The sequence below is a fragment of the Streptomyces sp. NBC_01571 genome, from assembly GCF_026339875.1.
In the GTDB taxonomy this organism is placed as follows: domain Bacteria; phylum Actinomycetota; class Actinomycetes; order Streptomycetales; family Streptomycetaceae; genus Streptomyces.
On record NZ_JAPEPZ010000001.1, the window covers coordinates 8,571,347 to 8,629,017 of the forward strand.

Annotated in this window: 35 protein-coding genes, 1 tRNA gene and 1 pseudogene (2 of these 37 running past the window's edge); 20 read left to right on the forward strand and 17 right to left on the reverse strand. The window is 69.9% G+C overall.

Features of this window, described 5'->3' with window-relative positions; genetic code table 11:
* The 4 genes from OHB41_RS38530 to OHB41_RS38545 form a co-directional block, all read right to left on the reverse strand.
* Window positions 1-160: the beginning of a hypothetical protein gene (locus OHB41_RS38530; RefSeq protein WP_266704020.1), read on the reverse strand. It extends 386 nt beyond the left edge of the window; the window shows 160 of its 546 coding nt (coding positions 1-160); the start codon lies at window positions 158-160; its stop codon lies off the left edge, out of view.
* A gap of 21 nt (window positions 161-181) precedes the next feature.
* Window positions 182-538, reverse strand: coding sequence for a hypothetical protein (locus tag OHB41_RS38535; RefSeq protein WP_266704022.1), 357 nt, complete (start codon window positions 536-538; stop codon window positions 182-184).
* Between the two features lie 106 nt (window positions 539-644).
* The gene (locus tag OHB41_RS38540; protein ID WP_266704024.1) at window positions 645-1,484 is read right to left on the reverse strand and encodes an IclR family transcriptional regulator domain-containing protein; all 840 of its coding nucleotides are present in this window, start codon (window positions 1,482-1,484) and stop codon (window positions 645-647) included.
* Window positions 1,485-1,630: 146 nt separating this feature from the next.
* Window positions 1,631-2,560, reverse strand: a complete 930-nt coding sequence (locus OHB41_RS38545; RefSeq protein ID WP_266704026.1) for a quinone oxidoreductase family protein — start codon at window positions 2,558-2,560, stop codon at window positions 1,631-1,633.
* 481 nt (window positions 2,561-3,041) lie between these two features.
* On the opposite strand from OHB41_RS38545, the gene OHB41_RS38550 reads away from it, so the two are divergent.
* Complete coding sequence (locus OHB41_RS38550) at window positions 3,042-3,437, forward strand: hypothetical protein (RefSeq protein WP_266704028.1); 396 nt, start codon at window positions 3,042-3,044, stop codon at window positions 3,435-3,437.
* A 46-nt stretch (window positions 3,438-3,483) separates the two neighbouring features.
* Here OHB41_RS38550 and OHB41_RS38555 read toward each other — a convergent pair whose 3' ends face one another.
* On the reverse strand, window positions 3,484-4,242 hold the full coding sequence (locus OHB41_RS38555; protein WP_266704030.1) for a hypothetical protein: 759 nt from the start codon (window positions 4,240-4,242) through the stop codon (window positions 3,484-3,486).
* Window positions 4,243-4,794: 552 nt separating this feature from the next.
* Here OHB41_RS38555 and OHB41_RS38560 point away from each other — a divergent pair.
* From OHB41_RS38560 to OHB41_RS38600, 9 genes are all read left to right on the forward strand, one after another.
* Window positions 4,795-5,154 (forward strand): hypothetical protein, encoded by a 360-nt coding sequence (locus OHB41_RS38560; protein WP_266704032.1) that lies wholly within the window; start codon window positions 4,795-4,797, stop codon window positions 5,152-5,154.
* Window positions 5,155-5,999: 845 nt separating this feature from the next.
* Window positions 6,000-7,130, forward strand: a complete 1,131-nt coding sequence (locus tag OHB41_RS38565; RefSeq protein WP_266704034.1) for an MFS transporter — start codon at window positions 6,000-6,002, stop codon at window positions 7,128-7,130.
* 197 nt (window positions 7,131-7,327) lie between these two features.
* Window positions 7,328-8,347 carry a DUF8094 domain-containing protein gene (locus tag OHB41_RS38570; RefSeq protein WP_266704036.1) on the forward strand — a complete coding sequence of 340 codons (1,020 nt, stop codon included), beginning with the start codon at window positions 7,328-7,330 and terminating at the stop codon, window positions 8,345-8,347.
* Entirely contained in the window at window positions 8,344-8,748 is a 405-nt protein-coding gene (locus tag OHB41_RS38575) for a hypothetical protein (RefSeq protein WP_266704038.1), read from the forward strand. The genes OHB41_RS38570 and OHB41_RS38575 overlap by 4 nt, the downstream gene beginning before the upstream one ends.
* Window positions 8,745-10,013 carry an MFS transporter gene (locus OHB41_RS38580; RefSeq protein ID WP_266704040.1) on the forward strand — a complete coding sequence of 423 codons (1,269 nt, stop codon included), beginning with the start codon at window positions 8,745-8,747 and terminating at the stop codon, window positions 10,011-10,013. Before OHB41_RS38575 ends, OHB41_RS38580 begins: the two co-directional genes overlap by 4 nt.
* Window positions 10,010-11,017: an L-histidine N(alpha)-methyltransferase gene (gene egtD, locus OHB41_RS38585; protein WP_266704042.1), complete on the forward strand. Its 1,008-nt coding sequence runs from the start codon at window positions 10,010-10,012 to the stop codon at window positions 11,015-11,017. The genes OHB41_RS38580 and egtD overlap by 4 nt, the downstream gene beginning before the upstream one ends.
* 129 nt (window positions 11,018-11,146) lie before the next feature.
* Entirely contained in the window at window positions 11,147-12,424 is a 1,278-nt protein-coding gene (locus tag OHB41_RS38590; RefSeq protein ID WP_266704044.1) for an ATP-grasp domain-containing protein, read from the forward strand.
* 44 nt (window positions 12,425-12,468) lie between these two features.
* On the forward strand, window positions 12,469-13,746 hold the full coding sequence (locus OHB41_RS38595; protein WP_266704046.1) for a hypothetical protein: 1,278 nt from the start codon (window positions 12,469-12,471) through the stop codon (window positions 13,744-13,746).
* Window positions 13,747-13,835: 89 nt separating this feature from the next.
* Window positions 13,836-14,495, forward strand: coding sequence for an HAD family hydrolase (locus OHB41_RS38600; protein ID WP_266706460.1), 660 nt, complete (start codon window positions 13,836-13,838; stop codon window positions 14,493-14,495).
* A gap of 641 nt (window positions 14,496-15,136) precedes the next feature.
* Here the strand turns inward: OHB41_RS38600 and OHB41_RS38605 are convergent.
* A complete protein-coding gene (locus OHB41_RS38605; protein ID WP_266704048.1) occupies window positions 15,137-15,448 on the reverse strand; it encodes a hypothetical protein in 312 nt (103 codons plus the stop codon).
* 174 nt (window positions 15,449-15,622) lie between these two features.
* On the opposite strand from OHB41_RS38605, the gene OHB41_RS38610 reads away from it, so the two are divergent.
* Together OHB41_RS38610 and OHB41_RS38615 are read left to right on the forward strand one after the other, a co-directional pair.
* Entirely contained in the window at window positions 15,623-17,041 is a 1,419-nt protein-coding gene (locus tag OHB41_RS38610) for an IS1182 family transposase (RefSeq protein ID WP_526025027.1), read from the forward strand.
* A gap of 159 nt (window positions 17,042-17,200) precedes the next feature.
* Window positions 17,201-18,190 carry a replication-relaxation family protein gene (locus tag OHB41_RS38615; RefSeq protein ID WP_266704050.1) on the forward strand — a complete coding sequence of 330 codons (990 nt, stop codon included), beginning with the start codon at window positions 17,201-17,203 and terminating at the stop codon, window positions 18,188-18,190.
* Here OHB41_RS38615 and OHB41_RS38620 read toward each other — a convergent pair.
* Window positions 18,171-18,461, reverse strand: coding sequence for a hypothetical protein (locus OHB41_RS38620; protein ID WP_266704052.1), 291 nt, complete (start codon window positions 18,459-18,461; stop codon window positions 18,171-18,173). The genes OHB41_RS38615 and OHB41_RS38620 overlap by 20 nt on opposite strands.
* A gap of 56 nt (window positions 18,462-18,517) precedes the next feature.
* Complete coding sequence (locus tag OHB41_RS38625; protein ID WP_266704054.1) at window positions 18,518-18,970, reverse strand: hypothetical protein; 453 nt, start codon at window positions 18,968-18,970, stop codon at window positions 18,518-18,520.
* Window positions 18,971-19,821: 851 nt separating this feature from the next.
* Here OHB41_RS38625 and OHB41_RS38630 point away from each other — a divergent pair.
* The 4 genes and pseudogenes from OHB41_RS38630 (at window position 19,822) to OHB41_RS38645 (ending at window position 23,173) form a co-directional block, all read left to right on the forward strand.
* Window positions 19,822-21,258, forward strand: a complete 1,437-nt coding sequence (locus OHB41_RS38630; protein ID WP_266705748.1) for an IS1380 family transposase — start codon at window positions 19,822-19,824, stop codon at window positions 21,256-21,258.
* Window positions 21,259-21,469: 211 nt separating this feature from the next.
* Window positions 21,470-21,973 carry a transposase family protein gene (locus OHB41_RS38635; RefSeq protein WP_266704056.1) on the forward strand — a complete coding sequence of 168 codons (504 nt, stop codon included), beginning with the start codon at window positions 21,470-21,472 and terminating at the stop codon, window positions 21,971-21,973.
* 18 nt (window positions 21,974-21,991) lie between these two features.
* Window positions 21,992-22,666 (forward strand): annotated as a pseudogene (locus OHB41_RS38640) (ISAs1 family transposase); the annotation flags it as partial.
* Window positions 22,667-22,948: 282 nt separating this feature from the next.
* On the forward strand, window positions 22,949-23,173 hold the full coding sequence (locus OHB41_RS38645) for a hypothetical protein (protein WP_266704058.1): 225 nt from the start codon (window positions 22,949-22,951) through the stop codon (window positions 23,171-23,173).
* Between the two features lie 2,687 nt (window positions 23,174-25,860).
* Here OHB41_RS38645 and OHB41_RS38650 read toward each other — a convergent pair.
* From OHB41_RS38650 to OHB41_RS52730, 3 genes are all read right to left on the reverse strand, one after another.
* The gene (locus OHB41_RS38650) at window positions 25,861-34,860 is read right to left on the reverse strand and encodes a hypothetical protein (protein ID WP_266704060.1); all 9,000 of its coding nucleotides are present in this window, start codon (window positions 34,858-34,860) and stop codon (window positions 25,861-25,863) included.
* Window positions 34,776-38,567: a WXG100-like domain-containing protein gene (locus tag OHB41_RS38655; protein WP_266704062.1), complete on the reverse strand. Its 3,792-nt coding sequence runs from the start codon at window positions 38,565-38,567 to the stop codon at window positions 34,776-34,778. The genes OHB41_RS38650 and OHB41_RS38655 overlap by 85 nt, the downstream gene beginning before the upstream one ends.
* A gap of 274 nt (window positions 38,568-38,841) precedes the next feature.
* The gene (locus OHB41_RS52730) at window positions 38,842-39,645 is read right to left on the reverse strand and encodes a hypothetical protein (protein WP_526025010.1); all 804 of its coding nucleotides are present in this window, start codon (window positions 39,643-39,645) and stop codon (window positions 38,842-38,844) included.
* Window positions 39,646-39,889: 244 nt separating this feature from the next.
* Here OHB41_RS52730 and OHB41_RS38665 point away from each other — a divergent pair, with 244 nt between their 5' ends.
* Complete coding sequence (locus OHB41_RS38665) at window positions 39,890-40,210, forward strand: hypothetical protein (RefSeq protein WP_266704064.1); 321 nt, start codon at window positions 39,890-39,892, stop codon at window positions 40,208-40,210.
* 138 nt (window positions 40,211-40,348) lie between these two features.
* The gene (locus OHB41_RS38670; protein WP_266704066.1) at window positions 40,349-41,134 is read left to right on the forward strand and encodes a hypothetical protein; all 786 of its coding nucleotides are present in this window, start codon (window positions 40,349-40,351) and stop codon (window positions 41,132-41,134) included.
* Window positions 41,135-41,432: 298 nt separating this feature from the next.
* On the opposite strand, the gene OHB41_RS38675 is transcribed toward OHB41_RS38670, so the two are convergent.
* The 6 genes from OHB41_RS38675 to OHB41_RS38700 all read right to left on the reverse strand — a co-directional run bounded on the left by OHB41_RS38675 (window position 41,433) and on the right by OHB41_RS38700 (window position 45,365).
* Complete coding sequence (locus OHB41_RS38675; protein WP_266704068.1) at window positions 41,433-41,852, reverse strand: helix-turn-helix domain-containing protein; 420 nt, start codon at window positions 41,850-41,852, stop codon at window positions 41,433-41,435.
* 53 nt (window positions 41,853-41,905) lie between these two features.
* Window positions 41,906-42,526: a hypothetical protein gene (locus OHB41_RS38680; protein ID WP_266704070.1), complete on the reverse strand. Its 621-nt coding sequence runs from the start codon at window positions 42,524-42,526 to the stop codon at window positions 41,906-41,908.
* A 134-nt stretch (window positions 42,527-42,660) separates the two neighbouring features.
* Window positions 42,661-43,056 carry a hypothetical protein gene (locus OHB41_RS38685; protein WP_266704072.1) on the reverse strand — a complete coding sequence of 132 codons (396 nt, stop codon included), beginning with the start codon at window positions 43,054-43,056 and terminating at the stop codon, window positions 42,661-42,663.
* Window positions 43,053-43,802 carry a hypothetical protein gene (locus OHB41_RS38690; RefSeq protein WP_266704074.1) on the reverse strand — a complete coding sequence of 250 codons (750 nt, stop codon included), beginning with the start codon at window positions 43,800-43,802 and terminating at the stop codon, window positions 43,053-43,055. The genes OHB41_RS38685 and OHB41_RS38690 overlap by 4 nt, the downstream gene beginning before the upstream one ends.
* A gap of 127 nt (window positions 43,803-43,929) precedes the next feature.
* A protein-coding gene (locus OHB41_RS38695; protein WP_266704076.1) for an IS3 family transposase occupies window positions 43,930-45,182 on the reverse strand; the annotation gives its coding sequence in 2 pieces (ribosomal slippage) (window positions 43,930-44,900 and window positions 44,900-45,182; 1,254 coding nt in all).
* Between the two features lie 100 nt (window positions 45,183-45,282).
* Window positions 45,283-45,365, reverse strand: a tRNA-Leu gene (locus OHB41_RS38700).
* 297 nt (window positions 45,366-45,662) lie between these two features.
* On the opposite strand from OHB41_RS38700, the gene OHB41_RS52735 reads away from it, so the two are divergent.
* Together OHB41_RS52735 and OHB41_RS38710 are read left to right on the forward strand one after the other, a co-directional pair.
* Window positions 45,663-46,184 carry a hypothetical protein gene (locus OHB41_RS52735; protein ID WP_526025011.1) on the forward strand — a complete coding sequence of 174 codons (522 nt, stop codon included), beginning with the start codon at window positions 45,663-45,665 and terminating at the stop codon, window positions 46,182-46,184.
* A gap of 5,893 nt (window positions 46,185-52,077) precedes the next feature.
* Window positions 52,078-57,671, forward strand: the 5' portion of a protein-coding gene (locus tag OHB41_RS38710) for a hypothetical protein (RefSeq protein ID WP_266704078.1). It continues 2,422 nt past the right edge of the window; the window shows 5,594 of its 8,016 coding nt (coding positions 1-5,594); it begins with the start codon at window positions 52,078-52,080; its stop codon lies beyond the right edge, outside the window.

Consider the following 57,671-nt stretch of genomic DNA (forward strand, 5'->3'; position numbering starts at 1 on the left):
AATCCGGCATCCGTTCCAGACGGGTGCCCTGGACTTCTCCGCTGGTCAGCTGCGCGATGCGGATGAGCGCCAGCTTCTGCAACTGGAGGTTCTTCAGCTGCAGGATGTCGGCGCCGACCTGCGGTAGGTGGTCTCCGCGGAAAGGGTCGGACGCCGCCACGACTTCTCCGTCCTGCTGTCGTCAGTCCTCGCGAGCCGACGCCCCGCCGGCCTGGAGGAGATCGTCGGCGTCCTCGGGCTGCGCCTCGGCGACCAGGCGGGCCAGGGCCGCCGTATCCAGCCCCTGCCCGGGGGCGGGAGCGTCGGCCAGCCGATTGGCTGCGAGATTGCCGAGGTCGAGGTCCTCGCTACGCTCCAGTGCCCGGCAGAGCTCCAAGAACAGGTCGTAGGGAAGGACTACGGCTTCGGGCTCGCCCCCCTCCTGCTCGCCGACCAGCAAGGGGAGGGCCCGTTCGCCGCCTTGCCGGAACCCCGCGAGGACCGTCCGGAGGGTGGCGGCCACCCTGGCAACGGAGTGAACTTCTTGCTGTCCGCTCATGTGATTCACCCTAGCCACGACTCTCGCCGGTCGGCGCATGGATTTCTGCTGCCGGTCCACCCTGCTCTCCCTGCACGTGCGGCGAGTCCTCCGACCTGGGCTTTCCTCACGTTCCGAGCATCATGGCCATGGGCTCCGACAGATGGCTCAGTCTGGCGCTTAGCTGAGAGGCAGCCGTCTTTGTCGCCTCGATCACTGACTCCGGAGCCTCAGGCATGACGGTGGCAGGTTTGAGTAGGAGTGCGGCTCCCATGATCGCTTCCCCCCAGACGATGGGCGCCGCGCAGGAATTCCACAGGGGCATGCACTCTTCGTAGCCGAGGGCGTAGCCGCGGTCACGGACCTCTTCGAGTGAAGCGAGGAGTTCCTTGTCGTCGCGGTAGACACCTGGGCCCGCTTCAGCCGGAATCGGTTCGGCCAGCACCAGCTCCTGAAGGGTCGTAGGGAGGTAGGCAAGGATGGTTCGGCCGCTGGCTCCGGTACGGAGCGAACGGGTGACGGAGAGGATGTCGAGGGCGGTCATACCGAGTTCCACCAGGTCCGAATCACCCACGGCCATGTCTATGCACTGACGCTGGGCGCCCCCGAAGGGGGCCAGCATGTATTGGAAGACCAGGCCTCCGTCAGTGGCCTCGCGCAGCTCCTCCAGGATCGTGTGCGTGCTGTCGTCCTTGGCTGGCGCGCTGGCGAGCGCGTGCATTCCGAGGTGCGCAGCGGTCGCCCCCAGTCGGTACTTGCCGCGTCCGATGCGCTCGAACAGTCCGCCGTAGACGCCGGATTGCAGGATGCGTGAGGCGGTGGAGTCGTCCAGGCCGGCCGCCTTGGCTATCTCGCCAGTGCCGTGTACATCCCCGCCCAGCTGAGCAAAGGCTTTCTGGACTCGGATGAATCGGTCGACGAGACGAGATCCGGTCTCCGAGGCGTTCGAGATTTCGTTGCCAGTCATGTAGCCCGCTACCTCCCCAACGGGTGGGCCGCTCCCGTCAGAGACCGGCCCACCAACTCCCGCACATGGACGACTAGTTGAAGGACGCCTCGCGTCGCACTCTTGTTCCAGGTGGCGGAAAGTTTGAGGGTAATCTGAGCTTTCAACTACCCGGCGGTATCAAGGCAGAGCTTCCCGGTGTGCGCCCGAGCGGCCAGAGCGGCGTGGGCAGCGGCTGCCTTGCTCATCGGATAGACCTGTCCGAGGACCGGGCGAAGCGAGCCGGCGCGCACGGCGTCGAAGAGTGCGTTCATACTGGCGGGCAGGGCCTTCAGGTCGCGGAACAGGGTCGGCAGCCAGAAACCGGAGACGGTGATCGACTGCTCCATCAGTACCTTGGTCGACACCTCGGTGGTCTGGCCCGACGCGTATCCGTACACAGCCAGCCGCCCGTTGGGGGCGAGGGCGGCGATGATCGAGTGGAAGGTCGGTCCGCCGGTCATCTCAAGCGCGACCTGGACCGGGCCGCCGGCTGCTTCCTTGATTTCCTCAGTGAGGTTCTCACTGGTGGAATCGACGACTGCGTCGGCACCGAGGTCTTCTGCGAGCTGACGCTTCTCCTTCGTGCTCGCCAGGGCGATCACCTTCGCGCCGATGCTCTTGGCCAGTTGGACGGCTATGGACCCCAAGCCGCCCGCGGCGGCCGGGATCACCACGGTCTGGCCCTCCCGGACAGCAGCGACGGTGTGGAGCAGGTGGTAGGCCGAATTGCCCTGGAGGCACAGTGCGACTGCCTGCTCGTCGGTCACGTCATCAGGCACCTCCCACGAGGTGCGGCGGTGGACGTGGGCCTGCTCGGCGTATCCGCCGCCCTGGGTGAGGCCAACAAAGCGCTTGCCGTCCGCTGTCGTGCCGACGACTTCGTTGCCGGGAATGTAGGGCAATGTCACGGGAGCGAGATAGCTGTTTCCCCGTACGTGCATGTCCGCGTAGTTCACGCCTGCGCGACTCACCTGCAAGAGGTGATGGGCGCCGCGCGGCTCAAGATCGGGGACCTCAACCACCTGCAGCACTTCGGGACCGCCGAACTGTTCCATCCTAATGGCGCGCACACTTCTCCCTGCGGTTGTGGATCTGGGTATGCCTCCTACGCCCAGGCTATGTCATGGAGTTGACGGTTCTGCGGAGTGCTGGCAAACGCCCTCCGTTTCTCACGGGGTGAGAAATGAAACCGCATTCTCACCACATGAGATGTGTTCAACGGGCTCGTTTCTCACCACGTGAGAAGCGAGCCGCCCCACGCGACTCTCTGTGTTTCATCGTTGACGTAGTCATATTCGCAAGGGTAGGAATCAAGACGCGGGGAGGGCGAGCGTCCGCATCGACCGGGGCGCCGCGCGCCGGATCGCTCGGCGCTGCCGTGCCTGGGATCGTGTGCTGGGACGGGCAGTTGGTCCTCCGGAACGAGCAGGGTGTCGCCCCGCACAGGCAGGGAGAAGAAACGCGTGTCCTTAACGGGGGATGAGCCGAAGGCACGCAATACACAGAAGGTGAAAATAAACCGCGGGGGCGATAGCGATGACGGTGCCGGGCGGGAGCCGGCGGGAAAATCGAAACGGCGTGCTGGACAGGGATCCGCAAGACACGGAATCCCTGGACGGCACCCACGAATTCGCGGACCTTTCCGGGAATAATGAGGTCCGTCATGACGGGAAACAGGGAGATGGTCTCGTTCGCCGCGACGCTCCGAGCGGGGTGTGGCTCGCAGCCGAGGACGGGACCATCCTGTTCCACCCGATCTCCGTAGCTGCGGAGGGGGTTCGCCGCTGGCCGGAGCCGGATGCCGACTCCGCGGAAGAAGCTGATGAGAAGACACTCGACGCAGCAAGCCGGCTGATGCCCCTGCTTCCGCGTGAACTGATCGCGGAATACCTCCAGTTGGGCCCATACCGCGGTGATGGCGGCGCCACCTAGTTCGAAGACGGAGTGCGGGGCCGTTCCTTCGGGAACGGCCCAACTCCTATGCCTTACCGGCTTCCAGCCGTCCAAGCTGCCCGATCATGGACAGGACGGCTTCCCTGCTCGATGGAAGCAATTCGAGGCACTGGCTCGCGATCTGTGACACTCCCTCGTCCTGGAGTGCTTCGAGTACGTCCACCTGGCCGAGGGCACGTGTGACCGAGGCGATTTGCTCGTCCGTGAGTCCGGCAGCCGCTTCGAGTAGGCCAGCCGTGCGGGGGAGCGCGTCGAGCACTGAAGGGTTACGGGCGATGTTGCCCAGGGCCACACGCTGCTCGGCCGTCAGGCGGGTCACCTGCAGAGCGATCTCCCGGACGTCTGCATCACGCAGAATGTCGAGGGTCTGCAGCCGACCGAGAAGGTCCGTGACCGTCTCAGGGCTGGCGTCCCCTTCCACATTTTCCAGCCGGATGTGCCGGACGCCCAGCCGGCGCAACTGCTCCAGGAGGGCCAGCTGTGCCTGCGCGTCGTCCTCGAAGGCCACCTCGTCCTCGGCGAAGTAGGAGACGCGTCGACCGAAGAACTTGGAGAAGGCCTTCAGGTGATTCAGGGTCACGTTCGTTCCTGGCTTGCCTGTCCCCAGCTCCCAGAGGTACGCGTTTGAGATCGCAACCCCGGTCTTCTCGGTGATCTCCTTCGCCAGCGCCTCCCAGGACGGCACCTTGCCGCCTTCGGGTGCACGTTCCTCGCGGAGTCGTGACAGCTTCTCCGCGAGCGTACGTGGCGGCTTGTTGGTGCCGTCACCGACGGTTCCGGGCATCGTCAGTCCCTCCTCCTCTCCTGTGGGGCTTGATCATTATGCGGGAGATGCGCGAACCCTGTCGCGATCCACGCACGTGAATATCACTTCGCGGGCAGGTCGCGTCAAGCGCTCTCGCAGTGCAGCTCCGCGTCCGTAAATTGGTCTAGTCCACTGGTGGCAACGCTGCTGCCTGTGAGCCTCTCACGCGGTGAGAAGCCGCAGGTCGACCTTGCCGTTTTCTCTACAGGTGTTTATGTGAATCTAGCACAAATCGGGCCATTGGGCTGCCTTCCTGGGGTGTGGCAGAAGGGTGCGGGTCGCCGAGCGGTCCGGCTACTCGGTATCGGATTCGCCCTACTCTCGCCTTCCATCATCTTCATGTGTTTATGAAAGAGGGTCGACCTGTCGCGGGTTGGCGGTTATGGTCAAGGCCTGTCATCTACAGGTGTTTATGGATGTGGGTGTCGGGGAGCCCGTATGCCCGCCACCGGGGCGCGCGAGTGACGTTGAGGCGCGCTCCGAAAAGTCCTCGTCCACGAATGCCGCCCGAGCAGCAGTGAGGGGACCACCTTGATCGTCCTGAACCGCCGCAGGATCGCGGCAGGGGTACTCGGCCTCGCGCTCGCCGGTGGGGGCTTGGCCGCTGCGCCGGCAGCGCAGGCGTACGACACGGCGACCATGAAGGTGTCGTGCAGCGCCGTGAAGTTCCACAAGAGCCCGAGCAAGACCAGCGTGGTCGTCGGCATCGGATACAAGGGTGACAAGGTCCGAGTCGACCAGTTCGCCTACAGGGTCAAGGAGAAGACCTGGTACTCCCGCGGGACCGTGACGCGCCGGTCGGACGGCAAGCGCGTGCGCGGTTACGCCATCTACTACTGCGTCAACCCCTACGAGGTCTCGCCGCCCCCGGCCTATCCGAAGCGTCCGTAGCCGATCGGCGGTGCCACCTGGTCAGACCGGGGCGGCCCAATGAACACCGTCGGCGGGGGCGCGCACACCTGCGGCCCTAGTACCGCTGACCGGTCGGCCGCACAGACCAGTCGAGGATCCCACCCCCCGTACGGTCCTCGACTCCCTAGAGGGGCGCCACCGCAGGCCGCGGTGGCGCCCCTCCGCTGTCCGGGCCCCGACCGCGGTGCATGGCGCCCGCGCACTCGTCGGGCGGAATCACGGTGACGACGCAAGACCTGCATGAGCCACCACGCGGCATCGCTTCCTCTTTATACGGAGACATCCGTGGACATCCTTCGACACCGGCGCACCACTCGCTTGAAGGCTTTCGCGCTGCTCCGGCAGTTGCGGCCCCAGCTCTTTCACCAACTGCTCGACATCCCTTTGCCGACGCCACCTGGCCGTCGAGAGCGAGAGTCGTCGGAGCGGGGCGCCGCGGGATCGGTGACGTTCGGCTCGGCAGTGTCCGGCGGTCGTGGGGCTTCCGGACCGTCAGGCCTGGCTCCCGGCGGTCAGTCGCCGGTGGGGCTCGCGGCCGAAGCCGAGCATCGGAGCGAGTCGGGGTCCCTCGTGCCAACCTGCCGCGCTTCGCCGGTAGTTCGCTCTCAGACGGCTTGTGGGTGCGCCGAAGGGGGCTGATCAGCCGACCCGTTCCGGTTTCCCGACCCCCCCCGGTGCCGAGAGGCGCCGCAGCTCTTCGGCTACCTGGAGTTTTGGTGCCCGCAACAGCCTCATCCCCACAATCGCTGGCTACGCCACCCCCGGCCCCAGCCTCGAATCGGTGGCCTCCGATCATCTGGGCGCTGCTCGTCGCGACGTTCGTCGTGCGCGCCGCCGGTTTCGTCTACCCGTACCTGCCCTATCGCCTGGATGAACTGCACCTGGACACGGCAGCTGTGAGCACGGTCCTGGCGTTGTGGGGCGCCGGCTGGTTCACCGGGCAACTGCTGTGCGGATGGCTGGCCGACCGGGTCGGCCGCCGGGCCACCCTCGTCAGCGCCATGGCGGTGGCGGCTGTGAGTTTCCCTCTCCTCGCCGAGGCCCGCACCCCGCTGGCCCTTGGTGCCGCGGCTGCTGTGTCAGGTCTTGTTTACGACGCTCCCCGCCCGATCGTCTCCGCCCTCGTCGCCGACACCGTCCCGGACGAACCGGGGCGCGCACGCATCACCGGGTGGCGGCACTTCGCCGTCAACCTCGGAGCCGCCACCACGGGGCTTGTCGGCGGAGCCCTCGCGGAGCCGGTCGGCATCTCGGTGCTGTTCTGGTGCAACGCGGTGGTGTGCGCCGCATTCGCCGTCGCCGCTCTTCGGATTATCCCGCCGCCCAGCTCAGGGCACTCCCTCGGCAACGGAGCGCACCGGCAAGCCTTCACCGACCCGCTGCTGTGGCTGCTGTGGCTGGCGAGCCTACTGATCCTTATCCCGGTGGCCGCTCTCTTTTCCGTTCTCCCGATGATGATGGCCCAGGACGGTCTGCCGCCCACGGCATACGGCTGGACCCAAGCTGCCAGCGCCGCCGCCGTGATCGGGCTGTCCCCCCTTCTCAACCCCTGGCTTGTGCGCCGGGCCAGGCGCACCACCCCGATGGTGGGCCTGCTCAGCATGAGCGGGATCATCCTCGGCGCGGGAATGGGTTCCGCCGGCCTGGCCTCCTCGACCGTCGGGTACGGCATCGCCGCCGTGCTGGCGGTACCGGGCGAGATCGTTGCCTTCGTCGCTGCCACCGACGTCCTCAACAGGATCGCGCCGCCGTCGAGCCGGGGCGTGTACGCGGGCATCTGGGGCACGACGCTGGCGGCCGCGGTTTTGTGCGCCCCCGCCCTCGGCGGGTGGGCTCTCGCCCTGGGCGGCCACCGCCTCGTCGCCCTGACCACCCTCATGACCGGCCTGCTCGGCGCCGCCCTCTGCCTGCCGTTGGCCGCGCTCCTACACCGTCCGTCGCGAGCGTCCGTATGACGGGGCTCGTCACAGTCGGCCGTCCCGCCGCCCCACGTCACCGCCCCGCGGCCGGTCAAGGGCCGCTGGCCGATCACCCGCGTTCTCACCACGGCCCAGGTCCCCGGCGAAATCGCTGGCTCCCTGTGCAGCCGCGCAGCAGCCCGAGCCAGGCCGCCATGCCGTCACATCCCACCGCTGCAGAAGGAGGACACCGCATGATGCGACACACACCCGCATCCCGGCGCCTGAACCAACTGACCGTGTTCGCCGTCGGCGCGACCATGGCGGCCACCCTCGCCGCGTGCGGCTCGGACCCCGTCAAGGCCGATGTCCCCACGACGACCCCGAGCCCCACGCCCACCGGAGCGGTCACGCGCACCGAGGCCGCCAGCATTCTCGACCGGTACGAAGAGATCAACGCACAGGCAAACAAGATCCAAAACGCTGAACTTCTCGGCACGGTGGAAGGCGGCCAGCTCTACGAGCAGTCCATGGCCGACTACCGGCTCTTCCCGACCTGGCCGAAGAAGGACCAGGCGTACTACGAGAAGCCCTTCACCTACCGCGACCGCTCCTACTACATCTCTCAGGGGCAGAGCTGGTTCGCCGTCAAGGCCACTGCCAGCGGCTCGAAGGACCAGGCGCTCCTCGTCTTCGACAAGACCGCGGACCGCCACTTCAAGATGGTCGCCGCTGTCTACACCGACCCTAAGAGCCCGATCCCCGCGGTCGACACCAGCAACCACGGCCTGGCGTCCGCCGCCAGCCCCTCGGCCCGCGTTGGCACCCTGGCCCCCGACCAGATAGCTGGCGCCTATGAGGATCTGTACGAGACCGGTGGGAAGAACACCGGCGCTCAACTCGCCAGCACCGCAGCCACCCGCACCGCTCTGAACACCTACCGCGAACGCACCACTTACAAGAACGCCAAATACGCCACGCTGCACTGGGAAGCCACCCAGCCCACCCACCCGAAGATCTACGTCCTTCGCCTGCGAGCTGGCGGAACACTCGCGGTCTTCCCTACCGCGCACAACCGGATGGAGCAGCTCAAGGACGGATACATCTACACCGGCTACGTCAAGATCACCCCAGGGTCGCAGCAGGCCGTCTACAACAAGACCCCGCGCGTGGCCATCCTGGACGAGCTCCAGGGACAGGCCCTCGCACAGTTCACACCCGCCGGTGAACCGAAGGTGCTCGGCGTCGAGTACCAGATGGTGGACTCGCGGTGAGCGCGCCGCACCGGACGAGCCGGGCCGACGGACACCCCCAGACGGATCTTCGGTTCACCGCCACACTCCACGACGAGGGGTGGGCCCGCGAGCGCGACACGCGCTTCGCCCGATTCCTTGCCCAGCGGCTCGCCGACGTGGAGGCGACCGGCTGCCTCGCCGAGCGAAAGCTCGCGGCGGGCCTGCTCGATCTGTACACCGAATGGCACCACAAGCGCGAACTCGCCGCAGCCAGCCCGCAGGACCCCGCCACTGCAGAGGCCGACGCCATGGGCTGGGCGCTGCGGTGCCTGGCCCACAGCGCTTGGCAGAACACCCCCGGATGGGAACCTGCCTTCCACTCCGCGGCCACCGCGCCCGTCGCCCATAGCGGCGGATACGTTCCGGCGCTCCGGCCATGACCCTGCTCGACAGCGCGCGGGCGTCCCGCGGCAGACTGCTCCCCGCGGTCCGCTACCGCGACGTGCTGCGTGTCCCCTACGCGGCGCAGCTGCTGGGCGGGGCGCTCATCGGAAGACTGCCGACCGGAATGGCCCCGCTGGCGATCCTCCTCAGCGCCGATCACGGTGCCGAGGACGGATCGTCGGCCAGCCTGCTCGCCGCGGTGTACCTGGTGGCCAACGCCATTGGCGGCCCACTCAGCGCCCGCCTGGTCGACCACTACGGGCCAAGGCGCGTGCTCCCCGTAGGTGCCGCCCTGAGCAGCAGCGCCTTCCTCGCTCTGGCCGCCAGTCCAGCGGAGATCTGGTGGGCGGTCGCCGCCGTGACGGCCGCAGGGGCAACCCGACCCCCGCTGGACGCAGCGCTCAGAACGCTGTGGGGCGTGCGCGGGATGATGCCGTCGCCCGCCCACCAGCGAGTAGCGCTGGCCCTGGACTCCGGGACTCAGGAGCTCATCTACATCGCCGGCCCCCTGCTGGTGGCCACGATCGTCGCGACCACGTCCGCTTCGTGGGCACTCGCAGCCACCGCGGCCGTCGGCGCCCTCGGCACCGTCCTGTTCGTGAGCACCCCGGTCTCCCGCGCACACCACGGCGTCAAGCCGCAGTCCGCACAGCCTGACTGGCTTGGCCCGATCCGCTCGGCACGCCTTCGCGTGCTGTACGCGGCGATGGCGTGCGTCGGAGTCACCATCGGGGCTCTCACCCCCCTGGCCGTGGATGCAGCCGACCAGTTCGATGCCCCCGAACTCTCCGGAGGCCTGCCTGCGGCCCTGTCGTGCGGCGCCGTCCTCGGCGGCCTCGCTTACGGAGCCCGATCCTGGCGGGGCAGCACCGCCAGCCATCTGATCGTCCTGTCCGTCGCATTCGCAGTCGGCTGGATCCCCCTGACCGTCGCAGGAAGCCCCACAACTGCGCTGTCCACGGCAGTGATCCCCGGACTGGCCATGGCCCCCCTGCTCGGCGCGGGCTTCGTCACGACCAGCACCTTCGCTCCACCCAGGCACACCACGGAGGCCCACGCCCTGCTGGTCGCCTTCCTGGATATCGGGTGCGCGATCGGCACGGCCGCCGCAGGCGTCACCCACACCCAGGCCCTCCTCCCGGCCGGCGCAGCCGCCGCAGCACTGATCCTCGCCACCGCTCGACGTCGACTCACCCCGGCATGTCCGCACGCCCTCCCTCCCTTGCCTGACCCCGAAGCGAACAAGGAGCCCCTTCTGTGAGCCCGTTCCTGATCACCCGCACCCTGCCCGAGGACGCCACCGACGCCGCCCTGCGCGCCGATGTCCAGCGCGGTCTCACGCGCACCCCGAAAACGCTGCCGCCCAAGTGGTTCTACGACGCACACGGCAGCGAACTGTTCGAGAAGATCACCGAACTGCCCGACTACTACCCAGCGCGCGCCGAGCGTGAATTGCTGATCGCCCGCAACGCCGACATCGCCGCGGTGACCGGCGCACGCACCCTGATCGAACTCGGCTCCGGCTCGTCCGCGAAGACGCGCTACCTGCTGGACGCCATGCCGGACTTGGACACCTACGTGCCGGTGGACGTCAGCGAGAGCGCCCTCACGCAGGCCGGACACGCCCTCATGGAGGAACGCCCGGGCCTGAACGTCCATGCCCTCATTGCCGACTTCACCACCGGCCTGGCGCTGCCGGGCACGCCCGGGCCGCGGCTCCTGGCGTTCCTGGGAAGCACGATCGGCAACTTCCTGCCCCGCGAACGCGCCACCCTGCTGTCCTCCATACGCTCCTTGCTCTCGCCCGGCGATGCCCTCCTGCTCGGCACCGACCTGGTCAAGGACGAGCGCTCCCTCATCGCCGCCTATGACGACACCACCACCGGCGTGACAGCGGCCTTCAACAAGAACGTGCTCAGTGTCCTCAACCGTGAACTGGGCGCCGACTTCGATCTCGACGCTTTCGAGCACGTGGTCCGGTGGGACGCGGCGAACGAGTGGATCGAGATGCGGTTGCGGTCGCGCACGGACCAGACCGTGAAGATTCCCGCACTCAGCCTGACGGTCGACTTCGCGGCCGACGAGGAGCTGCGGACGGAAGTGTCGGCCAAGTTCCGTGAGCCGGTCCTGCGTCGCGAACTCGCGCTCTGGGGACTGGAGGTGACGCGATGGTGGACCGCCGGGCCGCTCTACGGCCTCGCGCTCGCACAGCCTTCGACTCCACCGGCCGCCGCTCGGACGGATGCTGCCTCGCGTCGGTCCTGAGCCAATGGCGGTTCGTCATGAACTCCTCGACGCCTTCACCCCACGCTTCGCCTGGAGCGGCAGCGTGTGCGCCCGCGGCGCCCTGCGGCTTACCGCCACTTTTCCCCCATACAACACGGGAGACACAGCATGAGCCACCACCATTCCGCAGATTCCCGTCCGATCCTCCTGCTGGGTGCCGGAGCACCCGAATTTCGGGAGTATGTCCTGCGGCAGATCGCCCGCGTCCGGCCTGTGGTGCTCGTCGACCAGGACCCGCCCAAGTGGGCCCGCCCCTATCTCGCCGCCCAGACGGCCGTCGACCTCCGGGACCCCGAAGCAGCGGAAGCATCCCTGATCAAGGTCGCGGACCAGCTCGGCGCAGCCGGCGTAACCACCTACATGGAGCACTTCGTCGAGCTCACGGCACGGATCACGCACCAGCTCGGCCTGCCGGGCAACTCCCCTACGGCTGCTGCCGCCTGCCGTGACAAGGCCATCACCCGGCGACTCCTGGCTGAGCACGGAGTTCCTTCGGCGAGTTCGTACCTTGCACAGGATGCCGACCACGGGGTGAAGATGGCCCGTCGACTGGGCTATCCCGTCGTCGTTAAGCCGCGCGGCCGGGCGGGAAGCGCGGGGGTCCTGCGGGCCGACAGCGACGACGACGTACGCGCGGCCTTCCACCGCGCCCTGGTGGACAGCGTGCTGGGACTGGAGGCCTGGTCTGTGACCGGAGCCTTGGTAGAGGAGTACCTCCAGGGACCCGAGATCAGCGTGGAGACCGTTGTCCTCGCCCCCGACCAGATCCGGATCGTGGCCGTCACCCGCAAAACCCTCGGCCCCGAACCGCAGTTCCAGGAGATCGGACACAGCGTCGACGCCGCGGACCCGCTGCTGCACGACAGCGCCCTCGCCGGCGTCGTGACCGCGGCTGTGCGGGCCCTCAGGCTCAGCCGAGGCGTCCTGCACATCGAGCTGCGGCTGACCTCCGACGGTCCCCGGGTGATCGAGGTCAACGGCCGTCCTGCCGGGGACCTCATCCCGCTCCTCGTCGAGCGGGCCACCGGCGTCAACCTGCCCCAGGCACTGGCAGTTCTCGCCGCCGGCGGGACACCCGACCTGGCCCCTACACGCTCGGAGGCCGCCGCGATCGGCTTCCTGTACCCCGAGCACACCGGATACATCGAACAGCTCGACGTGCACGGTGCCCTGCGCCATCAGCTGTGGCTGGAACGGCTCGTGTGGACACGGGATCTCGGCACCCAAGTGACCGCGGCGCCGCGCTCCAGCATTGACGACCGTATCGCGCACTGGGTCGTCACCGGCCCCACGGCTGCCGACTGCGCCAAACGACGGGACATGGTCGCCGACCACCTCTCCGTACGCGTCTCCCGCCCCGCCCACACCACGAGCTGCACAAAGTGACCGCTCTTGCCGCCCAGATATCGATCTCCCGAGGAGGTTGCTCGATGGCAGCCGCCCGCCTCGCAGTTGGGGCGCGCGCTCCCTACGCGACAGGAACCGCGAGCGTTGCCGTCATCGCCCCGCAAGCCGGCTCCGGCTACCCCGGCGCGCTCGCGCGTCGGGGACGCGATGCCGTCGCGGTCACCCTCGGCCGCGGCGCGAGGCCCGCTGTCTACGGGGACGTTGGAGCCGACGAGGAGTACGTCGACGTTATTGAGTACGACGGCGATCTGCGGCGCACCGTGAAGAAGCTGAAGACGGCGGGAGTAGAGGCAGTGATGGCCGCAAGCCCAGCGGGCGTTGAGCTGGCCGAACGGATCGCCTGGCAACTCCGTCTCCCCGGCAGCGGTATCCCAGGCTCTACCCTTCTCCGGACTGATAGGGGTGTCCAGTCAGGAGCCCTGGCCCAGGCGGGCATCACGGTGCCGCCTGGCGTGCGCACCGCCCGCCTCGCAGAAGCCCTTGCATGGGTCGCCAGCCGAACGCTGTCGGTCTATCGGCTGGCTCCCGCCGCGCTCGGTGTGCCTGTACGGTCGGTCAACTGCCGTACGCCGCAAGGGATTGCCGCCGTGTGGCCGCAGATCCAGGAGGCTGCCTACCGCCACAGCGGGAATTCCTCCCTCGTCCTGGAAGAGCGGGCGCAGGGGCGCCAGTACGTCGTCGACAGCGTCACCCAACTCGGCCCGGACGGCCCTCAGCACGCTGTTACCGGCATCTGGACACTCCTGCACAGCTCAACGGGGCTGCTCGATCGAACCGACCTCCTGCACCGACACGGCCTCCTGGCCCGCCGGCTGTCGCTGCACGTCTGCCGCGTGCTGGACACTCTCGGCGTGGCATCGGGGCCGACGTCATGCCATCTCGCTTTCGACCCCGAGCTCGGACCGGTCCTGTTGTCGGCCAGCACCGTCACCCACCGATCACATGCCGACGAAGCCGTGTGGGCGATCACAGACTGCGACCCGATCGACGCAACGCTCGACGGGCCCTTCTTCGCCCACCGCAGCAGTCACATCGGCCCCCGCATCCACGTGACCCGAACCTACGTGGACACCCAACGGTGGTACGGCTCACGGCCGGCGATGCTGCAGGACCTTGTCGAGCTGTCTACAACAGCGTGCATCGACACGGATCCGAACTCGTTCATCTCCCAGAATGCGGCGCTCCCTCCAGGAGGGACCTGGGAAGTCGTCCTCGCGCATGCCGACTCCGACGCCATTGAGAAGGACTACAGCCTTATCAGGGACCTCACAGCAGATCTTCACAGGGAATGGCACCACTAATTGTTCCTACTCCGGCAGGCACCGCCGTACTCTTCATCTGATCAAGAGAGGAAGCGCTTCCCGTGCCACGGAACTTCAACCGGCCACACATGGTGTGGGGATGGAGAGGCACCCTCGCCGACGACGTCCAGCACCAAGTCGGAGCGGTGAACGCAGCCCTGACCTCTCTGGGCGCCGAACCGGTCGAACTCGACACGGTCCGACGCCACTTCGCCACATCGGCCCCCGCCCTGTGCGCCGCCATACTCCGCCGGGCCCTCACAGATCGGGAGCGAGTGAATGCGAGCGTGGCCTTCGAGACCTACCAATCCCGACGACCGCCGGCCCAGCTCATGACTGGAGCCGAGGAGCTGCTCGCAAGACTGATCCGCAGCGGGTGCAGCCATTCCGTACTGTCGCTGAGCGCCCACAACGGGCTGACCCAGCACATCTCTGACCTGGGCGTCGCCTCCCTGTTCCTGCGGGTCGACGGACGGATGGGTCCGTCCGCCAGGAGCAAGAAGCATCCCCTTGCGAAGCACGTGGCGATGCTGCGAGAAACCATCGGAGACCGTCCGATCGTTGTCATCGGCGACGCCCTCGATGACGTCCGCGCTGCGTTCGCCAACCGTGTGCACGCTGTGCCGTACGCCGGGGGCCTGACGCATGCCGACATCCTTCGACAGAGTGGCCTACCTGTCGCCGAGACCCTGGCCGAGGCTGCGGCGTTGGCGATAGAGCACGCCCATAGCATGAACCAGACCATGTAGGCCAGCATCGGGCGCATCACCAGAGGGTGAGCGGGAGGCCTGCTTCCTCTGCCGCCTGGATGCGCCTCTCGATCTTTGCGGATGGCTCTCCCGCGCGAAGCCCGGCACGAATGGCCTCAGCGATGGCACGTGTGCGCCCAGCGGCCCCGCGTGTATCCGCCAGGGGGCCGTGCGGATTGCCCCGGCGTAATGACCACTCGGCACGGTTTTCGGCTGCCGTACCGAGCCGAAGATGGGCTGGATTTGTACAGCCGTGAAAGTCACACGTGTGACACACGACAGGATCCTCGGCAGCCGTCCAGCCAGGTCGGTCTATCACTCCGTGCGCGAGCTGGTAGGCAAACAGATGCGCTGGCACCGTTCCGCGCCGGGACGGCCCAGGAAGGCTTGCTGCCCGGAAGGAACCATGGCCGGTTGAAGGACCGCCCCCAACCACGGAGTGCATTGGCCCGCCGACCTGGCATAACGCTTGGCTTCGAACCTAGCGACAACATCCTCGTCAGCCAACCAGTTACGCCAAAGTTCCGCGGGGAGCCGAATCTGCATTGGCTCCCCAAGAAGCGAGAGCTGGTCGGCCCGACTTTCCACGAGATGGCGCCAGAGACCGGCATCTTCCAACAGGAGTTGATCGGCTGTTCTGCTCACGAGGGATCTTCCTTGGCCGAGGAGAGGTCGGGTGGATATCCCTTGGCGCGAAGGAATACGTCGAGCGCTATCGCAACGATGTCACCGTGCTGCATGCCGTGATCCGCGTGGTAACGGCGGATGCGCCGTTGGAGTTGGAGAGCGTCTGGGACGGCGTAGTTGATTTGCCCGCGACTGGTATGGCGGGCATCAACGACCTCCAAAGTGTCAGGGTGAGGGGCCAACGGGTCCTCAGTGAGTTCGGATTGCGCATCAAGAGCGTCAGCCAATTCGCGCAACTGGCGGGCGTGGTGGGAGAGATCGGGCATACGGTGCTCCGGTCCGGACCACTAGTCGACTAGCTAGGAGCGTGTCTCAGTAACCGGCAACCCGCCTGCGGTTCGTGATTATTCATACGGGATGATCACGGTATGCGTGGTGGCGAGGGGCTGTTCGAGGTCGAGCCGGTCGGGAAGAAGCGGCCGCAGGGTCAGCTGGCGGCGGTGGACAAGACGTTTCGGCCCTTCGATCCGCATCAGGTCCTGCTGCTGCCGCCGTCGCTGGACGACTGGCTGCCCGAGGGCCACCTGGCCCGGTTCGTCGCCGACCTGGTCGATGAGGTGCTCGACCTCGGACCGGTCCTGGCGGACTACACCGAAAAGCGCGGCTACCCGCCCTACGATCCGCGGCTGATGGTACGACTGCTGATCTACGGCTACACCACCGGCGTCCGCTCCTCCCGGGCGATCGAGCGCCGCCTGGCCGACGATGTCGCGTTCCGGTTCCTGGCCGCCGGCCAGGAACCGGACTTCCGCTCGATCGCCCGCTTCCGCCGCCGCCACCTCGACGCGCTGGCCGGTCTGTTCACCCAGTCCCTGCACCTCGCACAGACACTCGGCATGGTCAAGATGGGACGCGTCGCGCTGGACGGCACGAAACTGGAGGCCAGCGCCTCCAAACACAAGGCGATGAGCTACGGCCGCCTGGTCGACAAGGAAGAGCGGATAGAGGCCGAGATCGCCGCTCTGGAAGCGAAGGCCCACGCCCTGCTGACCGACGCCGAGGCCGCCGACGAAGCCGAGGACGACACCTTCGGCGTGGACGGCAAGGAGGCGGACCTGCCCGCCGAGCTGGACCGGCGTGAGAAACGCCTGGCGAAGCTGCAGGCCGCCCGCGCGCAGATCGAGGCCGAGGCCGCCGCCAAGGCCCGCGCCCACGCCGAGGACAAGGAACGCCGCCGTCAGGAACGTGCCGCCAGCAGCGACGAGCAGGCCGTCACCGACGCCGGGGAAGCGGCCGCCGCCAAGGCCCGTCCCAAGCCCAAAGCCCAGGCCAACTTCACCGACCCCGACTCGCGGATCATGAAGAACAGCGACGGCGCCTACATCCAGGCCTACAACGCCCAGGCCGTCGTCGACGAAGAACACCAGGTCATCACCGCCGCCGACGTGACGACCAACCCCTCCGACGCACTGAACTACACCACGATGCTCGACCAGTCCGCCCACAACACCGGCATCCACCCCAAGCAGGCCCTGGTCGACGCCGGGTACTGCTCCGAGACCAACCTCGAAGCCGCGAACGAGCGCCAACTGGCCTGCGGCACCGACACCTTCATGGCCACCGGCCGACTCGCCCACGACGAGCAGGTCCCGCCCGCTCCACGCGGACGCATCCCCAAGGACGCCACGCTGAAGGAGCGCATGGCCCGCAAACTGCGGACCAAACCCGGCCGGAAGGCATACAGCCGCCGCAAAGCCATCGTCGAACCTGTCTTCGGACAGGTCATGACCTGCCAGAACGGCCGCCAGCTCCTCCTGCGTGGCGAGGACGGCGCCCGCGGTGAGTGGCGACTGCTCGCCGCCTGCCACAACCTCCGCAAGATCTTCCGACACTCCGGGCTCGCCGCCCAGGCCGGCTGACCAGCCAGGCCCCCGGCCCACGCCACAGGCCCTACCAGCCGAACAACAGCCGGGAAGGACCCAACCACGGCCTCACAGGTGCACACGAAACGGCCGCGACCGATCCCATCGATCACGGCCAGCGAGCCCCTTGCTCGTTACCGAGACACGCTCCTAGGGGTGGTCAAGGGCGCGACGCCGGACCAGATACGGCGGCTGATGTGCCCGGGCACGAAGGACGCGGCGACCGTGCGCGGCGGGCTGAAGGACCTGGAAGCCGAGAAGCTGGTGATCTCGCCGGGCAGCGCGGTGCGCGTCAACGACGATGGCGTGCGGGTGACCGAGAAGCTGTGGACGCTGACCCTGGCCGGGCTGGATGCGGCGGCGGTGGTGCTGGATCGTCCGGCCCGGGAGATGGGCGGCACCGCGAAGGCGGCGGCGGCTTCCGGTGCGAAGCACGCCCGGGCGGTGACCGACGTCCTGGACGCGTTCCTGCAGACCCCGCCCGAGCCGACGCAGCCCGTCGTCCGCACCCGCGCGTTCGCCCCCGCCGCGCCGCCGGCCGAACCGGCCCCGGCCGTGCGGCCGGAGGGGCTCGGGCCGCTCACGGCCTGGTCCACGGAGGCGGTGCTGCCGGTCGGCGGCACGTTCCTGTCCCCGGCCCGCGGCAGCTTGCGTGCCGACATGGTGTTCGCCTCGCCCGGGCACGAGGTGGTGCCGCTGCTGTTCGTGGAGGTCGACAACGGCACCGAGGGCCCGCCGGTCGTCGCGGACAAGATCGAGCGCTACCGCCGGTTCTTCGCCCGCCGCGTGCCCAGCGGCACGGGCAACGGGCGGGAGGTCGCGCTGTGGCGGACCGGGCGCGCTCCTCTTCCCGCTCGCGCTGGCGGCGCTCGTACTCGGCCTCCCGCCCGCATGAGCGAGGTCGGGCAGCTCGCCCGGGAGCACTGGCGCCGTGTGGCCGGCCACCGGACGGGACGGCTACCCGCCGGTGGCGCTGGTGTTCACGAAGAACGTCGGGCAGCTCGCCATGCAGACCGTCGAGTGTCCCGGGGGTCGGCCGAAAACGCTTGGCCATATGTCTTTCCCAGCGGGATGGGCAGTTGTCCTACGAGTCGCCGAATTTCTGGCGACGCGGCGGCACTTCGGCCTACGACTCGTAGAACATGAACCAGCTGTTCTGCGCGGCGTTGTAGACGCAGGTGGTGGCATCGACCCACCAGTATTCATTCTTGTACGCCGCGGCTTTGGCCCAGCAGGCACCTGCGGTCGCGAAGGCGGCGTAGAACGTCCATTCTGTGCCGGGGGCCCTCACCTTGGCGATGGACCCGGAACGGCCGGCCTCGGGCGTGCTGGCCTCTGCGGTTTGCACGCCGACCACGGAAGTCAGCAGAGCCACCATCAGGGTGGCGGCCGAGAGTCGCTTGGCGACTGATTTCATAGGGCAACCTCACTTACTCGATGCGCTCGGCAGGAACGGCACGGAACAGGTACCGGCTAGTCCTTCGTCCAGATGAAGATGTAGGAGTTCCCGCCGGACATCTTCTGGGTGGCGTCTACGATGTTGTACATCTGCGTGTGCACGCCGAAGGTCTTGGCCTTCCACAGCTGCAGTCCGTGGGCGTTGAAGTCGGAGACGGAGACCTGGGCGCTGGAGGACTGCTGGTTGTCCTGGGCCTGGCAGAGCACGATGGGCCCCGTCTGGATGCCCTTCCACCAGGTGACCCCGGACAGCTTTAGCTGGATCGAGATCTGACCAGGCGCCGCGCCTCCGGGAAGGACGGTCGCCTGGACGATGTCGCCGTCCGGAAGACGTTCTCCGTTGAGGAGCTGCTGGAATTGGATTCCCTCGGCCGCCTGTGCGGACGACGCGTAGCCGACGACTTGTACGGCGCAGAGCATGGTCGTCATCAGAGCGACAGCCGGCAGCCGTTTTACAGCTGAACGCATGGTGCCACCTTCCTGGTGAGATTCGGTCATCGAGTTGTCGATCACCGTAACCGAGAGTTCCGGTTCTGGAACTTTCCCATCAGAGGGCACTCAGGGGCGCTCGAAGCATCATTCACCGCGACAACGCCCCAACACTCCTTTACTAGGCAGGGCTTTACAGCGAGCGACCATTAGAATTCAGAAAATATGAAAATCTGTAGTTGCTCGTGAAGTTATCCACGCCCCTTACGGGGACTATCTGATTCAGCTCCGCCTTTCTCGGCCGGGGTTTTTGGAATGCGGTTGGATGATGTTCGGCGTTGGTTCTTCAGCGGTTCGGTGTTTCGTTTTCAGTGAATGCTGTGTTCTGCGACCTGGTGGTGTGGTGCGAAGGCGGTGGTTCTACTGAAGGCTTGATGCCGTTTGTTGCTGAAGAGCATCGCTGAAGTGGGGGTGCAGTTGGCGCCGATCCTGTAGGCGATTGAGGGGCGATTCACCGTGGGGCAGCAGATCGCTGAGTAATTCAGGGGGCGGTGGTCCGGGTCATCTGTAGATCTGGGTTCGGCTTCAGATCTGTGACTGAGGGAGGTTTTTGCTTCGGCGTTCTGGCCGTGCTTGCGGCGTGAAATTTCCAGCATTAGCCTCGATCGTTCATGAGTCCTCGTCGGTTCGCTGACGGGGACTCTGTGCTTGCGCAGGGCTCGTGCAAGTTCCCTGGTTGTGCGGGTGGTTGGGGCGGACAGCAGAGCAGGCACGGACTGAGTGATCATTTGGGTGTCTAACCTCGCCGTTTCACTTGGGTACGGCTGGCTTTGGGGCGGAAATGCGAAAGTGCCTTCCTGACCTGGGACGATGAACCTTGCTGAGGAGTTCTGTCGGTCCAGGCGGAGGGCACTTTCTACGTGCAGGCTATCGGGTTGCGTCCCAAGATCCAGGTCAGTGCAGATGGTTCGGGGGTGGTCGGGCATGCCGGGGCACGGTTACTGGCCGATCTCGCTGATGCCACCGGGCTGACCGCCGCGTACTCCACCGCGCTCAGGCCACTTCGGCCGCGCGGGACCGGGCATGATCCGGGCCGGATCGCCACCGACCTGGCGGTGATGCTCGCCGACGGCGGTGAGGCCATCGCGGACCTGGCCGTACTGCGGGACCAGGCAGGGGTGTTCGGTTCGGTCGCCTCGGCACCGACGGCCTGGCGACTGCTCGCCGACACCGACGAGAGGACACTGGCTTCTCTGCGCGCGGCGCGTGCCCAAGCTCGGGAAGTCGCCTGGATGCAGGCCGCCGAGCAAGGCGAGGGCATACCCGCAGTCCGGGCCGCGGGACGCATTCTGCCCGGGCTGGTCCTGGACCTCGACGCCACGCTGATCACCTGCCACTCCGAGAAGGAGCAGGCCGCACCCACCTATAAAGGCGGCTTCGGCTTCCACCCGCTGCTGTGCTTCCTGGCCAACACCGGCGAGGCACTGTCGGGCCGACTGCGTCCCGGAAACGCCGGTGCCAACACCGCGAGCGACCACATCACGGTGTTCGACCAGGCACTCGCGCAGATCCCCGACGCTCAACTTCACGGCACCGACATCCTCGTCCGCACCGACAGTGCCGGATCCGCGAAAGCATTCCTCGCCCACGTCCGCGACGTGCGGAAACGAGGAATCCGTACCTTCTTCTCGGTCGGATACGCCATCACCGAGCCGGTCCGTCGCGCTGTCCGGGCCATGCCCGACCGCCTCTGGCATCCCGCCCTGGACCAGGACGGGACTCTGCGTGATGGCGCCGAGGTCGCCGAGCTGACCGGCATGGTCGATCTGGACGGCTACCCGGCCGGCACCCGCATCATCGTGCGCCGAGAGCGGCCGCACCCCGGAGCCCAGCTGTCCCTGTTCGACCAGGACGAGGGCCTACGGCATCAGGTGTTCCTCACCGACACCCCGTACTCCGGTGGCGGTTCCGCCCAGTTCCTGGAGGTCCGCCACCGCGGACATGCCACTGTCGAGGACCACATCCGGTGCGGCAAGACCACCGGCTTCGGCCGCTTCCCCTCCCGCGACTTCGCCGTCAACGCCGTCTGGCTCGAACTCAGCCTCGCCGCGATCGACCTGCTCGCCTGGACCCGTGTCCTCCTCCTGGACGGGGAGCTGGCCACCGCCGAGCCGAAGAAACTCCGCTACCGGCTACTGCACGTCACGGCCCGCCTCACCCGCGGCGGCCGACGCCTCCACCTGCGAATATCGGCGACCTGGCCCTGGAGACACGAACTGGCCACGGCCTTCCACCGCCTCGCCGCACTGCCCCGACCCGCCAGCTGACCAGCAAACCCCCGTCCGCCCACGACCCGAAAGAACCCGGAGAACCCGACCACCGCGCCGGGACTCCGACCTGCCCAAGCACCGAAATCACATCGGCCACCCAACAGTTGGCGATCAGCGACGCCGCCTCAGCCCAACCGAAACGGCGAGGCTAAGCCTGATGATCACGAGGTTGCCCGTGCCTGCCGCTGTATCTTCTCCCATCCCCGCCGTGCTGGCGAAGTTGGGTCTCCTTGACGCTGACCAGGTCGCTGACCTGCGACCCTTCCTCGAGTCGGTGCCCGATCCGCGCTCAAGGCGGGGCCGCTGGTACTCGCTGACGGCGATCCTGCTGGTGTGTGCCTGCGCGGCGGTCTCCGGGGCGAGGAGCATCGACGAACTCGCCGAGTGGGGTGAGCGCGCCCCGAACTCACTGCTGGTGGTCATCGGCATCCGCCGTCATCCGCTCGGCTGGCGGCGCACACCGTCACGGACCACGATCGGCCGGGTGCTGGAGGCCGTCGACGGGGATGCCCTGGACCAAGCGGTGGGCGCCTACCTCGCCGACCGGCACCACACAGCCACCAGGCCGCCCGGCCCGCCCGGTCCCGGGCAGCGGCGCGTGATCGCCGTCGACGGCAAGGCGCTCAAGGGCTCGGCCCGCCTCGCCGCTAGGCGCAGACACCTGCTCTCCGCGGTCACCCACCACCGAGCCGTGACCCTCGCTCAGGCCTAGGTCGGCGCGAAGACGAACGAGACCACCCACTTCCGGCCCCTGCTCGAGCCCCTCGACCTGACCGGCACCCTCGTCACCTTCGACGCTCTGCACTCGGTCCAGGCGAACGTCGCCTGGCTGGTCGAGATCAAGAAGGCCCACTACCTGGCAGTGATCAAGACCAATCAGCCGACCGCCCACCGCCAACTCGCCGCACTGCCCTGGCAGGACATCGCCGTCCAGCACACCGCCACCACGAAGGGACACGGCCGCCGTGAATCCCGCTCGATCAAGACCTGCGGCATCGCGGACGAACTCGGCGGCATCGCCTTCCCCCACGCCCGACTGGCCATCCGCGTTCACCGCCGTCGCACACAGACCGGCCACCGGCAGACACGGGAGACGGTCTACGCCGTCACCAGCCTCGACGCCCATCAGACAGCCCCGGCCGAACTGGCCGGCGCAGTCCGAGGCCACTGGTCCGTGGAGGCCCTGCACCATGTCAGAGACGTCACCTTCGCCGAGGACGCCTCCACCGTCCACACGGGAACCGCACCCCGCGCCATGGCGACCTTCCGCAACCTCGCCATCGGCCTGCTGAAAACCCTCGGTGCCGGCAACATCGCCAAGACCACACGGGCGATCCGCGACCAACCAGAGCGAGCACTCCCACTCCTGGGCATCACCAACAACCCGGAACCCCAGGGAACTTGATCAAGCCCTGAGGCTGGGGACTGACCGTTGGTCACTGGTCAGGTCCGCATGACACGTCTCCTCTCCTGCGGACTCTGCGTGCGATGTGACTTCACGTCGCACCGGGCGTGCCTTCCCGACCCGCGTTCGCAGCGCGGGCCTACTCGGTGACTTGACGATCACTCACTCGGGAAGGTACGCCCTTCGCGCGTCCTCCAGAGGAGCTGATCCACAAGTCCTGAGCATTGCTCCAGACGGGCCCGCGATTCGCCCTCAGTATCTGCCTGGGGCACGCTGGGAGGTGTGATCAGCGCGCCGATCGTCGTGCACCGGCCTTCGATCTCGGGCGGCCGGCGAGTCACCGTGCACCGCCACGGCCAGGACCTGGTCCTCGGCACTGCCCACAGCGACCACGACCTGGTCGTGTTCCTCGAAGGCGCGGGCGTATCCGACCCCGATGCCATCCTGGATGATCCGCGGTGGGTGGAGTGGCGCGGCGGCCCCGCCCACGAGTTTCGTGCCGCGTAAGCCTGAGTGTCGTGGACGGCTTCGTCAACGGGTGCGGGACCGTGTGTCGGGCTCTGGCGGGGCTCCGGGGTGGGGGCCGGTCCTGGTTGTCTCGGGGTGTGGTGGTCCGGTCGGCTCGTCGTGGTCACTGGGTGCGGGTTGTTGTGGGTGGGGCTGTCTGTGGGCGGTTCGGGGCCGGCCTCTCATCTGGTCCAGGATGTAGTCCTCCACCGACATGGCTTGATGCCCTGCGGTGCCGGTGTCTGCGGGCGTGCCTGCGGCAGGGGCTGCGCGGGTGGCCGTGTGCGGGGGCGGGCCGTCGGCGGGCGGTGGGCCGGCCGTCCTTGTTGTGCTCTCCTCGCTCTCGTGTGTCGGGCCTGTGGCAGGGCGCGCGGCGGGCTTGTCGCCGAGGCCTTCGGGGTCCTGTCCGGCTGGCTCGTCGGCGTGGTCGCCGGGCCAGGTCGCCGCGCCGCGTGCCGGGTCCTGTTGCTGTTCTTGTTCCGGTGTGGTGGTGCCGGGGCGGCTGGTCTCGGCGGCTGGCTGCTGCGCGGGCTGTGGGGTGGGGGCGCCTTGCGGGACGGAGTGGCGAGGGGTGCCTGCGGGGGTGGGGCGGGGCCGCTTTCGGACCGGTGGGGGCGAGGTGGGGGTGGGCGCGCGGCGGCGTCGGGCGGATTTGTCGGGCTGCGGAGGCGGGCCTGCGTCTTGTTGGGTTTCCTCGGCCTGCTGGTCCCGGCGCCGGCGCTGGCGCCGGGGCTGGTCGGTGCCGTCCTGGTGTGTGTGGCGTGGCTGGGCTTCCGGGTCAGGCCCGGTCCCGCTGCCGGAGGCGGTCGGTGCAGGGTTTTGCAGGACTCTGCGACGGCCGTCATTGTCGGGTTCCGACAGGTGAATGCCGTGCTGTCGCAGCAGGGCGATATCGGCCTCCGTCAGCTTTCTTTGGCCGCGCAGTATATGGTACAGAATTTTGCCGATGGGGACGGTGGAAGGGGTGTCGCTGCCAGGAACGGCAAGAACCGCCGTGTTTCGCGGTTTGGGGAGTGTATTGCTGCGGTCTTCGCTTCGCCAGTGCAGGAGACCGGCCACAAACTGTTCGACTGACCACGCATGTCGAAGTGTTTGGCCTGCCTGGCGGACAATCCTGTGGACGCCGTCCACTTCCTCCATGTGGATGTTGCGCTCTTCCAGTCCCTCGATCAGGTAGGGAGATGCGTATTCAACACCCACACTTATCAGTTGTTTTATTTTCGTACCAATGGGGACACGTTCGCACCTGCCGGTGTTCGGGATACGGACGCGCACCATGCCCCCCTTTGGGGGGATTTTGGTGCAGTTTTCTTCGTCGGGGCGTTCGCTGTCGCGCCACGCGTCGATGGCGGCCAGGATCAGTTCATCCGTCCACGGGGTTGGGGGTTTGCGCTGGTTCGTGGGGTCTTGTTGGGTTTCCTCGGCCTGCCGGCCCCGGCCCTCGGCTGCCGCCGTCGGCGGCTGCTGGTGTGTGTCGGGCTGGTGGCTGGTGCCCGTATGGCGGGGGCTGGTTGTGTGGGTGGGGGTTGTTGTTCCGGGGTGGTCCCAGTACAGACGTGTGCGCCGGGTTGTGTCGTCGGGGTGGGGTTCCGCGGCGTGCAGGCCGGCGGCCTGCAGTTGGGTGATCTCGTGGTCCGTCAGTCCTGTCAGTCCCTGATGGCGGGCCTGGAACAGCCATGTGCCGATGGGGATGTCTGCACCGTTGGTGGTGGCGGCGTTGTCCGTGGCGTTGTGTTCCCGCCGGCGGGTGTTGCTCGCGTCGGTGAGGGGGGTGGGGGTGGGGTCGGTGAGGGTGATGTAGGTGCCGTCGGGGGGGATGGCGGTGCTGCGGTCCTCGCCCGCGGGGGCGGCGGCACGCCAGGTGGCCAGGCCACGCAGGTAGACCTCCACACCCCACACCGGCACCACCGACCCTGCCTCGTCCGTGCGCCAGAGACTGCCGTTCTCTTCCTTGGTGGGGATACCGCGCGCTCTCAGAGCATCCGGCAGCAAAGAATCCCACTTCGTCAGCCCCTTCCGCCGCAGGTTGGCGAGCCAGATGCCGATGGGGACGGGCCGTTCTCGGCCATCGGCACCCCGGACGTGCGCGGAATCACCTCGGCCGGGGATGGCGGTGCTGTGGCTCCCGGAGGCGGCACGCCACGTGTCCAAAGCCTGCATGTACTGCTCGAACGGCCGATGAATGTGATGGCGCTGATCTGGGGTGGGCTTCAGTTTGTAGCGCGTCGTGCCCGGGTTTTTCCCCGGTTCCTGCTCGACGAGGGTCCAGCCGAGGTTCCGCAGCCTAGCGGCCTCTCCCTCGGTCAGCCCCTTCCCTTGGTCTTGCAGGTTCTTCAGCCATTTGCCGATGTGGACGTGCACGACTTCGGCGCCGGGACCGTGGAGGGGCACGGAAGTGTCTTGTGGGGGCAGGAGGCGGCTGCGGTCCTTTTTGGGGTCCGGTTCTTTACGCCACTGCTCCAAAGCCTGCATGTACTGGTCGAACGTCAGACGATGCCGTCCGGGCTGGCCTTGGTGGGGTGTGCGGGTGGGGCGGGCGTGTTTGCGTGTTTTGTGGTGGGTGGTGGTGTGGGCGGTGTTAGTGGTGGTGTGGGGGGGTGTTGGGTGGGTGGCGGGTTGGTTGTCGTGAGGGGCTGTGGCGTCGGCCAGTGCTGGGGTTGTGGCGTCGGCCAGTGCTGGGGCTGGGGTCAGTGCTGGGGTGGTGGTGGTGGGGTGGGCGGGCATCCAGTGTTCGGGTCCGTTGCCGGTTGTGCGGACGAGGTGGTGTTCGGGTGCGTTTTCGGGGCCGAAGGTGAGGATCCAGGGGGCGTGGCCGGGGTGGATGTGGAGGGTGTGGAGCCGGATGTTGTAGTGGTGGGCGGCGAGGGCGGGGCCAGGTCGCCGGCGACGGTGTCCCACTGGCCGGGGGTGAGCAGGCTGGTGATGACGTGCTGCCAGTCCTGCTGGTCGGGCCGGGTTTCGGCGTGGGCCTGGGAGAATTCGTTGGCGTACTGGGTGAATGCGTCTGTGCCCTGGGTGTGGCCGGCTTGGTGGGCGGCGTGGTCGGCCAGTGCGGTCAGGACCTGGGTTCGTGCGGCGGGCATCCAGGGGGCGAGGTGGGGGTGCTGAGGGTGTAGTCGCAGTTGTTGTTGGAGTGTTTCGGCGAGGGCGGCGCGTACGTCGGTGGTGTTCGCGGGCGGGCCGTCCGGTGCCTGCATGTCGCGTGCCGCGATCAGGGCGTGGAAGAAGCAGTCACCGTCCGGTGGTACCTGCCACACCGTCCATCCGCGCTGGTGCGCCGCTTGCTGTACCGACGAGTCGACTCTCGCCATCGCCGGTAGCGACTGATGCTGCCGTTCCTGCTCGGCCGGGTTCCACCATTGTCCGTCGGGCAGATCTTGGACCGGCTCATCCGTCATCGGCACGACGCCGGTTGCGGTGGATGCAGCCGGTCCGGTGTCCTCCGGCCGGTCCGGCCCGACACGGTCGGCATGTGGGGCCGCCCCGCCGGTTCCCGCCGTCCCTGGCAGGAACGACTCACCGCTGTGTCCCCGCCCGTCCGGCCAGGCCGGCCAGGCCGGCCAGTCCGGCCCGTCCGGCCAGGCCAGCGGGTCGGCTGCCGCTGTGAGGGGCTCGCCGGGCAGGAAGGGGTCATCCAGCGCGAGGGGATCGAACATTCCGGCGGGCACGGCACTCCCCGGCCTTTCCATACCCGGTCCCGTCGGTGCATTGCCCATGCCGCTCGCCGGCCAGCTGCTGTCTGTGATCGGCGGGCCCGGGTGGTGTGAGGTGCTGGGGTCCGTGGGCGGGGCCGGCGTGTCCGTGTTCATGGGTGGTGCGGGCCGGGTGGAGGTGCCGGTGTCTGGCTGTGTGGCCGGCAGGCCGGGTGCGGGCTGGGCGTGTGGGGCGGGCGGGGCCGGCCTGTCCTGCCCGGCAACAGCAGCGGCGGCAGCGGCAGCAGCGGTGGTGGTGGTGGTGTCGCCCTGTGGGGTGGTCTGGGGGGGCCTGCCGCCGCGGGGCGCGGCGGCGGGCCTCCCTTTCCCGCGTTTCGGGCGGCGTCCGTGATTTGAGCCGGGTGGCTGTTCACCTGTCTGTGCGTCGTCTGCTGGCCGTGGCCTTTTCCGGCTGGGGGGTGCGGGTGTTGTGGTTGTGGTGTGTGGGGTGGGGTGCTGGTCTGTGTCGGGTTGGTGGCTGGTGCCTGTATGGCGGGGGCTGGTTGTGTGGGTGGGGGTTGTTGTTCCGGGGTGGTTCCAGTACAGACGTGTGCGCCGGGTTGTGTCGTCGGGGTGGGGTTCCGCGGCGTGCAGGCCGGCGGCCTGCAGTTGGGTGATCTCGTGGTCCGTCAGTCCTGTCAGTCCCTGATGGCGGGCCTGGAACAGCCATGTGCCGATGGGGATGTCTGCACCGTTGGTGGTGGCGGCGTTGTCCGTGGCGTTGTGTTCCCAGTCGGTGTCGCTCGCGTCGGTGAGGGGGGTGGGGGTGGGGTCGGTGAGGGTGATGTAGGTGCCGTCGGGGGGGATGGCGGTGCTGCGGTCCTCGCCCGCGGGGGCGGCGGCCCGCCAGGTGGCCAGGCCACGCAGGTAGACCTCCACACTCCACACCGGCACCACCGACCCTGACGTGCCCATGCGCCGGAGGTGGCCGTTTTCTTCCTTGGTGGGGATACCGCGCGCTCTCAGAGCATCCGGCAGCAAAGAATCCCAATTCGTCAGCCCCCTCCGCCGCAGGTTGGCGAGCCAGATGCCGATGGGGACGGACTGTTCTCGGCCATCGGCACCCCGGACGTGCGCGGAATCACGGAAGGGGGGGATGCCGGTTTTGTGCTTCACGTGGGCGGCACGCCACGTGTCCAAAGCCTGCAGGTACTGCTCTACCGGCCGATAAATGTGGTGGTGCTGATCTGGGGTGTGCTTCAGTTTGTAGCGCGTCAGCGTAACGCCGCTCCTGTTTACCTCCCCTACCTTCTCGAGGGTCCAGCCGAGTGTCCGCAGCTTATTGGCCTCTCCCTCGGTCAGCCCCTTCCCGTTGCGCTGCAGGTTGTTCAGCCAGCCGCCGATGTTGACGGGCAGGACTTCGGCGCCGGGACCGTGGAGGGGCACGGAAGTACTTTGTGGGGGCAGGAGGCGGCTGCGGTCCTGGCCGGCGGGGGCTTCCTTACGCCACTGCTCCCATGCCTGCATGTACTGGTCGAACGTCGGGTCAGTTTTCGTGTGCGGGCCTTGGTGGGGTGTGCGGGTGGGGCGGGCGTGTTTGCGTGTTTTGTGGTGGGTGGTGGTGTGGGCGGTGTTAGTGGTGGTGTGGGGGGGTGTTGGGTGGGTGGCGGGTTGGTTGTTGTGAGGGGCTGTGGCGTCGGCCAGTGCTGGGGTTGTGGCGTCGGCCAGTGCTGGGGTTGTGGCGTCGGCCAGTGCTGGGGCTGGGGTTGGGGTGGGGGTCAGTGCGGGGTCAGGGGCTGGGGCTGGGGCGTCGGCCAGTGCTGGGGTGGTGGTGGTGGGGTGGGCGGGCATCCAGTGTTCGGGTCCGTTGCCGGTTGTGCGGACGAGGTGGTGTTCGGGTGCGTTTTCGGGGCCGAAGGTGAGGGTCCAGGGGGCGTGGCCGGGGTGGATGTGGAGGGTGTGGAGTCGGATGTTGTAGTGGTGGGCGGCGAGGGTGGGGGCCAGGTCGCCGGCGACGGTGTCCCACTGGCCGGGGGTGAGCAGGCTGGTGATGACGTGTTGCCAGTCCTGCTGGTCGGGCCGGGTTTCGGCGTGGGCCTGGGAGAATTCGTTGGTGTACTGGGTGAATGCGTCTGTGCCCTGGGTGTGGCCGGCTTGGTGGGCGGCGTGGTCGGCCAGTGCGGTCAGGACCTGGGTTCGTGCGGCGGGCATCCAGGGGGCGAGGTGGGGGTGCTGAGGGTGTAGTCGCAGTTGTTGTTGGAGTGTTTCGGCGAGGGCGGCGCGTACGTCGGTGGTGTTCGCGGGCGGGCCGTCCGGTGCCTGCATGTCGCGTGCCGCGATCAGGGCGTGGAAGAAGCAGTCACCGTCTGCCGGGACCGGGTACACGGTCAGGTGGTGGGTTGCGGCCTGGTCTGACACGTACTGGGGGACCTTGGGCGGCGTCTGCTCCGTGCCCGGGTCCTGTGGTGGGCCCCACTGGTCCGCCATGCCGGCCGGCATTCGGTCACCGGTCTCGTCCGGGCCGTACGCGACGTCCCCGCCGGTCCAGCCGTACGCGACGGTCCGGCCGTACGCGACGTCCGCGACGTCCCCGCCGGTCCGGCTGTCCCCGCCGGTCCGGCCGTACGCGCCGTCCTGGCCGGTCCGGCTGTCTGCGACGTCCGCGCTGGTCCGGCTGTCCGCGACGTCCCCGCCGGTCCGGCTGTCCCCGCCGGTCCGGCCGTACGCGCCGTCCTGGCCGGTCCGGCTGTCCCCGCCGGTCCGGCCGTACGCGCCGTCCTGGCCGGTCCGGCTGTCTGCGACGTCCGCGCTGGTCCGGCTGTCCGCGCCGTCCCCGCTGGTCCGGCCGTACGCGCCGTCTTGGCCGGTCCGGCTGTCTGCGACGTCCGCGACGTCCCCGCTGGTCCGGCCGTCCGCGACGTACGCGACGTCCGCGCCGGTCCGGCCGTACGCGAGGAAGCCCTCGTTGTCTCCGGGGTCCCGGGTTGTGGTGGTGGGCTGGGGGTGTGCCGGGGGTGTCCTGGTGGAGGGTTCGGTTTCGCCGGTGGGCCAGTCGAGCAATGCCAGGAAGTCGGCGGGCAGGCCGGAGAGGGGTCGGGTGAACTCGTCGAGCGCGGGGGGCGGGGGCGGTTGGGTGGGCCGGTCGGGCAGGGGTGTGTCGCTGGTCGTGGTCGGGTCGGGTTCGGGGCTGGTTGTGGTGTGGGGGGCGGGTGGTGTGTGTGGTGGGTGGGGGTGGTGGGGGTTTTGCGGCTCGGCCGGTGGGTGGGCGGGGGGGTGTGCCGGGGGTGTCGTGGTGGAGGGTTCGGTTTCGCCGGTGGGCCAGTCGAGCAATGCCAGGAACTCGGGGGGCAGGCCGGAGAGGGGTCGGGTGAACTCGTCGAGCGGGGGGGGCGGTTGGGTGGGCCGGTCGGGCAGGGGTGTGTCGCTGGTCGTGGTCGGGTCGGGTTCGGGGCTGGTTGTGGTGTGGGGGGCGGGTGGTGTGTGTGGTGGGTGGGGGTGGTGGGGGTTTTGCGGCTCGGCCGGTGGGTGGGCGGGGGGGTGGGGGGTGTCGAGCATTGCCGTGAGTGTGTGGGTTTGGGGCCGGTGGCGGGCGGTGAGGACGGCGATGGTGCGGTCGATGGCTGTCCGGCGGGCTGTGTCCGGGGCTGAGGGGTCGTCTGGGCGGGTCTGGGCGTCGGCCTGCGCCTGGTAGGTCAGGTAGGTGGCCCAGACCTCGCCTGGGCGGACGGCTTCTCGTATGTCCGGGGGGAGGGAGCGGAACACGGCCTGGAGGGCGAGTGTCTCGGGGGCCGCTCGTTGGTCGGGTGCGGGTGCGGGTGCGGGTGCGGGTGCGGGTGGGGTGGTGGTCTCTTCTGTGGTGGCCGGCGGGTGGGCGGGGGGGTGGGGGGTGTCGAGCATTGCCGCGAGTGCGTGGGTTTGGGGCCGGTGGCGGCCGGTGAGGACGGCGATGGTGCGGTCGATGGCTGTCCGGCGGGCTGTGTCCGGGGCCGAGGGGTCGTCTGGGCGGGTCTGGGCGTCGGCCTGCGCCTGGTAGGTCCGGTAGGTGGCCCAGACCTCGCCTGGGCGGACGGCTTCTCGTATGTCCGGGGGGAGGGAGCGGAACACGGCCTGGAGGGCGAGTGCCTCGGGGGCCGCTCGTTGGTCGGGGATGGGTGCGGGTGCGGGTGCGGTGGTGGGTGCGCCGGTTCCCGTGCGGGTGGTGATGTGGAGGATTGCCTGTGTGATCGCGGATGCCTGGTGGTCGTGGTGGGCCCATTTCAGGTCCCCGGTCAGCTGGTTGTAGTGGGTCCGGACGGTTTCCTGCCCGACCGAGGGCTGTCGGGTCAGTTGTGTGTTGACTTCGTCGGTCAGTCTGCCGAGGTCCGGGGGCGTGGCCAGGTGGCTGATGTCGTTCATGTGTGTCGTCGGGCCGCCCAGGGCCTCGTACATGTTTGCCTGTTCGTCCGTGAACGCCCGGCCGAAGACCAGGCCGGTGAAGACCTCCGCGACGAACTCGCCCTGATTTTTACCCGCGTACTTGCTGACGGTGCCGGCCAGCTCGGCCGCGGCATCCTGGAAATCTGCCCAGGTCGCGTCCAGATCCTTGGCAGGGGCATGAAGGTGGTGCAGGACATGACCCAGCTCGTGCACCAGAATGGCGACGGCCTGCTCCCCTATCCGGTGGTGGTAGTTCTCGAACACGCCCTTCTCATCGGGCGCACTCCTGCGCAGGGGGGCCGGCAGGTGCGAGGCCACGATGAGGGTGTTGGGGGCGAAGACCGCCGCCCCAGCCCGCCATGAGGCGCCCTGACGGATTGCCTTGTCCGCTGCGACCGTGAGGTGTCCGGTGTATTTGGGGAGGTGGACTTCGAGGTCGGGCACGGTGAACCCGCGTTGCTGGACGAGGTGGACGGCTCGCTGGAGCAGGCGCACGCGTTCGGCGTGGGCGTCGGGTGCCTCGGTCGGGTCGTGGTGCAGGGTGAGGGTCGTCCCTGCGATCGGCAGCCGAGTGACCGTGTACTGGCTGCGGGGCGTGTTGGCATCCGTGGTGCGCGAGGTGTCCGCCCGGGTGAGGTAAGAGGCCAGCTCGGGATATGTCCCGCCCATCTCACCGTGCAGGATGCGCAACTCTCTATCGCTGATGGCCTGGTCGACGCGCACCCCATAGTCCTGGAAGCCGTCGAGGCTCTCGTCTCGCACCTGCTCGAACAGGGGCAGGAGGATCCGCTGTGCGTGCTGGGTGAGTGAGCCGTCCGGGTGCCGGTCCTGCAGCAGTGCGTGGACGACCACGGCGCTCGAACCCAGCTCATCGGGGGCCGGCCGTACCAGGTACGGGGCCAGGGCGGGGTGGAGCTTGTCGTAGATCTCCCTCTGCTCGCTGGTCAGGGCAGGGGCTGTGGCGTCGGCCAGCGCGGGGCCAGGGGCTGGGGCTGGGGTTGGGGGTCGGGTTGTGGTGTTGTCGGCGCCACCGCGGAGTCTGGTTTTTTCGCCGGTGAGGAGGATCTGTGCGAGGTGTTGTCCTCGTTCGCGTTGGGTGACGGGCCAGGGCTGTTTGGGCAGGTTGCGGTCGGCCTCGCGGATGGCGTCGGCGGTGGGCAGGTCCTTGGTGGGGTGGGGGGCGAGGTAGCGGAATTCGCGCTGGACTTCCTCGATCAGGAACCGGTCGTCCTGGTGTGCCGGAGCAGTGCCGGGGGAGCCGGCCGTCCCCGTCCGGGTGGGTGTTTGGGTGGCGGGGGGTGTGGGGGTGGGCGCCGTTGCGGGCTGGGTGGGGGCTGTCGGGGTCTGGGTGGGTGGGCCGGGGGGTAGGCCGGTGTGGATCCATTGGGCGACGGCTTCGGCCTGGTGGCCGGGTGACATGGTGTGCCAGGCGGGGTCGAGGGGGTAGTGGAGGACGAGTTTCGGTGCGGGGGGCAGGTCGTGTGCCGGGTGGCCGAGGGCGGCGAGTTCGGCCCTGACGGTGCGCTCCAGCCGGTCCGCGGCGTCACGGTCGTCTGCCGCCCTGGTCCGTCCGGGTGCGCCGGGGGTGGTGCCGGGCAGGGGGAGGTCGGTGCCGGTGAGGATCTTGTGGGCGAGGGCGGTGGCCTGGTCTGCGAGGGGCTGGGTGTGCCAGTGGTCGGCGAGGTGGTCGTAGGCGTGCGCGAAGGTTTCGGTCTTCCGTGACATCCCCGGGTGCTGTGCCCGGTGGAGCTCGACTGCGGCCAGTACCCGCAGCCGGCTCGCCCGGTCGGGGTCGTGGGCGGTGAGTTCCTGCCACCGGCTGGCCGGGAAGGGGTTGGTGCCGGTGGCGATCAGGTGTGCGAGGGCGGTCGCACGGCGCTGCACGGGCTGGGAGTCCCAGGCCGGGCCGAGGTCGTCGTAGTGCTGGGCCACGGCGGCCGAGAGCGGGCCGGTCACCGTGTGTCCCAGGCGGTGGAGTTCACCGTGGACGTGGACCTGCAGCAGGCTCGCGTCGAGGGGGGAGGCTGCTGCCAGTTCCCTCCACCGGCTCCGCCCGGCGGTGGCCTGGGCTGCGCCGGGTGCGGCGGCTGCGGCGGGTGCGGCGGGTGCGGCGGTGACCGTGCCCGACTCGGCCGTGCCGGTCCGGGCCGTGCCTGACTCGGCCGTGCCCGACTCGGCCGTGCCCGACTCGGCCGTGCCCGACTCGGCCGTGCCGGTCCGGGTAGTGCCTGACTCGGCCGTGCCGGTCCGGGTCGTGCCTGACTCGGCCGTGCCCGACTCGGCCGTGCCCGACTCGGCCGTGCCGGTCCGGGCCGTGCCTGACTCGGCCGTGCCCGACTCGGCCGTGCCTGACTCGGCCGTGTTGTTTCGGGTCGTGCCTGACTCGGTCGTGCCTGATTCGGCCGTGCCGGTCCGGGTCGTGCCTGACTCGGCCGTGCCGGTCCGGGTCGTGCCTGACTCGGTCGTGTTGTTTCGGGTGGAGGGGGTGGGGTGGGGGGCTTGTGACTGGGTTCTGGTGGGTGTGCCGGCCATGACGGCGTAGGCGTCCTCGGCGGCATGGTCGGCCGGGTGGTCCTGGGACGGTGTGGCCGTCGCCTGCCGGGTGCCGTCCCCGGCCGCGCCGGTTGTGTGGTCGGCGGTCCCGGTCCTGCGGGTGTCCCTGGCGTCCGCCCGCGGGGGCCGCTGCCCCGTCCCTTCCGCGGTCCGCTCCGTCGTTGGCTCCGCGGTCCCGTCCGCGGCCCCGTCCGCGGTCCCGTCCGCGGTCCCGTCCGCGGCCTGGTCCGCGGTCCCGTCCGCGGTCCCGTCCGTGGTCCGTTGCGTGGTCCGTTGCGTGGTCCGGTCCGTCGTTGGTTGCGCGATCTGGTCCGCGGTCCCGTCCGCGGCCCCGTCCGCGGTCCCGTCCGTGGTCCGTTGCGTGGTCCGGTCCGTGGTCCGGTCCGCGGTCCCGTCCGCGGTCCCGTCCGCGGTCCGTTGCGTGGTCCGGTCCGTGGTGGGTTGGGTGGTCTGGTCCGTGGTGGGTTGGGTGGTGGGTCGGGTGGAGTGGGCCGGGCCGGGCAGGGCGGGGTGGGAGGTGGTGGGCAGGGGGGGTGCGGGGGTGCGGGCCGGGTCGGTGGCGGGACGGGTGCCTGTGTTTGTGGTGGGGTCGTTGTCCGTGGTGGGGCGGGGGTTGTCCGGTGTGCTGGTGGGGTTGTTGTCCGTGGTGGGGCGGGGGTTGTCCGGTGTGCTGGTGGGGTTGTTGTTCGTGGTGGGGCGGGGTGTGGGTGGGGGGGTGGTGCGTGCGGTGGTGAGGGTGTGGTGGAAGGTGTTTTCGTGGCGGGTTTCGTGGCGGAGCCAGGCGGTGAGTTCGTTGTCGTCGGTGCGGGGGAGGGTGGGGTCGGTGTCGGTCTGGATGCGGTCGTGGACGCGCAGGGTGTCCTCGCGGAATTCTTCTGCGAGGCGTTCCAGGGCGGGTTCGTCGATGTGGTAGTGGTGGGCGGGGCTGTCGGGGTGGCCGGTCAGGGTGTGGAAGTCCTGGCCGGCTTGTTCCATGAGTGTCTGGCGCTCGGCTTCGTGGATCATGCGCCGGGACAGGCCGGCGTGCAGGGCGTCCAGGCTGTCCTGGAAGGGCCGGGCCGGGGTGGTGTCGCCGGCCGCGGGCACGCGGGGGCCGGCGGGTCGTGGGGGCGGCGGTAGTCGGTGTGGGCCGGGTGGCTGAACCAGTCGGTGTCGACGGCGTGTTCGACGTCTTTGTCGAAGACGCGGGCGAGCCGTTCGCGTCCGGCTTCGCCCAGGGGTGCTCCGTGGGCGGGACTGTCCTCGAAGGTGTCTGCCGCACGGTGGAAGAGGTCGCGTGCCTGTTCCAGGCGTTCGTGGCGGACCCGGGCGTGTTCCAGACGTTCCAGCAGCAGCCGCCGGCCGGTCGCTTCCTGCAGATGCTGCTGCCAGTGGCCGGTGAAGTGGCGTGTGTCGCCGTGGTGTTCACGCAGGACGGTGTGCGCGGTGCGCAGATCGTCGGCCAGGTCCGCGCGGGCCCGTTGCAGCACCGGACCCGGGATCTCGACTCCGGTCTCCTTGACCTGCCCGGCCAGGGTGTCGAACACGTCGAGGCCCTGCGCGATGTGCCGTTCCCGCATGCCGAGGTGATGGATCTGTGCCGGCAGCTGTTCATACAGGCGGGCGATGAGCGCCTGTGCCTCCTGACGCGCCCGGAGGTGCTCAGGCGTGTCCGGGCCACCGGAGATCCGGCCGAGTGCGGTGACCGCCTGCCGGTGTACGGCCTCGAGCCTCTCACGCAACTGATCCACCGCCACCCGCTCCTGCGGCAGGGCTTGCCGCGTCTGCGGTTCTTGCGGCAGCCGTTCCTGCCCGGCCAGGTCCCCGCGGCGGCCGGAGCCTTCACGCCCGGCGGGGACGGGATCACCGTGAACCCGGTCACCGCCGCTCAGGTAGCGGCCGCCGAACAGGTCCTGGCGGCGGTAGTCGGCCACCGCCCGCTCGAACCGCTCCCCGAACACCTGCCCATGGCGCTGGTGCTGGGAGAGCTGCTCCCACATCCGCGGCAGCACGGTCTCCGCTTCGGCCAGCACCTGCCGCTGCTGCGCGGGCGTGACCCGGCCGCCTGTCTGCCCGGCCAGCTCCTCCAGCCGGGCCCGTACATGAGCGTGGTAGACCTCCAGGAACTGCCCGTGAGCCGTGTCACCGGCGGGCAGGTACCGGCCCGCGAACACATCCGCGCGTACGAACTCCTCCCGCGCCCTGTCCAGCCGCCCGCCCGACAGATGTTCCGCCGCGGCCAGCCGGTCGTGGAACGCCGCGTCCCGCTGCTGCCGGAACTCCTCCCACCGCGCCGACGGACCCCCTGCCCCGCCCCGGCCGCCGTCGGCACCCGCAGACGAGGGCGGGCCGCCGGGAACGGCACCCGCATACGAAGGCGGGCTGTCAAGAACGGCATCCGCGTACGAGGGCAGACCGGCGTGCCCGCCCGCCGGGTGAGTGACACTGCCACCCGCATGCACAGGCAGCCCGTCGTGCCCGCCGGCCGGGTGCACGCCGGCCGTTTCCGTCACCCGGCCCCCCTCCGGACCAGCCGCCCGCGCACCCGTGTGCGGGGCGGTGTGCGCGTCTGTCTGCGGGGTGGTGTGCGGGGTGGTGTGCGCGTCTGCCCGCGCACCCGTCTGCGTACCCGTGTGCGGGCCGGCCGTGTGCGGGCGGGCCGTTTCCGTCACCCGGCCCCCCTCCGGACCAGCCGCCCGCGCACCCGCCCGCGGGGTGGTGTGCGCGTCTGTCTGCGGGGTGGTGTGCGGGGTGGTGTGCGGGGTGGTGTGCGCGTCTGTCTGCGGGGTGGTGTGCGGGGTGGTGTGCGCGTCTGCCCGCGCACCCGTCTGCGTACCCGTGTGCGGGGCGGCCGTGTGCGGGGCGGCCGGGTGCGGGCGGGCCGTTTCCGTCGCCCGGCTTCCCTCCGGACCAGCCGCCCGCGCACCCGGGTGCGGGGCGGTGTGCGCGTCTGCCCGCGCACCCGTCTGCGTACCTGTGTGCGGGGCGGTGTGCGCGTCTGTGGTCGTGTGGCGGCCGGCAGGGGTCTCACCGGCACCGGTGACGGTGCCGGTGCCGGTGCCGGTGACGTTGGTGCCGGTGCTGGTGCTGGTGCTGGTGCTGGTGCTGGTGCCGGTGACGCTGGTGGTGGTGCTGGTGGTGCTGGTGGTGGTGTCTGTGTCTGCTTGTGGGGGTGTACCGGTGAGGCCGGCCGGCTTGGTCGTGGCCGGTTTGTGTTCGTGGGGTCCGGGGCGGTAGTAGGAGGGCAGGCCGTCGGAGAGGGTCGTGGTGGTGCGCCGGGGGGTGGAGGAGAAGGTGCCGGCGGGCCGTGTCAGGGGATGGTGTGGACCGGGCAGCGCGTTCACACCCCCCGCACCCGCACCCGCACCCGCACCCGGGCCGGTGCCGGTGCCGGTGCTGGTGCTGGTGCCGGTGGTGGTGGTGGTGGTGGAGACGGTGGGGGGTTTGCCCAGGCCGAGGGCGGAACGCAGTTTCCAGCCGGCTTTGCCGCCCAGGTGGGCGCCGGCGTGGCCGAGGAGGGCGCCGAGGGCGCCGGAGGTGAACGTGGCCAGGGAGGTGGTGAACTCGCCCAGGGTGATGGCGTTGTAGGTGCCCTCGGCCAGGTTCATCGCGCCGCCCCACAGGGCGGCCTCTCCTGCCAGCGCGGTGATCTTGTGGCCGAAGTCGGGGGCGAATGCCCGGGCCACGTCCCGGGAGAACACCCCCCGCAGCACCGCGGCCTCGGCGGGCAGGGTGTGCAGCGCCGCCGTGAGTGCCTCTTCCATGTGCGTGGTGCCGAAGGACCGGGTGAACGCCCGTGTCCAGCCCTCGCCCAGCTCCCGTGCCGCACCCGCCGTCATCAACTGGCCCAGATGCTGCTCGAACAGGTCCCCGACACCGATGGACACCGCTGTGACACCGTCACCGCGGCCCTCGCGCAGCGCCCGCGCCAGGCGCGCGGTGCGCTGGGCGAGGTCCTCGCCCCAGTCCCTGACCGCGGAGCGCACGTCCGGACCCGCTCCGGCCGCCGGTTCCCGGCCCGCGGCCCTGCCCGGTTCCCGGCCCGCGGCGGTGTGCGGCGGCGCATCCAGCGCGGCGTCGACCGCTCCCCGCAGTGTGGCGGCCGCGTCCCGCCCGAACGCCTTGCCCAGCAGCCCCCCCAGCGCACCGCCCACGAACGGCACGAACGCGCTGAACACTCCCTGCAGCGCCCCGAACCCCACCGCCTGTTTCAGCAGCTGGCCGGAGTCCTCCAGGGTGTAGCCCTGCTCCTGGGTCAGCCACTTCGCGAACTCGTGGGTCGCCGCCGCCAGCCCGACGTTCAGCACCTCCTGCGCGGCCAGCCCCGCCAGGAACCGGAAGATCACACTGCGCAGGATCGCCCGGTAGGTGGCGCGCAGCACCGCCTGCTCCGCCAGCGCGCCGAACGGGTTCCACACCGCCATCGCCATGACCAGCGACCACTCCACCAGGAACAGGTTGAGCTGGATGACGGTCATGTTCTTGTAATACGCCGCGTCCGCCCGGGTCTTCTCCCCGTACCGGGCCAGCTGCTCGGCGGTGTCGGTCAAAGCCTTGATCCGGTCCGCCCCGGCCCCCGTGCCGAACGTGGCCATCGCCGCCGCGTACGCCTGGCTCCAGGAGCCCTCGACCGCGCCCTGGACGGAGTGCGACACCTGCGCGATCAGGTCCTGCAGCTCCCGCAGGTCCCGCTGCAGCTCCACATGCGGTTCCACCACACGCTGCCGCATCGCAGCCTCGTCGAGATCAGGCCACTCCATCCCGGTGAGGAACTTCAGCAGGTTCCCCAGCGGCGAGCCCGGCGACAGATCCACTACCCACCCACCCCGCACACCCCTGTCCGTACCGCGGCACGTCCGCCGTCGCCGGCCCACCGGCCCGCACGCTGCCCCGGCACACGCACACCACACTCCACACTCTGCACACGTAAACACCCACCCGGAGGGTTCACCCACCGGGCCGGACATCAGGTGATGCCTCTGGCCGGCCGTCCGGCCCGGACGCGGCCGGCGAGCGGTCAGCAGGACGGGCCGGACATCAGGTGATGCCTCTGGCCGGCCGTCCGGCCCGGACGCGGCCGGCGAGCGGTCAGCGGGACGGGCCGGACAGTGCCGGGGCCGTCGCCGAGCCGGGCCGCGCGGCCGATGCTCCTCGGCGACCGCGCGAGTTTGCTGGTGACGCCGCCATCGGGGCGGACAGCTCCGTGAGCGTCACCGTGACCATCGCCACGGCCGAACCGGTGCCCCGGACCCGGCCATCACCGAGCACGGCAGCTTCGCGCACACCGGCTGTCACGGCACTGCTCACCCCCGCCGACGAGGACGGCAGGACCTCGACCTGCGCCCCGGTGACCGCCTGCGGGACGTCGTCGAACGAGTGCCCCTCAGCCTGCTGGCCGCAAGGGTCGCGGGACGGCTCGAGCCCGAGGAGATCCTCGCCGGACACGTGCGGCACACCGTCGTGATGCGCCCCGGCCCGGAGGAACAACGGCGGGTGCCTTACGCTGCCGCCGGGGACGATCTTCACGCCCGGGGGAGGGGTGGGGACCTTCCGTTTGGCGCGTACCGCCTGGACGCCGCCGATGAGGTGCTGGTTGTCGATGAGGGCTTCGCAGCCCCGCCCGGCGACGTCCTCGTATGGGCGGCGGCAGGCCCGGCAGCAGACCTCAAGGGCGTCGACGCGGGTGCCGGGGCTGGTGGTGAAGCTGCCGCGGAAGTCGGCGGCTTTCGCTATCCGGTCTTCGACCTGGATCTCTGCGGCGACGATCCACACGTGCGCGCGGGTGAAGGTCTTGGGGGCGGCTGGGGCCGGCGAGAGTGCGTTCAGCGGCTCGTCGAAGAGATCGGCGAAGAGGCCGAATTCGAGTCGGTCCCGTACTACCGGGCAGGTCACGTGCGTCCTCCCTTACATCAGTGGCCCCCAGCGTCAACGCCTTGATGCCATATGGACGGAGTGGCGGCCTGAGGCGTTACACCTGGTGACTGGTGAGGTTCGGGGGAACGGCAAGGCCCCGCCCATCGGCCACGGGGGGAGCGGACAGACGGGGCCGTATGCGGGCCGGCCGGGGCCGGGCCGGGTGCGGGTGATCTTCCGCGCGCACCCCGTGACGCGGCCGCGCCGTGGGAGGTGGCCGGGCATGATCCGACGACTCATCGGTGCGGCGGCCGGCGCCGTCCTCACCGTCCTCGCCACCGCTCCGTCCCCGGCCGCCCCGCAGGTCGGGGACCCGCCCCGGGCCTGCGACACTCAGGCGGCAGTGCAGCTCGACCCCGCCGACGCCATGCGTCCGTGTACGGGCCATTCCCGGCATCCCTCTGCGGTCACGGGTCTACCGGGGTATGCGGATTTCTACACCGATTGCTGGGGTGTTCCCGGCGATGAATGGTGGGCGCACGAAAAAACCGTGTTCGGCTCCGCGAACGGCCACCGGGAGCGGGGTGCGGTGATCACCTCGTGACCGGAAACCGGCAGTGAGCCGCGGTGAGCCCGCGTCTGTCCTCGGGTCCGGGCTGTTTCGGCCTGCTGTAAACCATCGATGGGGTAGAACCGCTCTGGCGGTGGCCCGTTCCGATGCCGCACCATGAATGTGAGACCGATGGTGACCATGCCCCAGCTGCCCTTACGCGGCGCCAGCCGCCCACTCATCCCGCGTGTTGCCGCGCCCCGCGAGCCGATCGGCCCCGCCCGCATCGGCCTGCGCGTGGTGCGCCGCCGCGCCAAGGGCATGGACGCCGGCGCTGTCGCACAAGCCCTCGATGACGCCCAGTTCGATGCCCGGCAGGACGCGTGGCACGAGGACCTGGCCGACGACGTCCGCTACTGGGCGGAGCTGGCGGAGTGGGAGCGCATCGCGCGGCTGCTCGCCGCCGCAGCGCCGGGCACCGTCTACGACCCGGACACCGACGACGTCGTCCGGGCCGAGCTCGCCGCCGCGGCCGCCGCCCGGGAAGACGAGCCCTATGAAGCCGCACGGGTCGCGGCCCGCGCCGACGAGATCCAGGTGCTGCGCGAGCTCGGCACGCTGGCCCAGACCAACCCCCGCGACGGGGACGAAGCCGTCCGCGACGCACTCACCCGACGGGCCGGCGGGTACGCCCAGGCCGACGTCGACGCCTGGCTCGCCCACGCCCTGGCCGCTCACCTCGGGCACTACCGCGACCCGGCGGCCCGCGAAGAAGCCACCGGACTCCTGCCGCCGCCGGTCCTCGCCCACGCCGCGCTGCTCACCGAACTCGCCCGCCTGGTCCCCAGCACCGACCTGGACCAGCTGGCGTTCACGGCCCGGCTCGCCACCACCGAGCCCGAAGCCGCCGGCGCGCTCGCCCTCTTCCTCGCCCGCGCCCGTTGTCCTGTCTCATCAGATCTTGACCGATCTCGTTGAACTGCGGCCGAGGCCTTCGGCTGCGCGGGCACGTCGTGCTCCTGGCCGTGGTCGTCGCGGCCGGTGCGGTGGCCAGCATTTGCGCGGCCGGTCCCGGGCCGCGATGCGCCGGCTGCGCCTCGCTTCACCTGGCCCCCGCTGTTTGTCCTGCTGCTCCAGAACAATCCGGTTTAGCCAGTGCTACCGGCTTGATCGCGTGCGGGTGCGACAAGGCGCCGCACCCGGGGGGTGCAGCGCCTTGGGGTCTCGCGGGGTCAGGAGGCCGCCGGAGGGCCGGTGGAGGCCTTCGGCGGGGTGTTCAGCCGGTGGCGGCGAGGTTGGCTGTCTGGGCGGCGAACCGGGCCCGTCGCTGCTCGGTGAAGCGTTCGGGCTCGGCGGCTCGGATCTCCGGGACCGGCGTGACGGGGGAGGAGACCGCGCCGCCGGTGAGCAGCGGGTGGAGCTGGTAGAGGCCGTCTTCCAGGCTCCAGGCGAGTCCGCACGCGCGGAGCTCCCTGAAGCCGCGGTTCACGGTCGGCTTGCTGGCGCCCAGCTCGGCACACATCTCGTTCTGGCTGATCGCGGCGGTGCCGGTGTCCGGGTCGCTGAGGTAGAGCAGTTGGTCCAGGACACGGCGGCCGGCGGTGGAGACGTCGACCAGGGCCAGGAGGCGCAGGACGTCACGAGCGATCGTGACGGGCGCCTCGGTGGGAGGGCCGGGGACGTAAGAGCTGCTCACGGAGCCTCACCACTTCCGATCAGGTCGACGCTGCTTCGAGGATATGCACGAGGTCATGCGCTCGCCCTGCGTACGGGCCGCCGATGCCGGAGCGTGACGACCTTCTCCCTGCGGCGGGCGGCCTCGGCGGCCTTCTTCTCCGCCTCCCGCGCCTGGCGCCACTCGGTGGGGTAGTCGGCGTGCGGGATGACGCAGGCCGGCCCCTCCGCGCTGTTCCACAGCGCCTGCCACTTCTCCTGCTCACCGGAGGTGCCGGCCACCGTCAGCCACGGGTTCAACTGGAGGATCCCACGCTTGGCGGTCCGCATCCAGCCGATGTGCGCGAAGAACTGCGACGCTTCGTTCACCGAGGCCGCCGACAGGTTGCACCGCGCCTGGAGGTCACGCTGGTTCGTCTTCACGAAGCCACGGGCGACAGCCCGGAGGTTGTCATCTGCGCGGTTGGCGTTCTGCAGCGCCACGAGCTTGCACCAGACCTGGAACCAGGAACCGGGCATCTTGAGACTGCCGAGGACATCCATCAGCAGCCGGGCGTCCAGCACGTAGCCACTGCACTCCGCGCTCGCGGCGAACTCGCGCCCCTTGATCTTCTCCACACCCAGGATCAAGCCGCCCTTCCCGTCCGACCGCGCGACCACGCGCTCGCCGGGGCGGACGATCGGCAACTGCTCCATGAGCACAGACCTCCAGAGATGATCAACGTTCCGAGAGCACGGTAGCACTAGGTAAACCGGTTTGTTCTTGAAGGGCAGAACAAACGCCGCCTCACAGACGCCTGACGACCCGCCAGCTCCAAGGGGTGTTTGTTCTACGTCTCCAGAACACCCGGGACGCGTTTGTGGACGCGGGCGGCGTCGGCGGGGCGGATGCCCTGGCTGACGGGGTCGATGCCGATGAGTTCACGGTGCAGGCTGCGGATCCGCAGCGCCAGATCGAGCCGGAGGCGGCGACGTTTCTCACGGACCTCAGCGACAGTACGGGCGTGGACACCCAGGCGCTGGGCGAGTGCGGCGGCGGGCCATCCGGCACGGGCCAGGTCGGCCAGCAGCCGCGACGATACCGAGGCGCTGGTCAGGCCCGGGGCGCCAGGTTCGCGGCGCGCAGGGAGCGGGATGCCGAGGACTGCGTCAGCGGTCGTGCGAGCGATGTCCCGCTTCGCCTGGCCTTGCTCCGGGACGCGGAGGATACGGCGGATGAGGGTCACGGACAGGCCGGCCCGGTCGGCGATGTCCTGGACCTGACGGACCCTCCGGGCCCGACAGAAAAGACGCAGCAACGCAGCGGGACGGTTGGGGCATCGGGGCTCGCCGTCTGCCCGCCGTCGGCGGACCGGGTCTGCCCAGGGCGGTCGGATGACTCGGTCACGGCCGTGTTCGTCTGGCGGGCCCGCCTGGCATGTAGCCACTGCGTTTCCGTGTGCGCTGCCGCGTCCAGCAGCCTGACCACAGCACGCGGCAGCCACCACGACCGTGCCGTCCGGCCATGAGGCCGTTGCACGAGCAGCCTCCACCAGTCGATCCCCGCCAGATGGGACGGCCGGGCGTCTCCACCTTGGCCTGGGCGCCCGGGGCCGCCCGCTTCCTGCAGATCCCGGGAGATGCGCTCGCGCCACGGCACCAGCGTTCCCTCGTCATGTTCCGGCTTCAGCGCACTGCCGAACGGGCCGATACGGACCAGGTCCCGGCGGTCCATCTCCACAGCGCTCATCTCCGCCGCAGCCCGGCGCACCTCCACCTCCGAAACGCCCCACGGGCCGCCGCCGGCCTTCACCATCGCCACCACACGCCGACCGAGCACCACATACCCCGCCTGGACATGCACGGGAAAGGAGGTGAACACCGCAGAAACCGTCGGCACAACGCTGCCAGCCGTCAAACCGGCCCACAAGACATCCGCGGCGCCCAGAGAGATCAAACCGTCCGCGCGGCCCGCGGTGACACGCTCTGACATACCGCCAGGCTAGCCACCCGGCAAAGCACAGCGATTCCCGGCCCCGTCAGCCGGAAACCCGTCGCGTTTCGCTCCCCGGACTCTCCGGCTACGGGAGCTGTGAATCGCCCCGGGTTCGATAGAGATCTCAGATTATGGTTGTGACCTGGGGTTTCGTGGATTCCATGTAGTGGCTGGCTTCGTACTCGACGGGCGGAACGTGCCCTATCTCACCGTGGAGTCGGCGGTGGTTGTACCAGTCGACCCACTCTGCGGTGGCCAACTCGACCTGGGAGAGCGACTTCCAGGGCCGTTGGGGCTTGATCAACTCGGTCTTGTACAGGCCGATCGTGCTCTCCATCAGGGCATTGTCGTAGGCGTCGCCGACCGATCCGATCGAGGCGGCGATGCCGGCGGCGTCCAGATGCTCGGCGAGCCGGAAACTCGTATATTGCGACCCGGCATCCGAGTGGTGTATCAACTCGCCTGGCTGAACTGGGTGTTGGTCGCGGTCACGTTGCCACACGGCCATCTCAAGGGCGTCCAGGACGAAGACCGTTTCCTTCACGGTGGCCGCGGACCAGCCGACGATCCGGCGGGAGAACGTGTCCACGACGAAGGCGACGTAGACGACACCGGCCCAGGTCTTCACGTGGGTGAAGTCCGCGACCCAGCAGCGGTTCGGGGCGGCAGCGACGAAGTCGCGGTCCAGCAGGTCCGGCGCCCGTTCGGCCTGCCCGCCGGGCAGCGTGGTGATCACGCGTTTACCACGGACCGCCCCAGCGATGCCGAGTTCGCGCATCAGGCGTTCGACGGTGCAGCGGGCCACGCGGCGGCCCTGCCGGTTCAGCTCACGCCAGATCTTCCTCGCCCCGTAGACGTGGTAGTTGGCCTCGAAGACCTCGCTGATCTGTCTCTTCAGTTCGGCATCCCGCACGGTCCTGGCCGACGGCGTGCTGCGACGTTTGTGGTGGGCGTAGTAGGTGGAAGGGGCGATCCTGCAGTCGTGCTCGGTGAGCGTCCTGCAGATCGGCTCGACGCCGCCGAAGCGGTCCCGGTGCTCGTCGATGAACGCTACGAGCGTGTGTGTGGCCGGTCGAGCTCGGCCGCGAAGAAACTCGCCGCGGCCTTCAGGATCTCGTTGGCCCGCTTCAGTTCGGCGTTCTCCTTCTTCAACGCCTTGAGCTGGGCGGACTCCTCCGTCGTCGTCCCCGGACGTGTCCCCGCATCGATCTCGTGCTGCTTCACCCAGTTCCGCAGCGTCTCGCGGGAGCCGATGCCGAGCTTCTCGGCCACCGCCTGCAGGGCGGCCGTCTCGTTCGGGTAGTCGTCGCCTACCTCGGCGACCATGCGCACCGCGCGACGGCGGAGCTCAAGCGGGTAACGGGAAGGTCGTGCCATGACTCGATCCTTTCATGAAATCGAGTCTCCATTCGAACCGGGGCGATTCACTGCCAGTTCTGGCTTACCGTGCCACCGGGCCCGGGCTCTGTCGTTTGTGTAGGAGTGGAGGGAATCGAACCCTCACGTCCATAGGACACCGGGACTTGAATCCGGCGCGTCTGCCAATTCCGCCACACTCCCCAGAACACTTCAGCACTCACTGCGCTGCACCCCGGTCCCGGGCTCGACTCAGCCCGGGACCAGAGGGCGGACCCGTGTACCGCCGTCACGCCATACACGGACCACTGTGCTGTGAAGCGATCAAAACGATATCCCACGAACTCACCGTCCCTGCCCGCCTGGTGGAGGTCGGTGCCTGCCGCGTCCAGCCGGCGGCGCGGCCCATAAGCGGACCACGATCACGGCGACGTCACCGCGGGCCCCGCGGGTGACACCGGCGCGCGCGGACAAGGCGTCGACCTCGATGCGTTCGCAGGCGTGACGGGAAGAGCCGACGAACGCCTCATCGGCGGCGTCCAGGCGGTACGCGCCAAACGGAAGGTCCCCACCCCTCCCCCGGGCGTGAAGATCGTCCCCGGCGGGAGCGTAAGGCACCCGCCGTTGTTCCTCCGGGCCGGGGCGCATCACGACGGTGTGCCGCACGTGTCCGGCGAGGATCTCCTCGGGCTCGAGCCGTCCCGCGACCCTTGCGGCCAGCAGGCTGAGGGGCACTCGTTCGACGACGTCCCGCAGGCGGTCACCGGGGCGCAGGTCGAGGTCCTGCCGTCCTCGTCGGCGGGGGTGAGCAGTGCCGTGACAGCCGGTGTGCGCGAAGCTGCCGTGCTCGGTGATGGCCGGGTCCGGGGCACCGGTTCGGCCGTGGCGATGGTCACGGTGACGCTCACGGAGCTGTCCGCCCCGATGGCGGCGTCACCAGCAAACTCGCGCGGTCGCCGAGGAGCATCGGCCGCGCGGCCCGGCTCGGCGACGGCCCCGGTACTGTCCGGCCCGTCCTGCTGACCGCTCGCCGGCCGCGTCCGGGCCGGACGGCCCACCCGCCCAATGCACAGGCCGGCCAGAGGCATCACCTGATGTCCGGCCCGGTGGGTGAACCCTCCGGGTGGGTGTTTACGTGTGCAGAGTGTGGAGTGTGGTGTGCGTGTGCCGGGGCAGCGGGTGGGCCGGTGGGCCGGCGACGGCGGACGTGCCGCGGTACGGACAGGGGTGTGCGGGGTGGGTGGGTAGTGGATCTGTCGCCGGGCTCGCCGCTGGGGAACCTGCTGAAGTTCCTCACCGGGATGGAGTGGCCTGATCTCGACGAGGCTGCGATGCGGCAGCGTGTGGTGGAACCGCATGTGGAGCTGCAGCGGGACCTGCGGGAGCTGCAGGACCTGATCGCGCAGGTGTCGCACTCCGTCCAGGGCGCGGTCGAGGGCTCCTGGAGCCAGGCGTACGCGGCGGCGATGGCCACGTTCGGCACGGGGGCCGGGGCGGACCGGATCAAGGCTTTGACCGACACCGCCGAGCAGCTGGCCCGGTACGGGGAGAAGACCCGGGCGGACGCGGCGTATTACAAGAACATGACCGTCATCCAGCTCAACCTGTTCCTGGTGGAGTGGTCGCTGGTCATGGCGATGGCGGTGTGGAACCCGTTCGGCGCGCTGGCGGAGCAGGCGGTGCTGCGCGCCACCTACCGGGCGATCCTGCGCAGTGTGATCTTCCGGTTCCTGGCGGGGCTGGCCGCGCAGGAGGTGCTGAACGTCGGGCTGGCGGCGGCGACCCACGAGTTCGCGAAGTGGCTGACCCAGGAGCAGGGCTACACCCTGGAGGACTCCGGCCAGCTGCTGAAACAGGCGGTGGGGTTCGGGGCGCTGCAGGGAGTGTTCAGCGCGTTCGTGCCGTTCGTGGGCGGTGCGCTGGGGGGGCTGCTGGGCAAGGCGTTCGGGCGGGACGCGGCCGCCACACTGCGGGGAGCGGTCGACGCCGCGCTGGATGCGCCGCCGCACACCGCCGCGGGCCGGGAACCGGGCAGGGCCGCGGGCCGGGAACCGGCGGCCGGAGCGGGTCCGGACGTGCGCTCCGCGGTCAGGGACTGGGGCGAGGACCTCGCCCAGCGCACCGCGCGCCTGGCGCGGGCGCTGCGCGAGGGCCGCGGTGACGGTGTCACAGCGGTGTCCATCGGTGTCGGGGACCTGTTCGAGCAGCATCTGGGCCAGATGATGACGGCGGGTGCGGCACGGGAGCTGGGCGAGGGCTGGACACGGGCGTTCACCCGGTCCTTCGGCACCACGCACATGGAAGAGGCACTCACGGCGGCGCTGCACACCCTGCCCGCCGAGGCCGCGGTGCTGCGGGGGGTGTTCTCCCGGGACGTGGCCCGGGCATTCGCCCCCGACTTCGGCCACAAGATCACCGCGCTGGCAGGAGAGGCCGCCCTGTGGGGCGGCGCGATGAACCTGGCCGAGGGCACCTACAACGCCATCACCCTGGGCGAGTTCACCACCTCCCTGGCCACGTTCACCTCCGGCGCCCTCGGCGCCCTCCTCGGCCACGCCGGCGCCCACCTGGGCGGCAAAGCCGGCTGGAAACTGCGTTCCGCCCTCGGCCTGGGCAAACCCCCCACCGTCTCCACCACCACCACCACCACCGGCACCAGCACCAGCACCGGCACCGGCACCGGCCCGGGTGCGGGTGCGGGTGCGGGGGGTGTGAACGCGCTGCCCGGTCCACACCATCCCCTGACACGGCCCGCCGGCACCTTCTCCTTCACCCCCCGGCGCACCACCACGACCCTCTCCGACGGCCTGCCCTCCTACTACCGCCCCGGACCCCACGAACACAAACCGGCCACGACCAAGCCGGCCGGCCTCACCGGTACACCCCCACAAGCAGACACAGACACCACCACCACCGTCACCAGCACCAACGTCACCAGCACCAGCACCAGCACCAACGTCACCGGTGCCGGTGAGACCACTGCCGGCCGCCACACGACCACAGACGCGCACACCGCCCCGCACACAGGTACGCAGACGGGTGCGCGGGCAGACGCGCACACCACCCCGCAGACAGACGCGCACACCGCCCCGCACACGGGTGCGCGGGCGGCTGGTCCGGAGGGGGGCCGGGTGACGGAAACGGCCCGCCCGCACACGGCCGGCCCGCACACGGGTACGCAGACGGGTGCGCGGGCAGACGCGCACACCGGCCCGCACACCACCCCGCAGACAGACGCGCACACCGCCCCGCGGGCGGGTGCGCGGGCGGCTGGTCCGGAGGGGGGCCGGGTGACGGAAACGGCCGGCGTGCACCCGGCCGGCGGGCACGACGGGCTGCCTGTGCATGCGGGTGGCAGTGTCACTCACCCGGCGGGCGGGCACGCCGGTCTGCCCTCGTACGCGGATGCCGTTCTTGACAGCCCGCCTTCGTATGCGGGTGCCGTTCCCGGCGGCCCGCCCTCGTCTGCGGGTGCCGACGGGGGCCGGGGCGGGGCAGGGGGTCCGTCGGCGCGGTGGGAGGAGTTCCGGCAGCAGCGGGACGCGGCGTTCCACGACCGGCTGGCCGCGGCGGAACATCTGTCGGGCGGGCGGCTGGACAGGGCGCGGGAGGAGTTCGTACGCGCGGATGTGTTCGCGGGCCGGTACCTGCCCGCCGGTGACACGGCTCCCGGGCAGTTCCTGGAGGTCTACCACGCTCATGTACGGGCCCGGCTGGAGGAGCTGGCCGGGCAGACAGGCGGCCGGGTCACGCCCGCGCAGCAGCGGCAGGTGCTGGCCGAAGCGGAGACCGTGCTGCCGCGGATGTGGGAGCAGCTGTCCCAGCACCAGCGCCATGGGCAGGTGTTCGGGGAGCGGTTCGAGCGGGCGGTGGCCGACTACCGCCGCCAGGACCTGTTCGGCGGCCGCTACCTGAGCGGCGGTGACCGGGTTCACGGTGATCCCGTCCCCGCCGGGCGTGAAGGCTCCGGCCGCCGCGGGGACCTGGCCGGGCAGGAACGGCTGCCGCAAGAACCGCAGACGCGGCAAGCCCTGCCGCAGGAGCGGGTGGCGGTGGATCAGTTGCGTGAGAGGCTCGAGGCCGTACACCGGCAGGCGGTCACCGCACTCGGCCGGATCTCCGGTGGCCCGGACACGCCTGAGCACCTCCGGGCGCGTCAGGAGGCACAGGCGCTCATCGCCCGCCTGTATGAACAGCTGCCGGCACAGATCCATCACCTCGGCATGCGGGAACGGCACGTCGCGCAGGGCCTGGACGTGTTCGACGCCCTGGCCGGGCAGGTCAAGGAGACCGGAGTCGAGATCCCGGGTCCGGTGCTGCAACGGGCCCGCGCGGACCTGGCCGACGATCTGCGCACCGCGCACACCGTCCTGCGTGAACACCACGGCGACACACGCCACTTCACCGGCCACTGGCAGCAGCATCTGCAGGAAGCGACCGGCCGGCGGCTGCTGCTGGAACGTCTGGAACACGCCCGGGTCCGCCACGAACGCCTGGAACAGGCACGCGACCTCTTCCACCGTGCGGCAGACACCTTCGAGGACAGTCCCGCCCACGGAGCACCCCTGGGCGAAGCCGGACGCGAACGGCTCGCCCGCGTCTTCGACAAAGACGTCGAACACGCCGTCGACACCGACTGGTTCAGCCACCCGGCCCACACCGACTACCGCCGCCCCCCACGACCCGCCGGCCCCCGCGTGCCCGCGGCCGGCGACACCACCCCGGCCCGGCCCTTCCAGGACAGCCTGGACGCCCTGCACGCCGGCCTGTCCCGGCGCATGATCCACGAAGCCGAGCGCCAGACACTCATGGAACAAGCCGGCCAGGACTTCCACACCCTGACCGGCCACCCCGACAGCCCCGCCCACCACTACCACATCGACGAACCCGCCCTGGAACGCCTCGCAGAAGAATTCCGCGAGGACACCCTGCGCGTCCACGACCGCATCCAGACCGACACCGACCCCACCCTCCCCCGCACCGACGACAACGAACTCACCGCCTGGCTCCGCCACGAAACCCGCCACGAAAACACCTTCCACCACACCCTCACCACCGCACGCACCACCCCCCCACCCACACCCCGCCCCACCACGAACAACAACCCCACCAGCACACCGGACAACCCCCGCCCCACCACGGACAACAACCCCACCAGCACACCGGACAACCCCCGCCCCACCACGGACAACGACCCCACCACAAACACAGGCACCCGTCCCGCCACCGACCCGGCCCGCACCCCCGCACCCCCCCTGCCCACCACCTCCCACCCCGCCCTGCCCGGCCCGGCCCACTCCACCCGACCCACCACCCAACCCACCACGGACCAGACCACCCAACCCACCACGGACCGGACCACGCAACGGACCGCGGACGGGACCGCGGACGGGACCGCGGACCGGACCACGGACCGGACCACGCAACGGACCACGGACGGGACCGCGGACGGGGCCGCGGACGGGACCGCGGACCAGATCGCGCAACCAACGACGGACCGGACCACGCAACGGACCACGCAACGGACCACGGACGGGACCGCGGACGGGACCGCGGACCAGGCCGCGGACGGGACCGCGGACGGGACCGCGGACGGGGCCGCGGACGGGACCGCGGAGCCAACGACGGAGCGGACCGCGGAAGGGACGGGGCAGCGGCCCCCGCGGGCGGACGCCAGGGACACCCGCAGGACCGGGACCGCCGACCACACAACCGGCGCGGCCGGGGACGGCACCCGGCAGGCGACGGCCACACCGTCCCAGGACCACCCGGCCGACCATGCCGCCGAGGACGCCTACGCCGTCATGGCCGGCACACCCACCAGAACCCAGTCACAAGCCCCCCACCCCACCCCCTCCACCCGAAACAACACGACCGAGTCAGGCACGACCCGGACCGGCACGGCCGAGTCAGGCACGACCCGGACCGGCACGGCCGAATCAGGCACGACCGAGTCAGGCACGACCCGAAACAACACGGCCGAGTCAGGCACGGCCGAGTCGGGCACGGCCGAGTCAGGCACGGCCCGGACCGGCACGGCCGAGTCGGGCACGGCCGAGTCGGGCACGGCCGAGTCAGGCACGACCCGGACCGGCACGGCCGAGTCAGGCACGACCCGGACCGGCACGGCCGAGTCGGGCACGGCCGAGTCGGGCACGGCCGAGTCGGGCACGGCCGAGTCAGGCACGGCCCGGACCGGCACGGCCGAGTCGGGCACGGTCACCGCCGCACCCGCCGCACCCGCCGCAGCCGCCGCACCCGGCGCAGCCCAGGCCACCGCCGGGCGGAGCCGGTGGAGGGAACTGGCAGCAGCCTCCCCCCTCGACGCGAGCCTGCTGCAGGTCCACGTCCACGGTGAACTCCACCGCCTGGGACACACGGTGACCGGCCCGCTCTCGGCCGCCGTGGCCCAGCACTACGACGACCTCGGCCCGGCCTGGGACTCCCAGCCCGTGCAGCGCCGTGCGACCGCCCTCGCACACCTGATCGCCACCGGCACCAACCCCTTCCCGGCCAGCCGGTGGCAGGAACTCACCGCCCACGACCCCGACCGGGCGAGCCGGCTGCGGGTACTGGCCGCAGTCGAGCTCCACCGGGCACAGCACCCGGGGATGTCGCGGAAGACCGAAACCTTCGCGCACGCCTACGACCACCTCGCCGACCACTGGCACACCCAGCCCCTCGCAGACCAGGCCACCGCCCTCGCCCACAAGATCCTCACCGGCACCGACCTCCCCTGCCCGGCACCACCCCCGGCGCACCCGGACGGACCAGGGCGGCAGACGACCGTGACGCCGCGGACCGGCTGGAGCGCACCGTCAGGGCCGAACTCGCCGCCCTCGGCCACCCGGCACACGACCTGCCCCCCGCACCGAAACTCGTCCTCCACTACCCCCTCGACCCCGCCTGGCACACCATGTCACCCGGCCACCAGGCCGAAGCCGTCGCCCAATGGATCCACACCGGCCTACCCCCCGGCCCACCCACCCAGACCCCGACAGCCCCCACCCAGCCCGCAACGGCGCCCACCCCCACACCCCCCGCCACCCAAACACCCACCCGGACGCCCACCCCCGCACCCGGCTCCACACCCCCCGCCACCGAAACACCCACCCGGACGGGGACGGCCGGCTCCCCCGGCACTGCTCCGGCACACCAGGACGACCGGTTCCTGATCGAGGAAGTCCAGCGCGAATTCCGCTACCTCGCCCCCCACCGCACCAAGGACCTGCCCACCGCCGACGCCATCCGCGAGGCCGACCGCAACCTGCCCAAACAGCCCTGGCCCGTCACCCAACGCGAACGAGGACAACACCTCGCACAGATCCTCCTCACCGGCGAAAAAACCAGACTCCGCGGTGGCGCCGACAACACCACAACCCGACCCCCAACCCCAGCCCCAGCCCCTGGCCCCGCATTGGCCGACGCCACAGCCCCTGCCCTGACCAGCGAGCAGAGGGAGATCTACGACAAGCTCCACCCCGCCCTGGCCCCGTACCTGGTACGGCCGGCCCCCGATGAGCTGGGTTCGAGCGCCGTGGTCGTCCACGCACTGCTGCAGGACCGGCACCCGGACGGCTCACTCACCCAGCACGCACAGCGGATCCTCCTGCCCCTGTTCGAGCAGGTGCGAGACGAGAGCCTCGACGGCTTCCAGGACTATGGGGTGCGCGTCGACCAGGCCATCAGCGATAGAGAGTTGCGCATCCTGCACGGTGAGATGGGCGGGACATATCCCGAGCTGGCCTCTTACCTCACCCGGGCGGACACCTCGCGCACCACGGATGCCAACACGCCCCGCAGCCAGTACACGGTCACTCGGCTGCCGATCGCAGGGACGACCCTCACCCTGCACCACGACCCGACCGAGGCACCCGACGCCCACGCCGAACGCGTGCGCCTGCTCCAGCGAGCCGTCCACCTCGTCCAGCAACGCGGGTTCACCGTGCCCGACCTCGAAGTCCACCTCCCCAAATACACCGGACACCTCACGGTCGCAGCGGACAAGGCAATCCGTCAGGGCGCCTCATGGCGGGCTGGGGCGGCGGTCTTCGCCCCCAACACCCTCATCGTGGCCTCGCACCTGCCGGCCCCCCTGCGCAGGAGTGCGCCCGATGAGAAGGGCGTGTTCGAGAACTACCACCACCGGATAGGGGAGCAGGCCGTCGCCATTCTGGTGCACGAGCTGGGTCATGTCCTGCACCACCTTCATGCCCCTGCCAAGGATCTGGACGCGACCTGGGCAGATTTCCAGGATGCCGCGGCCGAGCTGGCCGGCACCGTCAGCAAGTACGCGGGTAAAAATCAGGGCGAGTTCGTCGCGGAGGTCTTCACCGGCCTGGTCTTCGGCCGGGCGTTCACGGACGAACAGGCAAACATGTACGAGGCCCTGGGCGGCCCGACGACACACATGAACGACATCAGCCACCTGGCCACGCCCCCGGACCTCGGCAGACTGACCGACGAAGTCAACACACAACTGACCCGACAGCCCTCGGTCGGGCAGGAAACCGTCCGGACCCACTACAACCAGCTGACCGGGGACCTGAAATGGGCCCACCACGACCACCAGGCATCCGCGATCACACAGGCAATCCTCCACATCACCACCCGCACGGGAACCGGCGCACCCACCACCGCACCCGCACCCGCACCCATCCCCGACCAACGAGCGGCCCCCGAGGCACTCGCCCTCCAGGCCGTGTTCCGCTCCCTCCCCCCGGACATACGAGAAGCCGTCCGCCCAGGCGAGGTCTGGGCCACCTACCTGACCTACCAGGCGCAGGCCGACGCCCAGACCCGCCCAGACGACCCCTCGGCCCCGGACACAGCCCGCCGGACAGCCATCGACCGCACCATCGCCGTCCTCACCGCCCGCCACCGGCCCCAAACCCACGCACTCGCGGCAATGCTCGACACCCCCCACCCCCCCGCCCACCCGCCGGCCACCACAGAAGAGACCACCACCCCACCCGCACCCGCACCCGCACCCGCACCCGACCAACGAGCGGCTCCCGAGGCACTCGCCCTCCAGGCCGTGTTCCGCTCCCTCCCCCCGGACATACGAGAAGCCGTCCGCCCAGGCGAGGTCTGGGCCACCTACCTGACCTACCAGGCGCAGGCCGACGCCCAGACCCGCCCAGACGACCCCTCGGCCCCGGACACAGCCCGCCGGACAGCCATCGACCGCACCATCGCCGTCCTCACCGCCCGCCACCGGCCCCAAACCCACACACTCACGGCAATGCTCGACACCCCCCACCCCCCCGCCCACCCGCCGGCCGAGCCGCAAAACCCCCACCACCCCCACCCACCACACACACCACCCGCCCCCCACACCACAACCAGCCCCGAACCCGACCCGACCACGACCAGCGACACACCCCTGCCCGACCGGCCCACCCAACCGCCCCCCCCGCTCGACGAGTTCACCCGACCCCTCTCCGGCCTGCCCCCCGAGTTCCTGGCATTGCTCGACTGGCCCACCGGCGAAACCGAACCCTCCACCAGGACACCCCCGGCACACCCCCAGCCCACCACCACAACCCGGGACCCCGGAGACAACGAGGGCTTCCTCACCGGAACCACCCCGCCCGACAACCCAGGAACCAGCCACGCCCCACACCCGGCACACCCGAGGCAGGACATGCGGGACAGCCCGGACACCGGACACGACCGGACCAGCCAGGACGGCGCGTACGACCGGACCAGCGCGGACGTCGCGGACAGCCGGACCGGCCGGACCGGCTGGACCGGCTGGACCGGCCAGGACGTCGCGGACAGCCGGACCGGCCAGGACGTCGCGGACGTCGCGGACAGCCGGACCGGCGCGTACGGCCGGACCGGCCAGGACGTCGCGGACAGCCGGACCGGCCGGACCGGCTGGACCGGCTGGACCGGCTGGACCGGCCAGGACGTCGCGTACGTCGCGGACAGCCGGACCGGGGGCCAGGACGTCGCGGACGGCCCGGACGTCGCGGACAGCCGGACCGGCTGGACCGGCGCGGACGGCCGGACCGGCCAGGACGTCGCGGACGGCCGGACCAGCGGGGACGTCGCGTACGGCTGGACCGGCGGGGACGTCGCGTACGGCCCGGACGAGACCGGTGACCGAATGCCGGCCGGCATGGCGGACCAGTGGGGCCCACCACAGGACCCGGGCACGGAGCAGACGCCGCCCAAGGTCGCCCAGTACGTGTCAGACCAGGCCGCAACCCACCACCTGACCGTGTACCCGGTCCCGGCAGACGGTGACTGCTTCTTCCACGCCCTGATCGCAGCACGCGACATGCAGGCACCGGACGGCCCGCCCGCGAACACCACCGACGTACGCGCAGCCCTCGCCGAAACACTCCAACAACAACTGCGACTACACCCTCAGCACCCCCACCTCGCCCCCTGGATGCCCGCCGCACGAACCCAGGTCCTGACCGCACTGGCCGACCACGCCGCCCACCAAGCCGGCCACACCCAGGGCACAGACGCATTCACCCAGTACACCAACGAATTCTCCCAGGCCCACGCCGAAACCCGGCCCGACCAGCAGGACTGGCAACACGTCATCACCAGCCTGCTCACCCCCGGCCAGTGGGACACCGTCGCCGGCGACCTGGCCCCCACCCTCGCCGCCCACCACTACAACATCCGACTCCACACCCTCCACATCCACCCCCACGGCACCCCCTGGACCCTCACCTTCGGCCCCGAAAACGCACCCGAACACCACCTCGTCCGCACAACCGGCAACGGACCCGAACACTGGATGCCCGCCCACCCCACCACCACCACTGCCCCAGCACTGGCCGACGCCCCAGCCCCTGACCCCGCACTGACCCCCACCCCAACCCCAGCACTGGCCGACGCCACAGCCCCTCACAACAACCAACCCGCCACCCACCCAACACCCCCCCACACCACCACTAACACCGCCCACGCCACCACCCACCACAAAACACGCAAACACGCCCGCCCCACCCGCACACCCCACCAAGGCCAGCCCGGACGGCATCGTCCGACGTTCGACCAGTGCATGCAGGCTTTGGAGCAGTGGCGTAAGGAAGCCCCCGCCGGCCAGGACCGCAGCCGCCTCCTGCCCCCACAAGACGCTTCCGTGCCCCTCCACGGTCCCGGCGCCGAAGTCCTGCCCGTCAACATCGGCAAATGGGTGAACAACCTGCAGCACCGCGGTCTCGTTCTGGCCGAGGGAGAGGCCGCTAGGCTGCGGACACTCGGCTGGACCCTCGAGAAGGTAAGGGAGGTAAACAGGGGCGACATTACGCTGACGCGCTACAAACTGAAGCCCACCCCAGATCAGCACCACCACATTTATCGGCCGGTAGAGCAGTACATGCAGGCTTTGGACACGTGGCGTGCCGCCCACGGGAAGAGCACCGGCATCCCCCCCTTCCGTGATTCCGTGTCCCTCCGGGGTGCCGATGGCCGAGAACAGCCCGTCCCCATCGGCCAATGGCTCTCCAACCTGCGGCACGCGGGGCTGAAGAAGTGGGATTCTTTGCTGGCGGGTGCTCTGAGAGCGCGCGGTATCCCCACCATGGAAAAGGACGGCAGTCTCTGGCGCACGGGCACGTCAGGGTCGGTGGTGCCGGTGTGGGGTTTGGAGGTCTACCTGCGTGGCCTGGCCGCCTGGCGTGCCGCCGCCCCCGCGGGCGAGGACCGCAGCACCGCCTTCCCCCCCGACGGCACCTACATCACCCTCACCGACCCCACCCCCACCCCCCTCACCGACGCGAGCAACACCCGCCGGGAACACAACGCCACGGACAACGCCGCCACCAGCGGTGCAGACATCCCCATCGGCACATGGCTGTTCCAGGCCCGCCATCAGGGACTGACAGGACTGACGGACCACGAGATCACCCAACTGCAGGCCGCCGGCCTGCACGCCGCGGAACCCGACACCGACGACACAACCCGGCGCAGACGTCTGTACTGGGACCACCCCGGAACAACAGCCCCCACCCACACAACCAGCCCCCGCCATACGGGCACCAGCCACCAGCCCGACACAGACCAGCACCCCACCCACCCCACCACAACCACAACACCCGCACCCCCCAGCCGGAAAAGGCCACGGCCAGCAGACGACGCACAGACAGGTGAACAGCCACCCGGCTCAAATCACGGACGCCGCCCGAAACGCGGGAAAGGGGGGCCCGCAGCCGAGCCCCCGCGACAGCGCGGCGGCAGGCCCCGCCAGACCGCCCCACAGGGCGACCCCACCACCACCACCGCTGCTGCCGCTGCCGCCGCTGCTGTTGCCGGGCAGGACAGGCCGGCCCCGCCCGCCCCACACGCCCAGCCCGCACCCGGCCTGCCGGCCACACGGCCAGAGACCGGCACCTCCACCCGGCCCGCACCACCCATGAACACGGACACGCCGGCCCCGCCCACGGACCCCAGCACCTCACACCACCCGGGCCCGCCGATCACAGACAGCAGCTGGCCGGCGAGCGGCATGGGCAATGCACCGACGGGACCGGGTATGGAAAG

Bases quoted from the DNA above. Each gene is read 5' to 3' on its own strand.
- OHB41_RS38670 (WP_266704066.1), top strand. From the start codon at position 40,349: ATGGTGACCATGCCCCAGCTGCCCTTACGCGGCGCCAGCCGCCCACTC.
- OHB41_RS38580 (WP_266704040.1), top strand. From the start codon at position 8,745: ATGACCCTGCTCGACAGCGCGCGGGCGTCCCGCGGCAGACTGCTCCCC.
- OHB41_RS38570 (WP_266704036.1), top strand. From the start codon at position 7,328: ATGATGCGACACACACCCGCATCCCGGCGCCTGAACCAACTGACCGTG.
- OHB41_RS38620 (WP_266704052.1), bottom strand. From the start codon at position 18,461: ATGAAATCAGTCGCCAAGCGACTCTCGGCCGCCACCCTGATGGTGGCT.
- OHB41_RS38665 (WP_266704064.1), top strand. From the start codon at position 39,890: ATGATCCGACGACTCATCGGTGCGGCGGCCGGCGCCGTCCTCACCGTC.
- OHB41_RS38680 (WP_266704070.1), bottom strand. From the start codon at position 42,526: ATGGAGCAGTTGCCGATCGTCCGCCCCGGCGAGCGCGTGGTCGCGCGG.
- OHB41_RS38625 (WP_266704054.1), bottom strand. From the start codon at position 18,970: ATGCGTTCAGCTGTAAAACGGCTGCCGGCTGTCGCTCTGATGACGACC.
- OHB41_RS38545 (WP_266704026.1), bottom strand. From the start codon at position 2,560: ATGGAACAGTTCGGCGGTCCCGAAGTGCTGCAGGTGGTTGAGGTCCCC.
- OHB41_RS38535 (WP_266704022.1), bottom strand. From the start codon at position 538: ATGAGCGGACAGCAAGAAGTTCACTCCGTTGCCAGGGTGGCCGCCACC.
- OHB41_RS38555 (WP_266704030.1), bottom strand. From the start codon at position 4,242: ATGCCCGGAACCGTCGGTGACGGCACCAACAAGCCGCCACGTACGCTC.
- OHB41_RS38540 (WP_266704024.1), bottom strand. From the start codon at position 1,484: ATGACTGGCAACGAAATCTCGAACGCCTCGGAGACCGGATCTCGTCTC.
- OHB41_RS38595 (WP_266704046.1), top strand. From the start codon at position 12,469: ATGGCAGCCGCCCGCCTCGCAGTTGGGGCGCGCGCTCCCTACGCGACA.
- OHB41_RS38600 (WP_266706460.1), top strand. From the start codon at position 13,836: ATGGTGTGGGGATGGAGAGGCACCCTCGCCGACGACGTCCAGCACCAA.
- OHB41_RS38590 (WP_266704044.1), top strand. From the start codon at position 11,147: ATGAGCCACCACCATTCCGCAGATTCCCGTCCGATCCTCCTGCTGGGT.
- OHB41_RS38550 (WP_266704028.1), top strand. From the start codon at position 3,042: ATGACGGTGCCGGGCGGGAGCCGGCGGGAAAATCGAAACGGCGTGCTG.
- OHB41_RS38690 (WP_266704074.1), bottom strand. From the start codon at position 43,802: ATGTCAGAGCGTGTCACCGCGGGCCGCGCGGACGGTTTGATCTCTCTG.
- OHB41_RS38605 (WP_266704048.1), bottom strand. From the start codon at position 15,448: ATGCCCGATCTCTCCCACCACGCCCGCCAGTTGCGCGAATTGGCTGAC.